The sequence below is a fragment of the Lachnospira hominis (ex Liu et al. 2021) genome, from assembly GCF_014287955.1.
In the GTDB taxonomy this organism is placed as follows: Bacteria; Bacillota; Clostridia; order Lachnospirales; family Lachnospiraceae; genus Lachnospira; species Lachnospira hominis.
Genome location: NZ_JACOPD010000002.1, coordinates 230,686 through 288,356, shown reverse-complemented (window position 1 = coordinate 288,356; position 57,671 = coordinate 230,686). Strand labels below are relative to the sequence as shown.

Annotated in this window: 49 protein-coding genes, 1 tRNA gene, 1 other RNA gene and 1 riboswitch (2 of these 52 only partly in view); of the genes, 46 read left to right on the top strand and 5 right to left on the bottom strand. The window is 36.1% G+C overall.

The window, feature by feature from the left end:
* From H8S01_RS03910 to H8S01_RS03830, 17 genes are all read left to right on the top strand, one after another.
* Positions 1-145: the 3' portion of a hypothetical protein gene (locus H8S01_RS03910; RefSeq protein ID WP_186836245.1), read on the top strand. It extends 464 nt beyond the left edge of the window; the window shows 145 of its 609 coding nt (coding positions 465-609); the start codon falls outside the window, past its left edge; its stop codon occupies positions 143-145.
* A 6-nt stretch (positions 146-151) separates the two neighbouring features.
* A complete protein-coding gene (locus H8S01_RS03905) occupies positions 152-1,717 on the top strand; it encodes an NAD(P)H-hydrate dehydratase (protein ID WP_186836244.1) in 1,566 nt (521 codons plus the stop codon).
* Positions 1,718-1,746: 29 nt separating this feature from the next.
* Complete coding sequence (gene alr, locus H8S01_RS03900) at positions 1,747-2,928, top strand: alanine racemase (protein WP_186836243.1); 1,182 nt, start codon at positions 1,747-1,749, stop codon at positions 2,926-2,928.
* A gap of 100 nt (positions 2,929-3,028) precedes the next feature.
* Positions 3,029-3,382 carry a type II toxin-antitoxin system PemK/MazF family toxin gene (locus tag H8S01_RS03895; RefSeq protein WP_021867006.1) on the top strand — a complete coding sequence of 118 codons (354 nt, stop codon included), beginning with the start codon at positions 3,029-3,031 and terminating at the stop codon, positions 3,380-3,382.
* 70 nt (positions 3,383-3,452) lie between these two features.
* Positions 3,453-4,340 (top strand): hemolysin family protein, encoded by an 888-nt coding sequence (locus tag H8S01_RS03890; protein WP_021867007.1) that lies wholly within the window; start codon positions 3,453-3,455, stop codon positions 4,338-4,340.
* Positions 4,341-4,376: 36 nt separating this feature from the next.
* The gene (locus H8S01_RS03885) at positions 4,377-6,185 is read left to right on the top strand and encodes a GGDEF domain-containing protein (protein WP_186836242.1); all 1,809 of its coding nucleotides are present in this window, start codon (positions 4,377-4,379) and stop codon (positions 6,183-6,185) included.
* Positions 6,166-6,927 (top strand): ABC transporter permease, encoded by a 762-nt coding sequence (locus H8S01_RS03880; RefSeq protein WP_186836241.1) that lies wholly within the window; start codon positions 6,166-6,168, stop codon positions 6,925-6,927. The genes H8S01_RS03885 and H8S01_RS03880 overlap by 20 nt, the downstream gene beginning before the upstream one ends.
* On the top strand, positions 6,927-7,541 hold the full coding sequence (locus H8S01_RS03875; protein WP_186836240.1) for an ATP-binding cassette domain-containing protein: 615 nt from the start codon (positions 6,927-6,929) through the stop codon (positions 7,539-7,541). Before H8S01_RS03880 ends, H8S01_RS03875 begins: the two co-directional genes overlap by 1 nt.
* 30 nt (positions 7,542-7,571) lie before the next feature.
* Positions 7,572-8,063, top strand: coding sequence for an acetolactate synthase small subunit (gene ilvN / locus H8S01_RS03870; RefSeq protein WP_186836239.1), 492 nt, complete (start codon positions 7,572-7,574; stop codon positions 8,061-8,063).
* A 32-nt stretch (positions 8,064-8,095) separates the two neighbouring features.
* Positions 8,096-9,121, top strand: a complete 1,026-nt coding sequence (gene ilvC, locus H8S01_RS03865) for a ketol-acid reductoisomerase (protein ID WP_186836238.1) — start codon at positions 8,096-8,098, stop codon at positions 9,119-9,121.
* A 128-nt stretch (positions 9,122-9,249) separates the two neighbouring features.
* On the top strand, positions 9,250-9,999 hold the full coding sequence (locus H8S01_RS03860; RefSeq protein WP_186836237.1) for a hypothetical protein: 750 nt from the start codon (positions 9,250-9,252) through the stop codon (positions 9,997-9,999).
* 33 nt (positions 10,000-10,032) lie between these two features.
* Positions 10,033-11,526, top strand: coding sequence for a PIG-L deacetylase family protein (locus tag H8S01_RS03855; protein WP_186836236.1), 1,494 nt, complete (start codon positions 10,033-10,035; stop codon positions 11,524-11,526).
* The gene (locus tag H8S01_RS03850) at positions 11,498-12,163 is read left to right on the top strand and encodes a hypothetical protein (RefSeq protein WP_186836235.1); all 666 of its coding nucleotides are present in this window, start codon (positions 11,498-11,500) and stop codon (positions 12,161-12,163) included. The genes H8S01_RS03855 and H8S01_RS03850 overlap by 29 nt, the downstream gene beginning before the upstream one ends.
* Before the next feature lie 84 nt (positions 12,164-12,247).
* Positions 12,248-12,994, top strand: a complete 747-nt coding sequence (locus H8S01_RS03845) for an adaptor protein MecA (protein ID WP_021867016.1) — start codon at positions 12,248-12,250, stop codon at positions 12,992-12,994.
* Between the two features lie 24 nt (positions 12,995-13,018).
* Complete coding sequence (locus tag H8S01_RS03840; RefSeq protein ID WP_021867017.1) at positions 13,019-13,744, top strand: ABC transporter ATP-binding protein; 726 nt, start codon at positions 13,019-13,021, stop codon at positions 13,742-13,744.
* 39 nt (positions 13,745-13,783) lie between these two features.
* Complete coding sequence (locus H8S01_RS03835) at positions 13,784-14,701, top strand: SufB/SufD family protein (RefSeq protein WP_021867018.1); 918 nt, start codon at positions 13,784-13,786, stop codon at positions 14,699-14,701.
* Positions 14,701-15,747, top strand: a complete 1,047-nt coding sequence (locus H8S01_RS03830) for a S66 family peptidase (protein ID WP_021867019.1) — start codon at positions 14,701-14,703, stop codon at positions 15,745-15,747. Before H8S01_RS03835 ends, H8S01_RS03830 begins: the two co-directional genes overlap by 1 nt.
* A 61-nt stretch (positions 15,748-15,808) precedes the next feature.
* On the opposite strand, the gene H8S01_RS03825 is transcribed toward H8S01_RS03830, so the two are convergent.
* Positions 15,809-15,882 (bottom strand) — tRNA-Pro (locus tag H8S01_RS03825).
* 69 nt (positions 15,883-15,951) lie between these two features.
* On the bottom strand, positions 15,952-16,857 hold the full coding sequence (locus H8S01_RS03820) for a LysR family transcriptional regulator (RefSeq protein WP_186836234.1): 906 nt from the start codon (positions 16,855-16,857) through the stop codon (positions 15,952-15,954).
* A gap of 149 nt (positions 16,858-17,006) precedes the next feature.
* Between H8S01_RS03820 and leuC the strand changes: the two genes are divergently transcribed.
* The 3 genes from leuC to H8S01_RS03805 all read left to right on the top strand — a co-directional run bounded on the left by leuC (position 17,007) and on the right by H8S01_RS03805 (position 20,661).
* Entirely contained in the window at positions 17,007-18,272 is a 1,266-nt protein-coding gene (gene leuC / locus H8S01_RS03815; protein ID WP_186836233.1) for a 3-isopropylmalate dehydratase large subunit, read from the top strand.
* Between the two features lie 34 nt (positions 18,273-18,306).
* Positions 18,307-18,792 carry a 3-isopropylmalate dehydratase small subunit gene (gene leuD, locus H8S01_RS03810; protein ID WP_186836232.1) on the top strand — a complete coding sequence of 162 codons (486 nt, stop codon included), beginning with the start codon at positions 18,307-18,309 and terminating at the stop codon, positions 18,790-18,792.
* Positions 18,793-19,047: 255 nt separating this feature from the next.
* On the top strand, positions 19,048-20,661 hold the full coding sequence (locus H8S01_RS03805; RefSeq protein WP_243204192.1) for a methyl-accepting chemotaxis protein: 1,614 nt from the start codon (positions 19,048-19,050) through the stop codon (positions 20,659-20,661).
* A 60-nt stretch (positions 20,662-20,721) separates the two neighbouring features.
* Here the strand turns inward: H8S01_RS03805 and H8S01_RS03800 are convergent, their stop codons facing one another.
* On the bottom strand, positions 20,722-21,531 hold the full coding sequence (locus tag H8S01_RS03800) for a hypothetical protein (RefSeq protein ID WP_186836230.1): 810 nt from the start codon (positions 21,529-21,531) through the stop codon (positions 20,722-20,724).
* 167 nt (positions 21,532-21,698) lie between these two features.
* Here H8S01_RS03800 and thrC point away from each other — a divergent pair, with 167 nt between their 5' ends.
* The 13 genes from thrC (at position 21,699) to H8S01_RS03735 (ending at position 38,934) form a co-directional block, all read left to right on the top strand.
* Entirely contained in the window at positions 21,699-23,186 is a 1,488-nt protein-coding gene (gene thrC, locus H8S01_RS03795; protein WP_021867025.1) for a threonine synthase, read from the top strand.
* Positions 23,187-23,333: 147 nt separating this feature from the next.
* Positions 23,334-24,116 (top strand): arginase family protein, encoded by a 783-nt coding sequence (locus H8S01_RS03790; RefSeq protein WP_186836229.1) that lies wholly within the window; start codon positions 23,334-23,336, stop codon positions 24,114-24,116.
* A gap of 139 nt (positions 24,117-24,255) precedes the next feature.
* Entirely contained in the window at positions 24,256-25,329 is a 1,074-nt protein-coding gene (hrcA, locus tag H8S01_RS03785; protein WP_021867027.1) for a heat-inducible transcriptional repressor HrcA, read from the top strand.
* An 18-nt stretch (positions 25,330-25,347) separates the two neighbouring features.
* Positions 25,348-25,971, top strand: coding sequence for a nucleotide exchange factor GrpE (gene grpE, locus H8S01_RS03780; protein ID WP_330605483.1), 624 nt, complete (start codon positions 25,348-25,350; stop codon positions 25,969-25,971).
* Positions 25,972-26,058: 87 nt separating this feature from the next.
* Positions 26,059-27,945, top strand: a complete 1,887-nt coding sequence (gene dnaK, locus H8S01_RS03775; RefSeq protein ID WP_186836227.1) for a molecular chaperone DnaK — start codon at positions 26,059-26,061, stop codon at positions 27,943-27,945.
* A gap of 177 nt (positions 27,946-28,122) precedes the next feature.
* Positions 28,123-29,253 (top strand): molecular chaperone DnaJ, encoded by a 1,131-nt coding sequence (gene dnaJ, locus H8S01_RS03770; RefSeq protein WP_021867030.1) that lies wholly within the window; start codon positions 28,123-28,125, stop codon positions 29,251-29,253.
* 306 nt (positions 29,254-29,559) lie between these two features.
* A complete protein-coding gene (locus H8S01_RS03765; RefSeq protein ID WP_186836226.1) occupies positions 29,560-32,526 on the top strand; it encodes an insulinase family protein in 2,967 nt (988 codons plus the stop codon).
* A 21-nt stretch (positions 32,527-32,547) separates the two neighbouring features.
* The gene (era, locus tag H8S01_RS03760; protein WP_186836225.1) at positions 32,548-33,522 is read left to right on the top strand and encodes a GTPase Era; all 975 of its coding nucleotides are present in this window, start codon (positions 32,548-32,550) and stop codon (positions 33,520-33,522) included.
* A 6-nt stretch (positions 33,523-33,528) separates the two neighbouring features.
* Positions 33,529-34,287, top strand: a complete 759-nt coding sequence (recO, locus tag H8S01_RS03755) for a DNA repair protein RecO (RefSeq protein ID WP_186836224.1) — start codon at positions 33,529-33,531, stop codon at positions 34,285-34,287.
* On the top strand, positions 34,280-35,128 hold the full coding sequence (locus H8S01_RS03750) for a pyridoxamine kinase (RefSeq protein ID WP_186836223.1): 849 nt from the start codon (positions 34,280-34,282) through the stop codon (positions 35,126-35,128). Before recO ends, H8S01_RS03750 begins: the two co-directional genes overlap by 8 nt.
* Before the next feature lie 17 nt (positions 35,129-35,145).
* On the top strand, positions 35,146-35,748 hold the full coding sequence (locus H8S01_RS03745; RefSeq protein WP_021867035.1) for a TIGR04100 family radical SAM protein: 603 nt from the start codon (positions 35,146-35,148) through the stop codon (positions 35,746-35,748).
* Between the two features lie 118 nt (positions 35,749-35,866).
* Positions 35,867-37,255 carry a glycine--tRNA ligase gene (locus H8S01_RS03740; RefSeq protein WP_186836222.1) on the top strand — a complete coding sequence of 463 codons (1,389 nt, stop codon included), beginning with the start codon at positions 35,867-35,869 and terminating at the stop codon, positions 37,253-37,255.
* A gap of 26 nt (positions 37,256-37,281) precedes the next feature.
* Positions 37,282-38,934 (top strand): hypothetical protein, encoded by a 1,653-nt coding sequence (locus H8S01_RS03735; RefSeq protein WP_186836221.1) that lies wholly within the window; start codon positions 37,282-37,284, stop codon positions 38,932-38,934.
* Positions 38,935-39,222: 288 nt separating this feature from the next.
* On the opposite strand, the gene H8S01_RS03730 is transcribed toward H8S01_RS03735, so the two are convergent.
* Both H8S01_RS03730 and H8S01_RS03725 read right to left on the bottom strand, forming a co-directional pair.
* On the bottom strand, positions 39,223-39,402 hold the full coding sequence (locus H8S01_RS03730; protein ID WP_186836351.1) for a hypothetical protein: 180 nt from the start codon (positions 39,400-39,402) through the stop codon (positions 39,223-39,225).
* A 126-nt stretch (positions 39,403-39,528) separates the two neighbouring features.
* Positions 39,529-40,323, bottom strand: a complete 795-nt coding sequence (locus tag H8S01_RS03725; RefSeq protein ID WP_186836220.1) for a hypothetical protein — start codon at positions 40,321-40,323, stop codon at positions 39,529-39,531.
* A 127-nt stretch (positions 40,324-40,450) separates the two neighbouring features.
* Positions 40,451-40,523: riboswitch (Fluoride riboswitch) on the top strand.
* 74 nt (positions 40,524-40,597) lie between these two features.
* Here H8S01_RS03725 and H8S01_RS03720 point away from each other — a divergent pair.
* The 13 genes from H8S01_RS03720 to H8S01_RS03660 all read left to right on the top strand — a co-directional run.
* Positions 40,598-41,794: a cation:proton antiporter gene (locus tag H8S01_RS03720; protein WP_186836219.1), complete on the top strand. Its 1,197-nt coding sequence runs from the start codon at positions 40,598-40,600 to the stop codon at positions 41,792-41,794.
* 73 nt (positions 41,795-41,867) lie between these two features.
* Positions 41,868-43,082, top strand: a complete 1,215-nt coding sequence (locus H8S01_RS03715) for a D-alanyl-D-alanine carboxypeptidase family protein (RefSeq protein WP_186836218.1) — start codon at positions 41,868-41,870, stop codon at positions 43,080-43,082.
* Positions 43,083-43,216: 134 nt separating this feature from the next.
* Entirely contained in the window at positions 43,217-44,545 is a 1,329-nt protein-coding gene (locus H8S01_RS03710; RefSeq protein ID WP_186836217.1) for a replication-associated recombination protein A, read from the top strand.
* Entirely contained in the window at positions 44,545-48,093 is a 3,549-nt protein-coding gene (locus tag H8S01_RS03705) for a DUF5717 family protein (protein WP_186836216.1), read from the top strand. The genes H8S01_RS03710 and H8S01_RS03705 overlap by 1 nt, the downstream gene beginning before the upstream one ends.
* A gap of 12 nt (positions 48,094-48,105) precedes the next feature.
* Positions 48,106-49,257, top strand: coding sequence for a DUF5716 family protein (locus H8S01_RS03700; protein ID WP_186836215.1), 1,152 nt, complete (start codon positions 48,106-48,108; stop codon positions 49,255-49,257).
* A gap of 13 nt (positions 49,258-49,270) precedes the next feature.
* Positions 49,271-50,089, top strand: coding sequence for a hypothetical protein (locus tag H8S01_RS03695; protein ID WP_186836214.1), 819 nt, complete (start codon positions 49,271-49,273; stop codon positions 50,087-50,089).
* 12 nt (positions 50,090-50,101) lie between these two features.
* Positions 50,102-51,472 carry a hypothetical protein gene (locus H8S01_RS03690; protein WP_186836213.1) on the top strand — a complete coding sequence of 457 codons (1,371 nt, stop codon included), beginning with the start codon at positions 50,102-50,104 and terminating at the stop codon, positions 51,470-51,472.
* Positions 51,473-51,552: 80 nt separating this feature from the next.
* Entirely contained in the window at positions 51,553-52,572 is a 1,020-nt protein-coding gene (pheS, locus tag H8S01_RS03685) for a phenylalanine--tRNA ligase subunit alpha (protein WP_186836344.1), read from the top strand.
* 55 nt (positions 52,573-52,627) lie between these two features.
* The gene (pheT, locus tag H8S01_RS03680; RefSeq protein ID WP_186836212.1) at positions 52,628-55,060 is read left to right on the top strand and encodes a phenylalanine--tRNA ligase subunit beta; all 2,433 of its coding nucleotides are present in this window, start codon (positions 52,628-52,630) and stop codon (positions 55,058-55,060) included.
* 21 nt (positions 55,061-55,081) lie between these two features.
* Positions 55,082-56,113, top strand: a complete 1,032-nt coding sequence (gene queA / locus H8S01_RS03675) for a tRNA preQ1(34) S-adenosylmethionine ribosyltransferase-isomerase QueA (RefSeq protein ID WP_186836343.1) — start codon at positions 55,082-55,084, stop codon at positions 56,111-56,113.
* Between the two features lie 27 nt (positions 56,114-56,140).
* Positions 56,141-56,506: a PilZ domain-containing protein gene (locus tag H8S01_RS03670; RefSeq protein ID WP_186836211.1), complete on the top strand. Its 366-nt coding sequence runs from the start codon at positions 56,141-56,143 to the stop codon at positions 56,504-56,506.
* A 12-nt stretch (positions 56,507-56,518) separates the two neighbouring features.
* Positions 56,519-56,878: RNase P RNA component class A (gene rnpB / locus H8S01_RS03665), an RNA gene on the top strand.
* An 85-nt stretch (positions 56,879-56,963) separates the two neighbouring features.
* Positions 56,964-57,671, top strand: partial view of a lysophospholipid acyltransferase family protein gene (locus H8S01_RS03660; protein WP_207723017.1) — the 5' portion only. The gene runs 69 nt beyond the window's last position; 708 of the gene's 777 nt are visible here — the first part of the coding sequence; it begins with the start codon at positions 56,964-56,966; its stop codon lies beyond the right edge, outside the window.

The following is a 57,671-nucleotide window of genomic DNA, read 5'->3' as shown; positions in this document are numbered from 1 at the left end:
TACAAGAATCAAGCTCAAAAAGAATCTTCTTATAAAGCATGATAAGGAGAGCATGAACGAACAGCTTTATTCGGGAATGCATAATATCTTTGGACCGGAGATTATGGGAGTCCTTGATGATATTAATTCAAAAGGTCAGGAGTAACTGTGTATGAAGTATTTACTTGATTCTGTTGCAATGAAAAAAATAGATGAATATTCAATAAAAACGACAGGGATTCCATCTGTAGTTCTTATGGAGCGTGCCGCATTGTCTGTATCATCATTTGTGGAAAAACTTGCATACAATAAAAAAGACAGCGGAAAAAAAGATATAAGCATCTGCGTTGTTTGTACAAAAGGAAACAATGGAGCTGACGGGCTTGCTGCCATACGTCAGCTTTATCTTCATGGTTATAAAACATTGGTGTATGAAGCTGGCAGAAAAGAGCCGGGAACAGATGAGTATGAGCTGCAGAAAAATATTATAAAAAATCTTGAAATTCCATTTGAATGTGCGGTACAAGATAACATACTGCCACTGGATGAATATGATTTTATTATAGATGCAATGTTTGGAATTGGACTTTCAAGAGATGTCACGGGTGTTTATGCACAGATTATAGATGAGATTAACCGTGTCAGTGCAGTTAAGGTGGCGGTTGATATTCCGTCGGGACTTAGTGCGGGAATAGTTCAGGTAAGCAATAAGAAAGTAAAAGCAGATTATACAGTTACATTTGGATTTGACAAGACAGGGATGGTTTTGTATCCCGGTAGGAAATATGCAGGAAAAGTAATAGTTTCTGATATAGGTTTTGCAGTCAGTCAGGACAATGTGCAAAAAATATTAGAAAATAATCCGGCAAGAATGATTGAGAAAAAGGATATTCTGATGATTCCTGAAAGAGAAGCAGACGGTAATAAAGGAACGAGCGGAAAAGTGCTTATAGCGGCGGGAAGCAGGAGTATGGGCGGTGCGGCGTTTATGTCAGCACAGTCTGCATACAGAAGCGGCTGCGGGCTTGTGAGGGTTTTTACACATGAAAATAATAAAAATGCACTTCTTACACTTGTGCCGGAATCAATATGTGACACATATAATGATAAAAACAGCAATTGTGATGAACTTACAAAATGGTGTACATGGGCCGACTGCATTATTGCAGGTCCGGGCTTATCGGTTTCAGGACAGTCAGAAGAGATTGTAAAATGCATTTTACAATCAGGTTCGGATGCAACATTAATACTTGATGCGGATGCTTTGAATATCATCTCAGAAAATGAAGAATATTATGAATATATAAGCAGATACAAAGGCAAAGTGATTATGACACCGCATGTTGGAGAAATGTCACGGCTTACAGGAAAAAGCGTAGGACAGATAAAGGGAAATTCTGTGGAGACGGCATTATGTTATTCAAAAGAACATGGTGTTATATGCGTATTAAAAGATGCAGCAACAGTGGTTTGTGACCATGATAACATATATATCAATACTTCCGGCAATTGCGGAATGGCAACAGGCGGTTCCGGAGATGTGCTTACGGGAGTTATTGCCGGCATGATGTGTGCAGGATTTGATGATGAGTGTTTTGCAGCAGCACTGGCTGTATATATACATGGCTGTGCCGGTGATATGTGCCGGAAAAATCAAGGCATATTTTCAATGAAAGCATGGGATATTGCAGAGTCGTTAAGCACAGTTTTTACACAAAATAATACAGATTATAATTAAAAAATAAGGAATCGGGGAACAGAGTTAAAATGGGAAAGTATTACAGAGTATATGCAGATGTTGAACTCGGAAACATAGAATCCAATGTAGAGGCACTTATGGCACTTACGCCTGCCGGCACAAAGTCACTTGCAGTAGTCAAGGCAGATGGATACGGGCATGGAGACGTTGCAGTTGCAAAAGCAGTGTATTCAAAAGTCTTCGGGTATGCTGTTGCAACTCTTGATGAAGCAGTTAATTTAAGAGAAAATGGAATAGATAAACCTATATTAATACTTGGCTTTGTAAATACAGATGAATATGAAACTCTGGTTGAAAATGAAGTTGCAGCTACAGTTTTTGATTATGAGACAGCCGAGGAATTAAGCGAGGCGGCAAAAAAGGCAGGAAAGACAGCAATATGCCATATTAAAGTAGATACAGGAATGAGAAGAATAGGAATGGAACCTGATGAGAGCGGTGTTATGCTTGTAAAGAAAATCGAGCAGCTTCCTAATCTTAATGTAAGAGGTATTTTTACTCATTTTGCAGCTTCGGATGAGACTGATAAAACATCAGCAAACAGACAGTATGAGAAGTTTAATGGTTTTATAAAAAAACTTGAAGATGAGGGGATTACATTTGAAATAAAACACTGTGCAAACAGTGCGGCAGTTATAGATATGCCTGATACATATAAAGATATGGTGCGTCTTGGAATAGCAATGTACGGAATGTATCCTTCTGACGAAGTTAATAAAGATAAAGTTCAGCTTAAACCGGCACTTGAACTGAAAAGTCATGTTACTATGGTAAAGACAGTACCGGCAGGCGAACGTGTAAGTTATGGCGGAACATTTACAACACAGCATGAGACAAAGCTTGCAACTGTCTCTGTCGGATATGGAGACGGTTATCCGAGAAATCTTTCGTCAAAAGGATATGTGATTATTCGTGGACACAAAGTTCCTATTGTCGGACGTGTGTGTATGGACCAGATGATGGTTGATGCGACATCAATTCCGGATATACAAAGAAATGATGTTGTCACACTTATCGGAAAAGATGGAAATGAGGAGATAACTGTAGAAGAAATCTCTGCTCTAGCAGGAACATTTAACTATGAATTCGTATGTGATCTTAATAAAAGAATTCCAAGGAATTATTATTATAACGGCAGATACATAGGAAGCCATGATTATTTCCATGAAAAATGGAATCTTGAAATCTGAAACAGGCAATATATATTAATAAAAAATTGAATACACACCCGTAAGCTGGAAATACTACGATTATCAGATTAATAAATAGCTTTGGGGGAGTGTGATAGATTTGGTAATTAAACGTGGTGATATATTTTATGCAGATTTAAGACCGGTTGTCGGTTCAGAACAGGGTGGAGTAAGACCTGTACTTATAATACAGAATGATACAGGCAATAAACACAGTCCTACTGTAATATGTGCTGCGATAACATCAAAAATGAATAAAGCTAAGCTGCCCACACATGTTGAAATTGATTCAAAAAGATTTGATATAGTAAAAGATTCGGTCATTTTACTTGAGCAGCTGCGTACAATAGACAAGAAGAGATTAAAAGATAAAGTGTGTCATCTTGATAATGAGATTATTTCGCAGGTTAATCATGCTTTATCAGTTAGTCTTGAGATGGATTCTATTGACTGATAATATGTTTATATGTTACTATAAAAAAGCATACTGATTAAATTGGTTTGTTTAAGAAAGGATATAGAAGATGAACGAAGGCCATCCCGCGGATGGGAACGAAGGATTATTTTCTTCACTTTTTAAAAAGATTACAGGTAAAGTGAAGAAAGATGATGATGTAACAGAAGAAGAGATTATGGATATGGTCAATGAAGGCCATGAACAGGGTGTTTTAAAAGAGAATGAAGCTGAGATGATTGGCAATATTTTTGAGTTTGGGGAGAAACATGCATCTGATGTCATGACTCACAGAAAGAGTATTGTAGGAATTGAAGCTGATACTACAGTAGAAGAAGCTTTTGAATTTATAATGGGCGAGAATTATTCAAGATATCCTGTGTATGACGGCGATATTGATAATATCATAGGAATTCTTCATATAAGAGATCTGCTCAAGATATATTCAGAAGAAAAGAACAGAAAAAAGAAACTTGTCGATATGAAACATCAGGTTCTTTTTGATGCGAGTTATATACCTGAGACAAGAAATATAAGTGTTCTTTTTAAGGAGATGCAGTCCGATAAAGTACATATGGCAGTTGTTGTTGATGAATACGGACAGACAGCCGGTATTGTTACTATGGAAGATATTCTTGAAGAGATTGTCGGTAACATTTTTGATGAATATGATGATGAAGAAGTGCTTATAAGCCGCCAGCCTGATGGCAGTTATATAATAGACGGACAGACACTTCTTGAAGATATAGAAGATGCATTTGACATGCATTTTGACTGTGAAGATATTGATACTATAAATGGTTACCTTATTTATAAAATGGGGAAGATACCACAGGATAATGAACAGTTTGAATGTACTTGTGACGGATATTCATTCAGAGTGCTTGAGGTGCATGACAGGATGGTGACAAAAGTTGGAGCAAGGAGAGAAGAAGAAAGACAGCAGCCTGTTACATAACATTTTATACTATGGTATATATCAGGGGTGAGGATTATGATACCAGTAAGTTTAAGACATGAAGACAGTGAGGTTCTGGAAGCAAATTGTACAATTACAAAAGATTATCAGATTATAAGCGGCGATGAAAGTTTTTACAGGATGATTGGCGAGAATACAATGTTTCTTATGAATAAGCTCATTTATCCTGATGATTTGAATATATTTGAAGAATGTATTTTTTCTGATAAGAATAATTTTGTACTGCTTAGAATTCATACAGCAAAAGAAGTATTCAGATGGGTTTTGATGAGAAGACGTTTTGAAGCTGATGAGCCGGGGAGAATTGAGCTTCAGATTAAAGATGTAATAACACAGAATGATAAATTTGAACTGTATTATAACAATGTCCGTAAATACCGCGTATTTATGAATCAGATGAAGCAAAGATTTTTTGAATACGATTTTAAGACTAAAATTATAACTATATACTTTTATGTTAATGGACATTCGGAGATACTTGAAAAAGATATGCTTAGTGAGTGGCAGAAGAGAGTAGTCAGGATGGGCTTTGTTGAAGGCGAGAATATAGAGCGTTTCAACAGAATGTGTGATGATATAGAAAATGGCATCGACAGTTTTTCATCGACATTCCAGTCTTCTTTTATGTCGCGTGGCACAAGAACAGATTTGCTCAATTTCAGGGGCGAGACAATGAGAGAAGGCTCAATTAACATGCTCGTTGTCGGTCTCATCGACGAAATTGGCGGAAGAATTGATGCACAGCCCGTACTTTATGATAATGATGTAAACAAAGATTCTGCTACAGGACTTCTTAATAAAAAGGCTGTAACGGAAGCGGTTATTGATGCACTTGCCGAGGCTGACACTCTTAATGACAGAAGAACTCTTTATCTTGCTGTAATGGATATAGATGATTTTAAAAATGTTAATGATACATATGGACATTATTTCGGTGATGAAGTTATTGCCGGATTTGCCGCTGAATTGCGAAAGAATATTGGTGATAAAGGAATTATAGGAAGAATTGGCGGCGATGAGTTTATATGTCTGTTTACTGACTGTCATAGTGAAGATGATGTAAGAATTTATCTTAAAGCGATAAGAAAAGGACTGAGTTTTTCTTTGGCTGAAAAACAGCCGGGATATGAATTCGGAGCATCGATTGGTGTTGCAAAGTATCCGCAGGATGGCACGGTATATGAAGAATTATTCCGTATTGCAGATGGATGCCTTTATATTGCAAAAGAAAAAGGCAAGAACAGATATATAATTTATGATGAAAAGCTTCATGGAAAAGCAATTGCAGAAGGAATCGAGAATGGACATATAATCGGTGGTGACTTTATGAAGCCTTACGAGAAGGGTAATATGACTGCCGATATGATTGCAAGGATAGTGAAAGATGGCAGAAATGCAATAGATAGTGTATTTACCGAATTGATGGATAAGATGCACATTCAGGGTATATGTGTATATGCCGGTGATGACATGGCATGTGTCAAGAAGTATGGCAAATATGGAAATCACCCGCAATATGCCGCACTTATGGGAAATGAGAAATATCTTTCCTTATTTAATGAGAATGGAATTAATGTTATCAATAATATAACATCGCTTGCAATGGATTTTTATGATATATATAAGATGCTGATTGAAGAAAAGATATGTTCATCGCTTCAGATAGGTGTAAAAGATGCAGATTGTGTATATAAATGGCTGATCTGCTTTGATACATTTGGTGACCATAAGAGAAAATGGAGCCATGACGATATTATGTCAATATATATACTTATAAAGACTATTGCAAAACTGGATGAAATTAATGATGAAAAAAATCTTTAAACAGAACATCAATAAAATAATTATTATAGTTGTATGGCTGCTTATATGGCAGGCAGCAGCATCATTGACAGGGCTTGAACTTATTTTGGCAGGCCCTGTCAATGTGTTTAAGGCATTATGCACAAAGCTGGGTGAAAAAGATTTTTACATAGCAGCAGGCGGAAGCTTTGTACATATCTTTGCCGGTTTTATAATTGCATTTGTGACAGCATGCATTATAGGTTTTCTTGCATCTTTTTGCGGATGGCTCAGGGAATTTTTAAGACCGGCAATAGTAATAATGCAGTCGCTTCCGATAGCATCATTTATTATTGTGCTGATTATATGGTTCGGCTCGAAAAATGTTGCGGCATATATTTCATTTATTGTTGTATTTCCGATGATTTATAACAGCGTTATAACGGGCGTTGGCAATGTGGACAGCAAAATACTCGAGATGGCACAGGTGTTTAATGTTCCGTGGTGGAAAAAAATAAGATGTATATATGCTGTGTATGTGCTGCCGTATATTCAGACCTCTCTGAAATCGGCACTTGGAATGTGCTGGAAAGCAGGGATTTCGGCTGAAGTAATCGGGCTTGTGACACATTCAATAGGAGAACAGCTGTATTATTCAAAATTATATCTGATGACAGCAGATTTATTTGCCTGGAGTATAGCAGTTGTATTTATAAGTTTTATTTTTGAGAAAATATTTATGAAACTTGTGGATTTGACAGTCTTAAAGATGAGGAAACTGTAATGATAAAACTTGAAAATATATGTAAAAGTTATGATGAAAAGACTGTACTTGATAATATTATGGCAGAGTTTCCGGATGACAGCATAACATGTATTATGGGGGAATCGGGAGCCGGCAAGACAACACTTGTAAGGATTATAGCAGGACTTGAAAATGCTGACAGAGGGACAGTTAGCGGTGCAGGGGCTGTGTCATTTGATTTTCAGGAAGACAGGCTTATAAATGATATAAGTGCGGCAGACAATATTATGCTTGTTCTTGATAAAAATGATTTTAGCGGACATGATAAGAAAACGATGCGTAAAATTATAAATGAAAATCTTGCAGAGGTCCTAAAGGACTATCCTTCGGATAAAAGTACCGGAACTTACAGCGGCGGCATGAAAAGGCGTGTGTGTCTTGTCAGGGCAATGATGAAAAAATCGGATACGGTTATTCTGGATGAGCCGTTTTCCGGCATGGATGAGGAGACAAAGATTCTTGCAGCAGAGTATATAAAAAAGCATCGTGACGGCAGAATATGTATAGTTGTGACGCATGAAAAAAGCGATTCAGGATTACTTGATGGTGGTATTTATTTGTTGACAACGGACAAGGCAGTTGATACAATATAGTGAAGTTCTTTTGTTATACGGGAGGTACATATGAGACATGCAGTTTTTTCTATTCTAGTTGAAAATTCAGCCGGTGTTTTAAGCCGTGTTGCAGGACTTTTCAGCAGAAGAGGTTACAATATAGATAGTCTTACTGTTGGTGAAACAACGGACCCTAAGGTGTCAAGAATGACAGTTACAGTTACAGGTGATGATGATGTTCTTGAACAGATTGAGAAGCAGCTTTCAAAGCTTATAGATGTCAAAGAAGTTGTAGAACTTCCGGCAGAGGCATCTGTGTGCAGGGAACTTGTTCTTGTTAAGGTTGAATGTGATACGACAAGAAGACAGGAAATTATAGCTATAAGTGATATATTCAGAGCAAATATTGTTGATGTTTCAACAGAATCTGTTATTATAGAGCTTACGGGAGCACAGAGCAAACTTAATGCTTTTATTGAATTACTTAACGGTTTTAAAATTACAGAACTCGCAAGAACTGGTATTACAGGACTTGCAAGAGGAACTGCAAGTTTAAAATAAATATTAATTAATACTTTTGGAGGTAAAGTAAGATGGCAGAAGCTAGGATTTTTTATCAGCAGGATTGTAATTTATCATTATTGGATGGTAAGACAATCGCCATTATCGGTTATGGCAGTCAGGGACATGCACATGCATTAAATCTTAAGGATTCAGGTTGCCATGTAATTATTGGTCTTTATGAAGGCTCAAAGTCATGGAAGAGAGCAGAAGAGCAGGGCTTTGAAGTATTTACTGCAGCAGAAGCAGCAAAGAGAGCTGATATTATCATGATTCTCATTAATGATGAGAAGCAGGCTAAGTTATATAAGGAAGATATCGAACCAAACCTTGTACCAGGCAATATGCTTATGTTTGCTCATGGTTTCAACATTCATTTTGGTTTAATCAAGGCACCTAAGGGCGTTGATGTTACTATGATCGCTCCTAAGGCACCTGGTCATACAGTACGTTCTGAGTATCAGGCAGGTAAAGGTACACCTTGTCTTGTAGCTGTTGAGCAGGATGAGACAGGTAAGGCACTTGAGATGGCACTTGCATATGGCCTTGGTATCGGCGGTGCAAGAGCTGGTCTTCTTGAGACAACATTCAGAACAGAGACAGAGACAGACCTTTTCGGTGAGCAGGCTGTTCTTTGCGGTGGTGTTTGTGCATTAATGCAGGCTGGTTTTGAAACACTTTGCGAAGCTGGTTATGATCCAAGAAATGCATACTTTGAATGTATCCATGAGATGAAACTTATCGTAGATCTTATCTATCAGTCAGGTTTCGCAGGAATGAGATATTCAATCTCTAATACAGCTGAGTATGGTGATTACATAACAGGTCCTAAGATTATCACAGATGATACAAAGAAGGCTATGAAGCAGATTCTTAAAGATATCCAGGATGGTACATTTGCAAAAGAGTTCTTACTCGATATGAGCGAAGCTGGCGGACAGGTTCACTTTAAGGCTATGAGAAAACTTGCTTCTGAGCATCCATCAGAGAAGGTTGGCGAAGAAATCAGAAAGCTTTACAGCTGGAACGACGAATCAGACAAGTTAATCAACAACTAATTTGTTCGGATTTCCGGATATTTATATACCCCGCCGCTTTCGGCGGGGTGTTTTTTACGCAACAGGTGGAATAATTTAAAGCCTGTATGATACATATTATTAGTATTTGCCAAGGAGACAGATTTATAATGTATAATTTTTCTAAATCAAAAAAAATACTTTTTGCTATAATGGCAGTTTCTTCATTAACATTTGCTGCATGCTCACAAAAAAACAGTTCGGATGAAAATGTGACATCAAATCAGGCACAGACTGAGTATGAGAGCAAATCATCAGGTACACAGGCAGTACAGCAAGAGACAACAAAAGAGCAGATTAAAGGTGTAAATAAAATTGCACTGTATATAGACCACAAGGATACAGGTATACATGAACTTGCTGATACATATTCATCTGCGTGGGTTAAAGGAAAAGATATTATAAGTTTTGACGCATTTGGATGCGATGAAAAGACATTTTCATCTAATGGCATGAACTTTAAAAAATTATGGGAAAGTTACTGGACACAATATGAAGGATATGAGAATTCTAAAATAGGTTATATTGTGAGTTTTAAACTGAAATCAGGAGAGGAAATAAATACTACAATTAAAAATCCTGATGATGTTTTTGTATATAGAAATTATCTTGAAAATTATCTGTATGATGATATAAATCAGGTCCAGGGTGAGTGGTACAGCCATCTTTTACAGTCAGAAGTGACTGATAAAACACGTATGACTTCAATAAAATTTACAGCAGGACAGGATATTGATAAAGTTGGCGACACAATAAAACTGACAGCTTTTGTATACAATTCGGATGATGATTTTGATGCTTCCGGCAATTACAAAGGAAATGTGAGTTATACAGTTACAATAAAAAATACAGCACAATAAAATTAGGAGAGGAATATATAGGTGAAAATTTACATGTTAAGTAAATATTTAAAAAAGGCAGCGGCAGTAATGTCGTCTGTAATGATTTTTTCATTTGCAATACAGGCAGTATCACCATCATTTGTTGCAAAAGCAGACAGTGTAAGTGCACAGACAACAGCGTCAGCACAGGAACAGCAGGAAGTACAGGCAAAACAGCTTACATTAAATCTTTTGGCATCATCTGGAAAGAGCGTGGCAAATCTTTTGGACGATGCGTATACATCTAAAGTGTCATTTGCGGCAGGAGATACACTTACAGTTTCAGCTGATGAACCTATGCAGGGTGTATATCTTAAATGGGCTTCGCTGGAAAGCAGCTATAGCGTGTCATATAACGGAAAAGAGCAGAAAATCACGAAGGAAGATATGCTTCATAAGTATATTGATTTTGGGGAGACAGTTACAGAATGTACAATAACTTTTGAAAGTGCAGCTTCTGTGTGCGATATATTTGCATATGGAAAAGGTAAACTTCCTGATAATGTGCAGGTATGGGAAAAACCATGTACAGACGCTGATATACTTGTATTTTCGACACATGCAGATGATGAAATTCTTTTCCTTGGTGGAGTTCTTGCAACATATGCAGGCCAGCAGGGGCTGAATGTGCAGGTTGCATATATGACAAATTACTGGAATGGTGCGACTGTAAGGGAACATGAAAAACTTGACGGTCTCTGGGAGAGCGGTGTAAAGCATTATCCTGTTAATGGGGAATTTGATGATATATACGCTACAGATCTTAATGGTGCAATGAGTGTTTATTCTTATGATGATGTACTTGGTTATGTTACAGAACAGATAAGAAGGTTCAAGCCGCTTGTTGTTGTTACACAGGATATCAATGGAGAATATGGACATGGAGGACATATGCTTCTTGCAAAGGCTGTATGTGAGGCTGCCGATAACAGCGGAACGGCTTCATTTAAACAGGAATCTGCTGATAAGTATGGTGCGTGGGATGTTCCAAAAACTTATATACATCTTTATGGCGAAAATAAAATCAGGATGGATTTAAGACAGCCGCTTTCAAATATGAAATCAAGAACAGCAATAGACGTTGCCAAAGATGCGTATTTACAGCATGTATCACAGCAGTGGTGCTGGTTCTACGTATCGGATGAATATGAATACAGCTGTGCTGATTTTGGACTTTACAGGTCTACAGTCGGTACTGATACAGGCAATGACATGCTTGAAAATGTAACGACATATGAAGAAAAAAAGCGGATTGAAGAAGAGTCAAAAGCTGCAGAAGAATCCTCAAAACAGGAAGAATCTTTAAAGACAGCCGAAAAAGAGGAGATAAGAGAACAGAAAGCTGTTAAAAAGAGAAACGTAGTTCCGGTTATTATTATTGCTGTTCTGGTTGTTGTGCTTGCAGCTGCCGGAGTGGTTTATCATAATTATATGGAAAAGATGCGCCGCAAAAAGAGAAGAAAAAACAGGGGGAAAAATGGCAGTCATAGGGGTAATACAAGATAATCTGTATAAATCACGTGCAAATATAGCAATAAAAAGGATAAAGAAAAAATGTTCCGGGCTTCCTGTTATGATTCACCAGGTCAGTGAAATCCGTGGATACAACAGTACATATGCACTGCTTAATGCAGTTGTTATTCGTGATGCAGATATTGTAGTTGTTGAACTGGACAGGTTGAATGATATCAGGCTGAAATATCCGGATATATCTGAGAATATCAGCATTGCAGCGGTTCTGAAAGCAGGAAATCCTGGAAATGTACTTATAACAAGAAAATTTGAAAAAAAGTTTGGGCATGCTGTGGCATTGTGTGATTCAATACAGGCTGTAAGGCAGCTTGAAAGCATATTTGATGGTATAGTATGCAAGTATAATGATGATGATACAGTAAAACAGATAGAAAGATTAAAACAGGGGCAGTGTGATGCACTGTTTTTGTCAACAGACAGGGTAAAAGTAACGCAGAGTGAACATATAAGAGGACTTTCCTACAAATATTATGAGGGAAGTGAAAAAGATACATCACAAGGAAAAGCTGTGTGGGTGATAGTGGCAAGATATGATAACAAAGGTCTTATAGATATTCTGGAAAAACTTTCTGATGTAAAAACAGTTGAAATGTGTCGTAAAAAATTGTAGAATGTATTATTATATAAATATAATGCTGTGTGACAGTAAAAATGCAAATATTAATAGTTTAATAGATTATTGGCGAGGATACATATGGAATTTAAAAAGATTGATGATAAAAAGTTTCAGTGCCTTCTTTTTGAAGAAGATTTAGAGGAAAATAATATATCATTAGATGACTTTTTTAGAAATGATACAGAAAAGATACATGGACTTCTTGATGTTGTTATGGAAGAGGCAAGAAAAGAGATTGGTATAGCACCTTCAGGTGAGATGATTTCATTACAGCTTGCACCGCAGCCTAATAATTCTTTGCTTCTTACGGTGTCATCCGGCGGTGATGATATTTCGGACATGTTAAGACAAGCAGGAAAGAGAGCGGCAAAAGCACTTTCTTCAATGAGTCCGAAAGAAAATAATATTATAAAGAATTCAGATGACAAGCGTAAAAAGAAAGTCAAAGAAGCCGAATTTGAAAGTGTTGCCGTCAAAGACGGTGATGAATTTTTTGCGATTGACTGTGAAGGCGGATTTGTTGACAGTGAACTTGCAATATGCAGATTTTCAGAATGGGCTGAATTTGAAAGATTCTGTTCACAGAGCAGAAGAACATGGGGTGTCCACAACACACTTTATAAGGATAATACTGATGTTTATATTGTTCTTGAAAGAGGAAGATGCTCAACTGTAAAGTTTTCTCAGCTTGTTAATGATATGCTTGAATATGGTGAATTTGTACCGGCAAATGTGGAAAAGATAGGATATATAAAAGAACATTATCATAAGATCATAGCTGATAATGCTATTAATATTACTAAAAAATATTGTACTGCCGGATAATTGATAAACAGTATGGAGGAAAAGATGCTTGAATTAAAAGATATATGTTTTAATGTGAGACAGGATTCAAAAGAAAAAGAAATTTTGAAAAATATTAATTTGAAAATTGATGAGCGTTTTGTTGCAATAACAGGACCTAATGGTGGAGGCAAGTCTACACTTGCAAAGATTATAGCCGGAATTGAAAAGCCTACATCAGGAAAAATTATCCTTGATGGAGAAGATATTACAGATTTATCGATAACAGACAGAGCAAATAAAGGCGTAAGTTTTGCATTCCAGCAGCCTGTAAGATTTAAAGGATTGACAGTAAAAGATTTAATTACACTTGCAAGCGGTAAAAAGATAACAATTGCGGAAGCGTGTTCATATCTTTCAGAAGTTGGTCTTTGTGCAAAGGATTATATTAACAGGGAAGTTAATGCTTCACTTTCAGGAGGAGAACTTAAACGAATTGAGATTGCAATGATTATTGCAAGGGGAACAAAACTTTCTTTGTTTGATGAACCTGAAGCAGGAATAGATTTGTGGAGTTTTAATAATCTTATAAGAGTTTTTGAGTCACTTCATGAAAAGATTAAAGGCTCAATAATTATTATTTCACATCAGGAAAGAATTCTTAATATAGCTGATAAAATTATTGTTTTATCAGGTGGAGAAGTGACTGCTGTCGGAACAAAAGATGAGGTAATGCCAAAGCTTATTGAATCATCAGAAGCCTGTTCAACACTTCTTGATAAACTAGCTTAATAATACAGTTAATATATTTGAATGGAGATTATTTAGATTATGGATGCAATACAAAAAAGCATGCTTGAAAAGATAGCGGATCTGCATGAAGTGCCGGAAGGAGCTTATAATATACGTTCTAACGGAGCACTTGCAGGCAGAAATACAACTGCCAATATAGATATTGTTACAAAGCAGGATAAACCGGGAATAGACATAATTATCAAGCCGGGCACAAAAAATGAGAGCGTTCACATTCCGGTTATATTAAGCGAGAGTGGACTGAATGACTGCGTATATAATGATTTTTATATCGGTGAAGGTGCAGATGTTGTGATAGTTGCAGGATGTGGAATTCATAACTGTGGAACTGATACATCAGAACATGATGGAATTCATACATTTTTTATCGGTAAAAATGCAAAAGTAAAATATATCGAAAAACATTATGGTGAAGGTGACGGAACCGGTGAAAAGATTCTTAATCCCACAACTATAGTCCATATTGATGAAGGCGGATATATGGAGATGGAGACAACACAGATAAAAGGTGTTGATTCAACAATAAGAGATACACAGGCTGATTTGAAGGACGGTGCATCTTTAGTTATAAAAGAAAAGATTATGACACACGGAAACCAGACTGCCGAGACTAACTTTGTAGTTAATCTTGATGGTGTAGATTCAAGTGCCAATGTAATATCACGTTCAGTTGCAAAAGATTCATCAAAGCAGGTATTTAATTCAAAAATATGCGGTAACAACAAGTGTTACGGACATACTGAATGTGATGCAATTCTTATGGATAACGGACATGTCAATGCGGTGCCTTCGCTTGAGGCAAATGACCTTGATGCAAGTCTTATCCATGAGGCGGCAATCGGCAAGATAGCTGGAGAGCAGCTTATCAAGCTTATGACACTCGGACTTACGGAACATGAGGCAGAAGAGCAGATTATTAATGGGTTTATGAAGTAATGAGATATGCAGAATTTTTAAAAAAAGATGGTGTAATAGGTTTTGTGGCTCCATCTTTCGGATGTGCCACTGAACCCTACAGAAGTGCATTTGACAGTGCAAAAAAAGAGTTTGCAAGGCGGGGATATATTCTTGTAACCGGTCCTAATTGTTATGAATCTTCCGGAATAGGAATAAGCAGTACGCCACAGAAGTGCGGAGAGGAACTCACATATATGTATATAAACAGCAGTAGTGATATTCTTATATCATGTGGTGGTGGTGAGCTGATGTGTGAGACTCTTGAGTATGTTGATTTTGATAAAATAAAGAATTCACCTCCGAAGTGGTACCTTGGATATTCTGATAATACCAATTTTACTTTTTTACAGACAATACTTAATGATACAGCATCTATTTATGGTGTGTGTGCAGGTGCATTTGGCATGAAACCGTGGCATAAAGCAATTGATGATACATTCCGTCTTATCACAGGAAAGAAACTGCGTTTTACCGGGTATGACAAATGGGAAAAGGAATCATTAAAATCAGAAGAAAATCCTTGTGCGACAATGAATGTCACAGAAAAAAGAATAACTCCTGCATTCATTGGAAGTAAAAGGATAGCTTGTGAGGATACTGATATTACTTTTTCAGGACGTTTAATTGGCGGATGTATGGATTGTCTTGTTAATATTTTAGGAACAAAGTATGATAAAGTTGCTGATTTTAATGAGCGATATAAAGAAGATGGTTTCATATGGTTTCTTGAAAGCTGCGATTTGAATGTATTTGCCATAAGACGAGCTATGTGGCAGATGGAAAATGCGGGATGGTTTAAGTATTTAAAGGGCTTTGTGATAGGACGTCCGCTTGTATTCGGACAGGAAATGATGGGGCTGGACCAGTATGAGGCTGTTCTTGGAATTATAGGAAAATATAATGTTCCTGTCATCATGGATGCAGATTTGGGACATTTATCACCGACAATGCCGCTTATCTGTGGAAGTGTAGCAACAGTCAGCATAAAGGGAAATAATTACAGTATAGATATGAAACTGATATAAAAAATGGCGGGCAATAATTTGCCCGCTATTTTATGTATAAAATAAATTTTCTAAAAGACAATCGGAATGACGTGATTCGAACACGCGGCCTCTTCGTCCCGAACGAAGCGCTCTACCAAACTGAGCCACATTCCGCAATAATATTTCCGGATATAATCAATATGCCAAAAACATTATATATTTTAATAGCATTTTGCATAAATGTCAATAAAAAGTTCTGCTTTTAAGAAAGTTGATAAGAGATGTGCATGCACTGTCAGATGGAAGTGATTTGCTGTATGCAAAGCATATCTGGCGTGGCTTTATAGTAGATGGTGTTTTTATCTGAATAAGTGATTTGTTATTAAGCTCTTCTTTTATGAATTCTTTAATAATGCATCCGACACCGAGACCGGTTTTTACAAAGTCAATTAAAAGCTCCATACTATTTACTTCCATGGCTGTGTCAGAAGAAATTTCCCAGCTGCTTAAATAATTGTTGATAAATTTTCTTGTAAGGTTGTTTTTATCAAGAAGAATCAGGTTTGAATTGTTTATTATATCATTTGAAGATATGTTTTCACGTTCAATCAGTCCTTTGGCATATTGCGGTGATGATACGAATATGTCATGAATCTGGCCGGCACATATATAGTCGAGTTTTTTTGCTGAATCGGGTCTGGCAATAAGTCCGATATCAATTTCGTTGTTTTCAATAAGCTCAATTGTGTGGCTTGTTGACTGGCACGATATTGTTATCTGCATATGTGGATATTCTGTAAGAAAATCTTTGAGACAGGGAAGAAGAATGTGCTTGCACAGAGTTGAACTTACACCAATTCTTATATGTCCTATTCCAAGTTCGTGTATATGCCTTAATGTATCTTCACCTGCAGAAATTGTCTCAAAAGCACTGTGAAGATATCTGTAAAGTATATTTCCTTCATTAGTTAAAGTTATGCCTTTTGATGAGCGTTTTATAAGGCTGACTCCAAGTGATTCTTCAAGTTTTTTGATGGATTTACTGACGGCCGGCTGGCTGATATAAAGCGACTTTGCGGCACCGGATATGCTTGACGAACGTGCAACTGTAAGAAATATATGATATAAAGGTATATTTGCTGGATTCATAATGCCTCCTTGAATGATTTATGAAATGCACTAATGTATAACTTCAAGTTATAACTGATATGTATAATATGTATTTGCATTATATCAATAAGTGTATTAGAATACAATAAAAGCATTTAAATTATAGTCTGAAAGGATGGTAGATAAAGATGGGAATGACAATGACACAGAAGATTCTTGCTGCTCATGCAGGTCTTGACAAGGTTGAGGCAGGACAGCTTATTGAGGCAGATCTGGATCTTGTACTTGGTAATGATATCACATCGCCGGTTGCGATTCATGAGATGGATAAGATGACTGTTAAAACTGTATTTGATAAGGATAAGATTGCACTTGTACCAGATCATTTTGTACCTAATAAAGATATTAAGTCTGCTGAACATTGTAAATGTGTAAGACAGTTTGCAATGAAGCATGATATTACTAATTATTTTGAAGTTGGACAGATGGGTATTGAGCATGCACTTTTGCCTGAAAAAGGACTCACAGTTGCCGGTGATGTTATTATCGGTGCTGATTCACATACTTGTACATATGGTGCACTTGGTGCATTTTCTACAGGTGTTGGTTCTACAGATATGGCTGCCGGAATGGCAACGGGCAAAGCATGGTTTAAAGTACCTTCTGCTATTAAGTTTAATCTTACAGGCAAGCCTTCAAAATGGGTAAGTGGTAAAGATGTGATACTTCACATTATCGGTATGATTGGTGTTGATGGTGCTCTTTACAAATCAATGGAATTCACAGGTGACGGAATTGCGAACCTTACAATGGATGACCGTTTTACAATTGCCAATATGGCAATAGAAGCAGGTGGAAAGAACGGTATTTTCCCTGTAGATGATCTTACAAGAGAATATATGAAAGAACATTCAAAGAGACCGTTTGTAGAATATAGTGCAGATGATGATGCAGAATATGAACAGGTTTATGATATTAATCTTGCAGAGATTAAGCCAACTGTTGCATTTCCTCATCTTCCTGAAAATACACACACAGTTGATTCTATAGATGATATTAAGATTGATCAGGTTGTAATCGGTTCCTGTACAAATGGCCGTATAGATGACCTTCGTTGTGCGGCAAAGATTCTTGAGGGAAGAAAAGTTGCAAAAGGACTTCGTGTAATCGTAATTCCTGCGACACAGAAAATCTATCTTCAGGCAATTGAAGAGGGACTTGTTCAGACATTTATCAATGCAGGTGCTGTAGTAAGTACACCTACATGTGGTCCATGTCTTGGCGGTTATATGGGTATTCTTGCTGAAGGCGAGAGATGTGTTTCAACAACTAACAGAAATTTCGTAGGACGTATGGGACATGTTGACTCAGAGATTTATCTTGCAAGCCCGGCTGTTGCGGCTGCCAGTGCTGTTACAGGTAAAATAAGCCAGCCATCAGAACTTGGTTTATAATATAATTTGAATATAGATTAATGGAGGATTAGTGATGAAAGCAGAAGGAAGAGTTTTTAAATATGGCGATAATGTTGATACAGATGTAATTATTCCTGCAAGATATCTGAATTCATCTGACCCGGCAGAACTTGCTACACACTGCATGGAAGATATTGATAAGGATTTTGTTAAAAATGTAAAAAAAGGTGATATAATTGTTGCAAATAAGAATTTTGGATGTGGTTCTTCAAGAGAACATGCTCCTATTGCAATTAAGGCAGCAGGCGTAAGCTGTGTTATTGCTGAAACATTTGCAAGAATTTTTTACAGAAATTCAATTAATATCGGACTTCCTATTATTGAGTGTCCTGAAGCTGCAAAAGCTATCAATGCAGGTGATGATGTAGAAGTTGATTTTGACAGCGGTGTCATAACTGACAAGACAACAGGCCAGAGCTTCAAAGGACAGGCATTCCCTGAATTTATGCAGAAAATCATAAAAGCAGAAGGACTTATTAATTACATTAATAATAAGTAATAAGACAAAAAAATAATATTAAAATATAAAGCACCGGCATGTTCATATGTTGGTGCTTTAGTCATATACATATAAGAAAAATAGTAATAATGTAATATATCAATCTGTTGACAATTGGTGTATTATAATGATAAAATTTCTCTGTAGATATATATATGGTTTAAATGAAAGGAAATAAAATGCAGAAGAAAAGCAAAAAAAACCGCATCTATTGCCTATAAGATGAGAAACGGGTATAACAAAGTAATCAAAATAATGATAGCATCTGGAATTTTGTCACTTATAGTAATTGTGCTGCTTCTTGCTAACATGCTTAATTATGTACAGAAGGTTGAGCGTGCAGACAGAGCAGTAAAGACATGTATAATTGATGTTAATTCCGCAGCAAGAAGTATTCGTGAAATGGCACTTAATACAGATAAGTCATCATATAATACATATGAAAGTGATGTCACGGATATATTAAATAATGTTAATTCAGAACTTATTATATTAAAAGGTCTTAATACAGTTGATACGGATTTATATAATCAGTATTCAAAGGCTTTAAATGACTGGGGAACAATTGGATATTCAATTATAAAAGAAATAAAGGCAGGTAATAATACTGCTGCAACAAATGATATACTTAATAAGTGTACACCGGCACTTGATAATGTAATCAGCATCGGAGATAAACTTGATGCCGATACTGATGTAACAAGAAATAATGCAATCTGGTTTACATTTTTCTATGCTATAGCAGGAATTGCAGCAATAATTATATTTGTTATTGTAGCAATAGTTATTTCAAAAAAGACAAGTAAGAATATTGTTAATTCTATTATGCTGCCACTTGGTGAAATTGAAAAAGTCGCAGCAGAACTTACACAGGGAAATCTCCACAGTCAGCTTGATTATCATTCTGATGATGAAATTGGACAGCTTGCACATAATCTTAGAAAGTCAATAAGAATTTTAAGTTCATATGTTGACGATATTGGACATTCAATGAAAGAATTCTCAAAGGGTAACTTTGCAGTTCAGCCTGAAGTTGAATGGAAAGGTGATTTTGTTGACATTCTTAATTCATTTGTTGCATTTGAAAACAGTATGTCTGATACAGTAATCGGAATACAGAGAGCAGCTAATGAAGTATCAGGAGGAGCCGGACAGGTCGCTGAAAGTTCTAATGATCTTGCACAGGGTGCAACAGATCAGGCTGCAGTTGTTGAAGAGCTGACTGCTAGTATCACTAATGTGGCTGAACAGATTGACAAGAATGCCGAGAGTACAAAGAATATAAGCACCAGTGTTGATAATCTCGGAAAAGAGATTGTTACAAGCAATGCAAGAATGCAGGATATGGTTGAATCTATGAATGAAATCAATGAGGCATCTCAGCAGATAGACCAGATTATTGCAACAATTAACGAGATTGCATCAAGAACGAATCTTCTTGCACTTAATGCTTCAATTGAGGCAGCAAGAGCAGGCGAAGCCGGAAAAGGCTTTGCAGTTGTTGCAGACCAGGTAACAGTTCTGGCTGAGAACAGTGCCAAGGCTGCAAAAGAATCAGCAGTACTTATCAGCAATTCTGTAAGTGCGGTTGAAAGAGGTATGGTAATTGCTAATGAAACGGCAGGAAAACTTGAAAAAGTTGCTGATAATTCTAAGCAGATTACAGTCGATGTAAATGATATAGCTGAGACTTTGAAGGCACAGACGGATGTGATTCATCAGATTAATGAAGGTGTTAACCAGATTAATGATGTTGTTCAGACAAATTCAGCAACTTCACAGGAATGTGCTGCTGCAAGCCAGCAGATGAGCAGCGAAGCTGAGAATCTTAAAAAACTTATACGTGAACTCCGCGTTATTAAAAAGTAATATGATAACTCCTGCGATAGCTTTTACGGCTTCGCAGGAGTTTTTTACTGCATGGAAATTTTACAATGAATCAATGTATTTTCTGAACTTTGAAGGCAGGATTATTTTATTGTAAATTGAAGCGTATTGTATAGAAGAAATATTTTCAATGTAATTACGTTCATATTTTACAGATGTTTTCTTTTCGGTCATATCAGCAGCTTTGTTATATGCAATTGCAGCTTCATTTTCAGCTTCATATGTTCCAATCTGGTACATTCCGTTGATGTGGATGGCAGCGCGATATAATTTTTTGCCGTTTTTTTCAATCATGCTCACACCGTTATAGCGGTTAATGACACAGATGTTTTCATAACGGTAATCACATGAATCTCCATTTTTAAAAATGTAGTCACGCCCCTCGACAGAGTGTGCACGGATTCCATAACGGGAGAGAATACTTGTCTGCATTCCAAAATCATTTACATAATAGTACCCGCCGCGTGCAATGATTTTGTGGGTTGAATAATAAAACAGGCTGTCCGTATTGAAAATAAGCGTTTTATCAGGTGACAGAAAATAGAGAAAAAACTTTTTGCACAGGTAAATAGGCGTCTTTATATATATTCCGTTATCTCTGAAATTAATAAGTATTATGTATTTTTCAAAAGGAATATTCATGTCTGGAGAATAAGATGTTGTGTGGAGTTCTGTATTTATGATGTGCAAATCGCTGCGGGACAATATTTCGCATGCTTCATTGTAAGTTACGGCGGCTTCATTTTCAGAAGAGAAACTTCCGAGACTTATATGTTTGTTTTTGTGTGTTATAGAAGAACGATAGTAAACAGTACCGTCTTTTTTATATGCAGTATAAACTCCGGCTGGCATATATTTTCTCCTTTTTTTTAAATGAATGTGTAAATTTGCAAAATAATGTTGTGTTTATTCATAACTATGTTGTATAATAACAAATGATTATATGGTTTTATTATATGTCAATGATGTTGATTTTTCCATATAAAAATTAGTAAATGATATTAAGGGTGGAAAGAAGAATGAGTTTGTTTTACAAAAGTACCAGAGACGACAGCGTAAAGGTTACTGCATCACAGGCAATATTAAAGGGACTTGCACCGGACGGCGGTTTATTTGTACCGGAAAGTATTCCTTCATTTGACAAGAGTCTTGAAGAGTTATCTAAGATGTCATACAAAGAAGTGGCATATGAAGTAATGAAGCTTATGCTGGATGATTTCACAGAAGAAGAGTTAAAGGCTTGTATCGACAAGGCATATGATGAAAAGTTTGATACAGATGTAATCGCACCGCTTGTCAAAGCTGATGGTGCTTATTATCTGGAACTTTTCCATGGTGCAACTATTGCATTCAAGGATATGGCACTTTCAATACTTCCACATTTGCTTATAACTTCAGCTAAGAAGAATGACGTACATAATGAGATAGTTATTCTTACAGCTACATCAGGCGATACAGGAAAAGCTGCACTTGCAGGATTTGCCGATGTTAAGGGAACACGTATTATTGTATTTTATCCTAAGAATGGTGTCAGCCCGATTCAGGAAAAACAGATGGTTACACAGAAGGGTGATAATACATATGTAATCGGAATTAAAGGAAACTTTGATGATGCACAGACTGGTGTAAAGAAGATTTTCGGAGACAAAGAGCTTGAAAAAGAGATGGCAGAGGCAGGATTTCAGTTCTCATCAGCTAACTCAATCAATATCGGACGTCTTGTACCACAGATTGTTTATTATGTATATGCTTATACAAGACTTCTTGCAGATGGTGAGATTAAAGCCGGAGACAAGATTAATGCTGTAGTTCCTACAGGTAATTTTGGTAATATCCTTGCAGCATTCTATGCTAAGAATATGGGACTTCCTATTAACAAGCTTATTTGTGCATCAAATGAGAATAAAGTATTATATGATTTCTTCACAACAGGTGAATACGACAGAAACAGAGAGTTTGTTCTTACAACATCTCCTTCTATGGATATTCTTATTTCAAGTAATCTTGAACGTCTTATCTATAGAATTGCCGGAAATAGTGCAAAGAAGAATTCAGAGCTTATGGAATCATTAAAGAACACAGGCAAGTACGAGATTACACCTGAGATGAAAGCACAGTTATCTGATTTCTATGGCAATTATGCAACTGAAGCTGAAGATGCAGCTACAATAAAGAAGCTTTATGAAGATACAGGCTATGTTATCGATACTCATACAGCAGTTGCTGCTACAGTTTACGAGAAATATAAGAAAGAGACCGGCGATGATACAGTTACAGTAATTGCATCAACAGCAAGTCCATATAAGTTTACAAGAAGCGTTATGGATGCTATTGATTCAAAGTATGACAGTATGACTGACTTTGAACTTGTAGATGAATTAAGCAAGATTTCTAATGTTGCCGTTCCACAGGCAATTGAAGATATAAGAACAGCACCTGTTCTTCATGATACAGTATGTGAAGTTAATGAGATGAGTTCAAGCGTTAAAAAGATTCTTGGAATTTAATCGGAATTAATTATAAAGCATAAAGCTTTTGCAAAATGGATTTGAATCTGTTTTGCAGAAGCTTTTTTCATATCTTGTATCAGAGGGGAGAATATGTTTTCAATTATATGGAAAATTTGAAAGACTAAAATGAAAGCGGGGTATTATATGCAGGACGATTATGGGAATGTAACATTAGTTAATGTATCGGGAATTTATGATGAACAACCTTTATTTATTGATAAATTAAAAAAAGGCGGTGCTGGAGTTATAGATGCTGTCAGTATGACAGGGACAAACGGATATTGTGATGATATGGCAAAAGAAAATTTTCGTGAAATGATGAAAGAATATCCGACAAAAGGTATTCATTTTATTGATGGAGGCAATTACCATTATCTCACACTTTTATGGTTAAGTCTTATAGAGGAGCCGTTTGACCTGATAGTATTTGATAATCATTCTGATATGCAAAAGCCGGCATTTGGTGATGTTTTATCATGCGGCGGCTGGATTAGAAATCTGGTGGAAGATTCCGGCTTTAAAGGGAAAGTAACTGTTGTAGGTGTTGACAAAGATAATATAGATAAAGAAATGAAGGAGCTGGGGGTAAAGTTTATTACAAAGCAGACAATACTTAAAAAGAGAGGACAACAGTATGGTCTTGAAAATGAACTTATAGATAAATGCTGGACAGGAAAAAGACCTGTATATATTTCGGTTGATAAAGATGTGCTTGATGAAAAAGAATATAAAACAAACTGGAATCAGGGAATCATGAGTGTTGATGAGCTTTTTGCAATAATTGAGGACACATTTGAAATGCGTAAAGTTATAGGCATGGACATCTGCGGAGAGATGGATGAGGCGGTAAATTCAGAATTTGGCAGCATTTATAATGAAATAAACCAGGCAGTTAATATGAGATTTTTAAAGTTTAGAATTTCTTAATAAAAAAATTTAATAAGGGTGTTGACATTAATATGAGGTAGTGTTATTTTATGTATATCAAATGTTAGCACTCAAATTTAACGAGTGCTAACATGAGATAAATAAGCAGCATTTATTTATGGATAAGGAGTGAGAGTCAATGGAACTTGATGACAGAAAAGTTAAGATTCTGAAAGCAATCATTAAAAATTATCTTGAAACAGGCGAACCGGTTGGCTCAAGAACCATATCCAAATATGCAGATTTGAAACTGAGTTCGGCCACAATCAGAAATGAGATGGCAGACCTTGAAGAACTTGGATATATTGTCCAGCCTCATACATCGGCAGGAAGAATTCCTACAGATAAAGGTTACAGATTTTATGTGGATGATATGATGAGTCAGAAAGAGACAGAACTTGTGAACAGGGAGCAGGTAGTGACAGACAGAGAAAAAGAAGTTGAGTCAATGCAGGGTATCCTTTCACAGAAGGTCGATAAGGTTGAAGAACTTCTTCAGAATGTTGCAAAAGTGCTTGCAAAAGATACTAACTATGCAACAATGGTCAGTGCACCACAGGTTAAAGGTAACAAGCTTAAATTTGTCCAGCTTTCGCAGCTTGAAACAAATAAGATTCTGGCGGTTATTGTTATGGAAGGCAATATAATCCGTAACAAAGTAATAACAGTAAGTGAAGATTTATCACAGGAGAATCTTTTAAAGCTTAACATTCTTTTGAATACGAGCCTTACAGGACTTTCATTGCAGGAGATGAATCTTAGTATTGTATCTAAGATGGAGAATCAGGCAGGAGAGCATATGCAGCTTGTAAAAGAAGTTGTTGATGCTATTGTTGAGACAATAAGCGGAGAAGATAATTTAAAGATATATACCAGCGGTGCAACTAATATTTTCAAATATCCTGAGCTTAGCGATTCGACGAAAGCAAGTGAGCTTATATATGCACTTGAGGAAAAACAGTCACTTACTGATTTTGTAAAAGATACAGAGAGTGATGATTCCGATAATACAGGAATTCAGGTATATATAGGAAATGAAGCACCGGTTGAGTCAATGAAAGACTGTAGCGTAGTTACGGCAACTTATGAGCTGCAGGATGGCATGCGTGGAACGATAGGTATTATCGGACCGAAACGTATGGATTATGATAAAGTTGTTGAAAAACTTAAGACAATTCAGAATCAACTGGATGATGTCTTTAAGAAATCATAGGAAAGGTTGGATATAAAAGTGTCAAAGAAAGAAAAAGATTTAAAGAAGAAAGATGAAAAATTAGAAAAAGATATTGATAAGACTGAAAAAAAAGACGCTGAAACTGTAGAAGCTCAGGCTGATAACGCAGATGCAGATAACACTGCAAGCGATGCGGAGGCAGCAGGTGATACAGATAATGATAAATCTGATAATAAAAAGAAAGATCCACGAGACGCTGTTATTGATGAACTGCAGGACAGAGTTAAGCGTCAGATGGCTGAGTTTGACAATTACAGAAAGCGTACAGATAAAGAGAAGTCAGCAATGTTTGAAATGGGAGCTTCAGATGTAATTAAAAAGTTACTTCCTATTGTTGATAATTTTGAACGTGGTTTTAAAGCAATCACGGATGAAGAAAAGGAAACACCATTTGCCAAAGGTATGGATATGGTTTACAAGCAGACAATGAAGATGCTTGAAGATCTTGAAGTTAAACCTATCGAGGCAGTTGGTTTGGAGTTTAACCCGGATGTTCATAATGCAGTAATGCATGTTGAAGATGATTCAGTAGGCGAAGGAATAGTAGTTGAAGAATTTGAGAAGGGTTACACATATAGAGATACTGTGATTCGTCACAGCATGGTAAAGGTTGCCAATTAGTTGAATTTTGAGTGATTAATTGCAGCATTTACATTATGACAATTGAAATTAGTATTTAATGTGCATTGCACAGAAAGGAAGATTAATATGGGAAAGATTATTGGTATTGACTTAGGTACAACAAACTCATGCGTAGCAGTTATGGAAGGCGGTAAGCCGGTTGTTATCGCAAATACAGAAGGTCTTAGAACAACTCCTTCAATCGTAGCATTTACAAAGAATGGTGAAAGACTTGTAGGTGATCCTGCAAAACGTCAGGCAGTAACAAATGCTGACAAGACAATTTCATCTATTAAGAGACATATGGGTACAGATTACAAGGTTGAGATTGATGGTAAGAAATACACACCACAGGAAATTTCAGCTATGATTCTCCAGAAATTAAAGGCTGATGCAGAAAACTACCTCGGTGAAAAAGTTACAGAAGCAGTTATTACAGTTCCTGCATACTTCAACGATGCACAGAGACAGGCAACTAAGGATGCCGGTAAGATTGCAGGCCTTGATGTTAAGAGAATTATCAACGAGCCAACAGCAGCAGCTCTTGCTTATGGTCTTGATAATGAAAAAGAACAGAAGATTATGGTATACGATTTAGGTGGTGGTACATTTGATGTATCTATCATTGAAATTGGTGATGGAGTTATCGAAGTTCTTGCTACAGCTGGTAATAACAGACTTGGTGGAGATGACTTTGATGAGAGAATCACACAGTATATGCTTGATGATTTCAAGAGTAAGGAAGGCGTAGATCTTTCTAAAGATACAATGGCTCTTCAGAGATTAAGAGTTGCTGCAGAGCAGGCTAAGAAGGAACTTTCAAGTGCTATGCAGACAAATATCAATCTGCCATATATTACAGCTACAGCTGAAGGTCCAAAGCATTTTGATATGACTCTTACAAGAGCTAAATTTGATGAACTTACACATGACCTTGTTGAGAAGACAGCAGAGCCGGTAAGAAATGCATTAAATGATGCTGGTATCACAGCTTCTGAACTTTCAAAGGTATTACTTGTAGGTGGTTCTACAAGAATTCCGGCAGTACAGGATAAAGTAAAACAGCTTACAGGACATGAGCCAAGCAAATCATTAAATCCAGATGAATGTGTTGCTATTGGTGCATCTGTTCAGGGTGGTAAACTTGTAGGTGATGCCGGTGCCGGTGATATCCTTCTTCTTGATGTAACACCACTTTCTCTTTCAATTGAGACAATGGGTGGTATTGCTACAAGACTTATTGAAAGAAATACAACAATTCCTACAAAGAAGAGCCAGATATTCTCTACAGCTGCTGATAATCAGACAGCCGTTGATATCAATGTAGTACAGGGTGAAAGACAGTTCGCTAGGGATAACAAGTCACTCGGTCAGTTCAGACTTGATGGTATTCCACCAGCAAGAAGAGGTGTTCCACAGATTGAAGTTACATTTGATATTGATGCTAATGGTATCGTAAATGTATCTGCTAAGGATTTGGGAACAGGTAAGGAACAGCACATCACAATTACAGCAGGTTCTAACATGTCAGATGCTGATATTGATAAGGCTGTTAAGGAAGCTGCTGAATTCGAGGCACAGGATAAGAAACGTAAGGAAGCAATTGAAGTAAGAAATGATGCGGATTCAATCGTATTCCAGACACAGAAAGCACTTGATGAAGCCGGTGATAAGCTTGATGCTAATGATAAGGCTGCTGTTGAGACAGACCTCAATGCATTAAAGAGTCTTGTTGACAGCACAGATGCTGAAAATATGACAGATTCACAGGTTGATGAGATTAAGGCTGCTAAGGAAAAACTTATGGAAAGTGCACAGAAGCTTTTTGCTAAGCTCTATGAAGCACAGCAGGGTGCAGCCGGTGCAGGCCCTGATATGGGTGCCGGTGCAGGTCCTGATATGAACAATGGTTCAGCTTCTAATGGTAATCCTTATGGCGATGATGTCGTTGACGGTGACTACAAAGAAGTGTAAAATCAATTGATGTTTAAACGGATTTACATGCAGTAGTGAAAGTTACAGAGCGTGTATTGATTCATTAAATATTGGAGCTTGAATTAAACTGCATGGGGCAGAAAGCCCTGTGCAGTTTTTGGTGAAAAAAGCAAAAATTTTACATGTGTATTAGACAAACACAGAAATGGAGTTAATATGGCAGATAAAAGAGATTATTATGAGGTTCTTGGCGTTTCAAGAGATGCCGATGATGCTGCAATAAAAAAGGCATACAGGCAGCTTGCAAAGAAGTACCATCCTGATACAAATCCCGGTGATAAAGAAGCTGAAGCGAAGTTTAAAGAGGCATCAGAAGCATATGCAGTGTTAAGTGATGCTGAAAAACGTCGTCAGTATGACCAATTTGGACATTCTGCATTTGAAAATGGAGGTGCCGGCGGCGGTGGCTTTGATTACAGCAACATGGGAGATATTTTCAGCGATATATTTGGCGGTGGAGATATTTTTGGAGATTTGTTTGGCGGCGGTTCAAGAAGAAGAAACAGTAATGGACCAATGCGTGGTGCAGATGTAAGAAAATCTGTCAGAATTACATTTGCCGAATCGGTAAAAGGAACGAGCAAGAAGATAGATATTGAATTTAAAGACTCATGTCAGAAGTGTAATGGTACAGGTGCAAAACCTGGTACTCAGCCTGAGACATGTCCTAAGTGTGGCGGTAAAGGTCAGGTTGTATACACACAGCAGTCATTTCTTGGCATGGTTCGTAATGTCCAGCCTTGTCCGGACTGTAACGGTACAGGTAAGATTATTAAAGAAAAATGTCCTGACTGTCATGGAAGCGGTTATATCAACACAAGAAAGACTATCGAAGTTACAATTCCAGCCGGAATTGATAATGGTCAGAGTGTAAGAATACAGGGCAAAGGTGAGCCGGGTGTAAATGGCGGACCAAGAGGAGATTTGCTTGTAACAGTAATGATTTCAGCAGACCCTGAATTTAAGAGAGATGGATATAATATAATGTCAGATGTTGTTATATCTTATCCAACAGCAGTTCTTGGCGGTGAAGTAAAAGTTAAGACTGTAGATGGCGAAGTGGTTTACGAAGTAAAACCGGGAACGGCTTCAGGCACGGTTGTACGTTTAAGAGGAAAAGGCATGCCGACTGTAAGAAACAATGCAGTGCGAGGCGACCATTACATCACAGTTATCGTAGATGTTCCTAAACGTCTTACAAATGAGCAGAAAGAGGCTTTGATTGCATACGACAAAGCACTTACAGGCGAAGAAAAGCATATAAAGAAAAAGGGATTTTTCAAATAAAAAAAATAAAGTCTGTTTTCACCTCGGGATTAAAAATCCAATATGTGAAAACAGACTTTATTTTTTCCACGTTTCATGAAATGGAGGACAATTTTCATCTCGGGATTAGAAATCCAATATGTGAAAACAGACTTTTTTTCTTCGTTTTAAGAAGCAGAGGATAGGTTTAATTACAAATAAATATGGATATAAATGCAAAAATGTGATAATATTAAAAAGAATATAGTTTCTTCGCAAAACAAGGAGGATAAAATCCTCTCCTCGCTGGAGAGACTCGGATTTTGTAACACAAAACAAGGAGGATTTATGACTGATATAAATAAACTGAATTTATCAAAATATGATGTAATTTCCGTTGAAAAGCTTGAAGATTTAGATTCTACAGGGCTTTTATTAAGACATAAAAAGAGCGGTGCAAGGATTGCCATTGTTTCCAATGATGATAATAATAAGGTATTTTCTATAGGTTTTAAGACACCGCCGTATAACGATACAGGGCTGCAGCATATTCTTGAACATTCGACACTCTGCGGTTCAAGAAAATATCCTGTGAAAGACCCGTTTGTAGAACTTTGCAAGGGGTCGCTCAACACATTTCTTAATGCTATGACTTATCCGGATAAGACTGTATATCCCGTTGCGAGCTGCAATGATGTGGATTTCAAAAATATTATGGATGTTTATATGGATGCGGTATTTTATCCTGATATTTATAATAAGCCACAGATTTTTAAGCAGGAAGGCTGGCATTATGAACTTGAAAATGAGGATGATGAGCTTAAAATCAATGGCGTTGTATATAATGAGATGAAAGGTGTATATTCGTCACCGGATGACGTGCTTTCAAGATATACATGTGTATCTTTATTTCCTGACACGCCTTACAGATTTGAGTCGGGCGGTGAGCCTGCTCATATTCCTGAACTTGATTACAATGAATTTCTTGATTATCACAAGAAGTTTTATCATCCTGTAAACAGCTATATTTATCTGTATGGTGATATGGATGTACAGGAAAGACTTGATTATCTTGATAGGGAATACCTTAGTGATTTTGATGCAGATGATGTAGAGATTGACGCATCAATTCCTGCACAGAAGAGTTTTGAAAATGATGTTTTTAAGGAATTTAATTATGCTGTAACGGATGACGAACCGCTTGAAAATAATGCATTTCTTTCATATAACAAGGTTGTTGGAACATCACTTGATGCAAAACTTTATCTTGCAATGCAGATTCTTGATTATGCACTTATCATGGCTCCCGGAGCAAAGTTAAAACAGGCTCTTATTGATAAAAATATAGGAACCGATATTTACAGCAGTTTTGAGACATCTGTGTATCAGCCGATTTATTCAATTATTGCTAAAAATGCAGATGAAAATAAGAGACAGGAGTTCACAGATACAATTAATGAAGTGCTCAGTGATATTGTAAAAAATGGTATTGATATGCGTATGATTGATGCGGGAATCAATTATTATGAATTCAAATACCGTGAGGCTGATTATGGTGCATATCCAAAGGGATTAATGTATTATCTCACAATGATGGACAGCTGGCTTTATGATGAAAATAAGCCGTTTATTCATATTGAGGCGGGAAAGACATTTGAGCAGATTAAAAAAGAAAAAGAGTCAGGATTATTTGAAAAAATAATCGAGGAGTGGCTTGTAAATAATCATCATGGTTCTGTTATATCGCTGGTTCCGAAAAGGAATCTTGAAAAAGAACTTGAAGATAAGACAAAGTCTGAGCTTGCAGATTTTAAGTCTAAGCTGACAAAAGAGCAGATACAGCAGTATGTGCGTGAAACAAAGGAATTAAAGGAATATCAGGACGAGCCTTCAAGTCAGGAGAATCTTGAAAAAATTCCAATGCTCGCACTCAAAGATATTGGAAAAACTCCGGCAAGACTTTATATCGATGAAAAAGAGGAAAATGGTATCAAGGTTATTCACCATAATATGTTTACCAACAGAATTGCATATATTATGATGTCTTTTGAATGTAAGAGTGTATCAGATGAACTTGTACCATATATAGGACTCCTTTCATCAGTGCTTGGACTTATGGATACTGATAATTTCACATATCCTGAACTTACTAATGAAATCAATATTAATTCGGGAGGACTTTCATCAGATTCTGCAATATATACAGATAATAAAGAACTTGATAAGTATCAGATAAGATATGAGGTAAAAGGTAAAGTATTATATGAAAAAATACCTTTTATGCTTGAAATGATGCATGAAATTATATATTGTACAAAATTTGATGATTATAAGAGACTTAAAGAGATTATTTCAAGAACAAAGTCGAGAATTGAAAGCTCAATGACAGGTATGGGACATACAGTAGCTATGCTTTATGGAATGTCACAGTTATCTGCATCGGGATATTATTCAAATCTTATGAGAGGATACGGATTTTACCTTTTTATCCAGGAGATTGAAAAAGATTTTGATAACAGAAAAGAAGAGATTGCAGGTACACTTAACCAGCTTATAAAGCTTATATTTACAAAGGAAAACCTTGTTGTCAGCTTTAATGCCAATGATGATGGATATGATAAATTTAAGGCTGCTTTTGGTGATTTTGCAGGAAAATTAAATACAGACAATTATCCTGTAGAAATAAGAAAATTTAAGCCATGTAATGTTAAAACAGGTTTTACGTCATCATCACAGGTTCAATATGTTGCAAGATGTGGCAATTTTGTTGATGCGGGATATAAGTATACAGGTGCATTAAGAGTTTTAAAAGTTATTTTCGGCTATGATTATCTTTGGATAAATGTGCGTGTTAAAGGCGGTGCATACGGCTGTATGAGCGGTTTTGGCAAAAATGGTGACATGTATATGGTATCTTACCGTGATCCTAACCTTAAAAAGACAAATGAAATTTTTGATGAATCAGTTGATTATATTAAGAATTTTGATGTGAGTGACAGAGACATGCTCAAGTTCATAATTGGTACAATAGGAGATATGGATACACCAATGAATCCGGCAGCTAAGGGCGTTCGTTCATTTGGAGCATATATAAGCAATGTGACTATTGAAGATTATCAGAGAGAGCGTGATGAAGTTTTAGGTGCGACACCGGAGAAGATAAGAGAACTGGCACCAATTGTTGAAGCAGGACTTAAACAGAATCATCTGTGCGTTGTTGGTAATTATAAAAACATAAATGATGAATCATCTATGTTTGATGAGATTAAGCCATTATTTGTATCAGCAGTACAAAATAACAGTGAAGAAGAATGATTTTTTGGAATGGAGAAAAGTATGAATTTGGATGAAATGCTTGCTGCAAGCGGAATTACAGGCGGTGCGGCTGCTGACGGAAAAAATGTAAAGTCAGGGTTTGTTACGCTGATAGGACGACCTAATGTAGGTAAGTCAACACTTATGAACCGTATGATAGGTCAGAAAATTGCCATTACGTCTAATAAGCCTCAGACGACAAGAAACAGAATACAGACAGTCCATACAGATGAAAGAGGACAGATTGTATTTGTTGATACACCCGGTATTCACAAGGCAAAAAATAAACTTGGTGAATATATGGTTGGAGCAGCAGAAAAGACAATCGGCGAAGTTGATGTTGTATGCTGGCTTGTTGAGCCGACAACATATATCGGTGCGGGAGAACAGCATATTATTGAAAGACTTAAAAAAGTAAAAGCACCGATAATTCTTGTTATAAATAAAGTAGATACAATCAAAAAAGAAGAAATTCTTCCGGTTATTGACTGCTATAGAAAAGAACTTGATTTTCAGGAAATAATACCTGTGTCAGCAAGAAGCGGTGCAAATGTTGATGAACTGATTGATACAATTTATAAATATCTTCCTTATGGTCCGATGTTTTATGATGAGGATACAATAACAGACCAGCCTATGAGACAGATTGTCGCCGAGCTTATAAGAGAGAAAGCACTTCATGCACTTAATGAAGAGATTCCTCACGGAATTGCCGTTGTAATTGACAGCATGAAAGAAAGAAAAAGCCAGAAGGGCATAATTACAGATATTCAGGCAACCATTATATGTGAGAGAGATTCCCACAAAGGAATAATTATAGGTAAAGGCGGAGAAATGCTTAAAAAAATCGGTGCAAATGCCAGATATGAGATTGAAAAGCAGCTTGATACAAAAGTGAATCTTCAGCTTTGGGTGAAAGTTAAAAAAGAATGGCGTGACAGCGATGTTCTTATTAAGAATTTTGGTTATGACAAAAAGAAGGACGATTTGGGTTAATCTGATATGAGTGACATAACAGAGGTTACAGGCATAGTTTTATCAGCTATGCCTGTAGGCGAGTTTGACAGAAGGATAGTAATTCTTACAAAGGAAAGAGGTAAGATTGCAGCATTTGCAAAAGGGGCAAGACGACCAAACAGTCCTCTTACAGGAATAACAAGACCATTTGTTTTTGGAACATTTCAGGTGTATGAGGGAAGAACTTCGTATACGATAAGACAGGCGAATATAACAGCTTATTTTGAAGAAATTATAAGCGATTTTGATGCGGTCTGTTATGCATATTATTTTGCGGAGCTTGCCGATTATTATGGCAGGGAAAATCTTGATGCGTCTGTTATGATAAATCTGTTATATGCTGCATTAAAGGCTCTTGGACGTAAAAATTTATCAAAGCCGCTTATCCGCCTTACCTATGAACTGAGAATAATTGCAATAAATGGTGAAAGTCCGGATTTTTTTGTATGTCAGGGCTGTGGCAAGGAAAAAGAACATTTGGTCTCATTTTCAAAGAGTACACTTGGAATTTACTGTGCGGATTGTGCAGATTATGCACATATGTCAGTAAAACTGGAAGATTCGACAGTTCATGCACTTCAGTATATAACGGGAACACCATTAAACAGACTTTTTTCCTTTGCTGTAAATAAAAATGTATTAATGCAGCTGATGGAAGTTATTACATCGGTAAGGGAATCGGTTATAGATAAAAAAATGAAATCATTTGAAATGCTTTCAATACAGGAGGAGTTAAATGCTTAAAAATATTTCACATAATAATCAGAAAAAAATTGCATTGATTAATGATTTTACCGGATTTGGGAGGTGTTCAATTGCGGTTGAACTTCCTATTATATCCACACTCAAAGTACAATGTTGTCCATTACCTACTTCAATTTTTTCTAATCACACAGGGTTTGACAGTTATTTTTTTGATGATTATACTGACAGGATGGAAAGATATGTGGAGGAGTGGAAAAAGCTGGATTTATCATTTAACGGAATATGCTCCGGATTTCTTGGTTCAGCCAGACAGATTTCTATTGTTAAGGATTTTATAAAAGAATTTAAAACTGATGATACAATAGTTGTTGTGGACCCGGTTATGGGCGATTATGGGAAAATTTATTCTACATATACAGATGAAATGTGTGGTCTTATGAAGGAACTTGTTGCAGGAGCAGACATAATAACTCCTAATATTACTGAAAGCTGTATTCTTACTGATACCCCATATTCTGACATGCTTTATGAAAAAGACATAGTAGAACTTGCAGAAAAACTTTCAATGATGGGACCTGAAAAGGTAGTTATAACAGGAATTGTTCAAGGAACATTTATTTCAAATTATTGTTATGAAAGAGAAAAAGAAGGGAAAAAAGGCTATTTTGTTAAAGCATTAAAGATTGGGGCACAAAGAAGTGGAACAGGTGATATATTTACATCAATAATTGCAGCAGATGCGGTCAATGGTGTGGATTTTCATAAATCAGTAAAAAAAGCTTCTTCGTTTATAAAAAAATGTATCATGAAGTCAATTGAACTTGATATACCATTGACTGATGGTGTATGCTTTGAAGAGCTGTTATATTCATTAAAATAAATATTTGGAGGTGCTTCATGGAAATATTATATAAGGTACATAATAATTTGTATGTTAATCTTACTAACAGATGTCCATATGCCTGTACATTCTGTCTTAGACAGACAATGGACAGAATCGGTGAGTCGGACAGATTATGGCTTGAAAGAGAACCGTTGGCAAAAGAGGTTATAGACGAGTTTGCAAAATTCAATATGGAAGATTATGACGAAGTCGTTTTTTGTGGATTTGGCGAGCCTACAGAGGCATTTGATGTGTTAAAGGAAGTTGCTTCATATGTCAAAAAGACATATAACAAGCCTATTAGAATTAACACAAATGGTGTAGGAAATCTGATTAATAAAAGGGATATTGTACCTGAGATGGAAGGGATTATTGATACAGTTTCAATAAGTCTTAATGATCCTGATAAAAAAAGATATAATGAGCTTGTAAGAAGCAAGTTTGGTGATGAATCATTTGATGCAATGCTTTCGTTTGCAAAAGAATGTACAAAATATATTCCAAATGTTGTCCTTACAACAGTTGATACGACAATTTCCCATGAAGAAGAGGCACAGTGTCAGAAAATATGTGATGATATAGGTGCAAAATACAGAATAAGGCCATGGGAAGAATAAAAGTATCATTGGACAGAGAATAATACATAGCCGGGAAAGATTTAAGCTTGTCATATTTGAAGAAATGTTATAAAATTATCTGCATATTGCAGTCAAACATAACGGAGGTAGAAAAGAAATGGAAAAGACAATGGAAAAGATTGTTTCTCTTGCAAAGGCCAGAGGATTTGTATATCCTGGTTCTGAAATATACGGCGGATTGGCTAATACATGGGATTATGGTAATCTTGGTGTAGAACTTAAAAATAACGTAAAGAAAGCATGGTGGCAGAAGTTTGTACAGGAAAGCCCATATAATGTCGGTGTTGACTGTGCAATTCTTATGAATCCACAGACATGGGTAGCTTCAGGTCATCTTGGTGGTTTCTCAGACCCTCTTATGGATTGTAAGGAATGTCATGAGAGATTCCGTGCAGATAAGCTTATTGAAGACTGGGCAGCAAATAATAATTTTGATATTGGAGGTTCAGTTGACGGCTGGACTCAGGAACAGATGAAGAATTTTATTGATGAGCATGAAATTAACTGTCCTACATGTGGAAAGCATAATTTTACAGATATCAGACAGTTTAACCTTATGTTCAAGACATTTCAGGGAGTTACAGAAGATGCTAAGAATACAGTATATTTAAGACCAGAGACAGCACAGGGTATTTTCGTAAACTTTAAGAATGTTCAGAGAACATCAAGAAAGAAGATTCCATTTGGTATCGGTCAGATTGGTAAATCATTCAGAAATGAGATTACACCAGGTAACTTCACATTCAGAACAAGAGAATTTGAGCAGATGGAACTTGAGTTCTTCTGCAAACCTGGCACAGACCTTGAGTGGTTCAGATATTGGAGAGAGTATTGCATCAACTGGCTTAAAGCTCTCGGTATCAAGGATGATGAGATGCGTGCAAGAGACCATTCACCAGAAGAACTCTGTTTCTACAGCAAGGGAACAACAGATATTGAATTCTTATTCCCATTTGGATGGGGTGAACTCTGGGGTATCGCTGACAGAACAGATTATGACCTTACTCAGCATCAGACAGTATCAGGTGAGGATATGTCATATTTTGATGATGAGTCAAAAGAAAAATATATCCCATATGTTATTGAGCCATCACTCGGTGCAGACAGAGTTACACTTGCTTTCCTTTGTTCAGCATATGATGAAGAGGAACTTGAGGGCGGCGATGTGAGAACAGTTCTTCATTTCCATCCTGCTATTGCACCTGTTAAGATTGGTATTCTTCCACTTTCTAAGAAGTTAAATGAAGGGGCAGAAAAGGTATTTGCAGAACTTTCAAAGACATATAACTGTGAATTTGATGACAGAGGCAATATTGGTAAGAGATATAGAAGACAGGATGAAATTGGTACACCATTCTGTGTTACTTATGACTTTGATTCTGAGGAAGACGGAGCTGTTACAGTACGTGACAGAGACACAATGGAACAGGAAAGAGTTAAGATTGAGGATTTGAAAGCATATTTCGCAGAAAAATTTGAGTTTTAATTATGCGGAAAGGCACGGTTATTTATATGATATGTCCAAAATGTGGTCAGGAATATGAAGGTGATAAGTGTCCAAGATGCAATGGACCGGAAGTCATTGTTAATAATGCAGATTATCTGAAACGGAAGAGGGCGTATGAGGAGAAGCAGGCCGGAAAGGGGTCTGCTTCTTCTGATAAAGAGACTTCTGAAAATAATACAGCAGATGTTAAAAATGGTGGGCAGGAAGAAGTGCTGCCTGATGAAATGTTTCGGCGTCTTAAAGAAAGTGGAAGTAAATTTGCACAGGATGCGGTTGAAAAAACAGCATCACAGGCGAAAAAGGCTGTAAAAGGCAAGAAGAAGCTGATAGTAAGAATAATTGCAGCAGCAATAGTTTTAATGCTGGCTTCTCTTGCAGGATTTGGCGTATTTAAGCTTGCAACACGTAAAAATTATGTTTTGTATATGAAATACAATAATAAAATATATAATGTTGCAGGGATAGACAGTAAGCTGGTCTGCAGCGAAGATGATATTGTTTTTGAGGCTGATAATAATTCATTTTATATGCCGGAATTTTCTGATGAAATAGATAAAAATAATATTATACAGAAAATGGCTTCCAATCAGGGAAAATATTTTACTGCCATAACTTATGATTCTATGGAAGACAAGTACACGCTTTTTGTATGGAACAATTCAATGAGTCTCAGACTTGCTGAAAGTTCAAATAAAAAAGAAATACTCTATATAAGTGATAAAGGAACTATAATTTATAAAGATACCCAGGTTGTAAATGACCAGGGGGCATTAGGACAGACATCACTTATGGTAAGTAAGCTGGATAAATCCAAAGATGGTGATGTGCATGGTGTTATAACAGAAGTTGAGTCGTCGCTTGCAAATGTGTATATATATTCTGCCAAAAATACGATTATATATAATTCAACCGGTAATGTGTTGTATACACTTAATTATGATAAAGATGAGAAGAAAAAGGAAATATCTGAAGATGCAAAAAATATTTATGCACTTACAAGTAAATCTTCTGTGAGATATTCCTATAAGGCAAATCCGGTTAATCAGTCAGATAAGGCGGAAGGATTTATATATAGTGTCAACGGAAACTGTTATTATCACAGCATATCATCAAAGAATACAGAGGATATGTTTATTGGTAAATTTAACGGTTCCGGTGTTGAGCTTATATATGATAAAGATTATGTATATGTAATCAATTCTGGTCAGGTAAGCTATGCGTCTGTCAAGAAGGATGTAACGCCGGTATTTACAGTTGTGTCAAAGCTCGGAGGTGCGTCAGATTATGTATTTCTTGAATTAGCTGATACGATTGCAGCAGTTGATGAAAATAATAATCTAATAAGCATAAGTTCCGGTAAAGTTAAAACTATTGCTGAAAATATTACGGATGGCTCTTTAAGCATTGTAAAAAATACATCATCTGAACTTACGTATATACGTGATAATGTCCAATATTATAAAAAGTCGCTTACAGCAGATGAGGTGAAGATGACAGATGTTGGCTCAGATGCAGATACTGTGAGCACATTATTTTATAAAAATAAACTGTATTATTACAATTCAGATAAGAAATTATGCTCATGTACAGTAAAAGGAAAGAATGGTTCAGTGGTTGGAGACGTTGAACGTTTCTGGCTGGGAACAGAGTATAAGTAGAAAATGTAAAAGAGATGTAACTGTGATTTGTGTAGTTACATCTCTTTTTATATTATAAATCGTACTTTTGAGTGATTATATTTTTAAATTACTTTTTATATTTGTCCAATGAGCATTTTGTAGCGTGAATAATATCTCTTAAAATATAAAAATTGTAAGATAACCTCCAAACTGAGATACGTTTTATCTTAGTTTGGAGGTTTGTGTGAAATTTGGGAAAATCCCAGCTTTATTATATAAACACATATTAATAACATTATACCTTAGACAGAAGATATGAGTTGAAAGTTATAATGTTATATCTTCAACGGATATTCCTAATGAGGATAGTTTAGCTATAGTAACTTTAAGCTGATAGTCAAGCTCTTTATTTTCGGTATTGCCATTTGCCTTTTTGATACGTTGTAAATCAGTATATTTATCAATTGTTAAACTAATAAGTTCCTCGCGTGTCATTGAATCGCTCACTTTCTATCACCTTCTTTCGTTGGTGACATTATATCATAGCATAAAGTTATTATTCAATTATAATTGTGTAGTATATAATGTAAATATACTAACACTATAAAAATGCTATGTCAATACCATTAATTTTTAAATGATAAAAATAATATATAAATCAGATGTTTTTAAATACTTCAACATTTTTTTCAGTTCATTGCCGATGGATTGATTTTCGGCAGTTTGGGATTTTATTGCCTCGACGGAAGAAGCAATGTTTCGTATTCTGGAAGAAATGTCATTTGTTCCATTGGCACTTTCTTCAATGGTTGTGGAAATATCATTGATTATTTTTGAAAGCTGTCCGTTTGCAGATTGGAGAGGACGTACAATCTTTAATATAGCAAGAATTATAATGATTCCTGTTGCCATAAGTATTGCAAATATTATGATATTTGCTCTGTCTGAAAGAGTAAACTGGCTGTCTAATGCAGTAGAAGCATTGTTTACTTCATCATCTATAAGTGAATATAAAGTGCTGTATGCTTCATCAAGCTGTTCTGTTATATTAGAACCTGACTGCGTGGATTGTAAAAATGAGTCGGCATCATTGCTGTCTGTTCCGAGCGTTTTTGACGCATTTTCGGAATAGGAGTTATATACAGAATAATATGTTTCATAAGCTGCCTGTATTTCTGAATTATCAAGTTTATTTATGATTTCTTGCAAATCATCAAATTTTGATTTCAGATTTTCAATTTCCTGTGACATGTTCTGCATCATATTGTCTGAATCGGAAGGTGTAGAAGCATTGTCGGTGTTGCCGGAAACAGGGATGTCAGTAGAATTTCTATTGTTTTCCATGCGTATGGCGGCAGAACTGTTTGCAAATTTCTGAACACGCTCAACAGCAATTTCTGTGTCTGATAAGATGCTTACTGCATTCATACAGTCTTCTGATAAAGTGTAAAAAAAGATTGAAAGATTGATAATTCTCCTGAAATCCTGCATTTTTATGTTAAAAAACGAAGTTGACAGTTGTATATTGACATAAAGCTTTAAAAGAAGTATTATTTTACAAGTTGGGAATGAAGTTCTCCCATGGGAAACCTAAACTGCTTATTATAGCTGATGACTTCTACGATTTAGAATCGCAGGGGTTGTCAGCTTTTTTATGTGGACAATGAATAGAATTCCTGCTGAATAATTTAAGGAGGATTATATGTTAGCATCATTATCACTTATTTTTCTGGTTGGACTTGCAATGGGGGCAATCTGCCAGAAACTTAAAATGCCTCGTATTATCGGAATGCTTGTTACGGGTATTGTATTGGGACCGTATGTTCTTGATTTTCTCGACCCGTCAATACTTTCTATTTCATCTGAATTAAGAAAACTGGCACTTATAATTATTCTGCTTAAAGCAGGATTGTCTCTTGATTTGAAGGATTTGAAGAAGGCGGGACGACCGGCAATTCTTATGTCATTTGTTCCGGCAACATGTGAAATAGCAGGATATATATTATTTGCACCATTGTTATTAGGAATTAACAGGATAGAGGCGGCGGTAATGGGAGCAGTGCTTGGAGCCGTTTCACCTGCGGTTGTCATACCGAGAATGGTAATGCTTATGGAAGAAAAATATGGGACAAAAAAAGCAATTCCACAGATGATTATGGCAGGAGCGTCATGTGATGATATTTTTGTTATTGTATTATTTACGACATTTTTAAGCATGGCACAGGGTGGAAGTGCTGATATTATTAATTTTGTAAATATTCCTGTTTCAATTGTTCTGGGAATACTTCTTGGTGCAGTTACAGGATATGGATTATATTTATTTTTTGAGACATCATATGCACATAAGCATTGTGTCAGAAACAGTACAAAAGTAATAATTGTGCTTGGCTTTTCAATGCTGCTTGTTTCTGTTGAAGGCTGGCTTGAGGGAAAAGTATCTGTTTCAGGACTACTTGCTGTAGTCAGCATGGCATGTGTTATAAAAATAAAAAGTACAGCGTTTGTTTCAAAAAGATTATCAGAGAAATTCGGAAAGTTATGGATTGCAGCTGAAGTGGTTCTTTTTGTGCTTGTTGGGGCTGCGGTTGATATACGATATACGCTTAGTGCAGGAATAGCGGCAGTGTTTATGATTTTTATTGCATTGATTTTCAGAACGGCGGGTGTTTTGATATGTACGATAAAGACTAAACTTAATATGAAGGAGAGAATATTCTGCGTTATTGCGTACCTTCCGAAAGCCACAGTCCAGGCGGCAATCGGTTCAGTGCCTCTTGCAGCAGGACTTGCCTGTGGTAAAATTATTTTGTCAGTGGCTGTACTTGCAATTATTATCACAGCTCCGCTGGGAGCATTGGGAATTGATAATACATATAAAAAATTGTTGGAGAAGGAATAGGAAATTGAATTAATCATAAAACTCCCTCTTTATACATAAACTATAGCCAGAATATTGTGTATTGGGTGAGCAAATGTTTGTTATTAAGAGTAGAAACAAAAGACTTATAATGTGCATAATGTGTCTGATTTTAATATTTACATCAGTCTATGCGGGAATGAGCCGCGTCACATGTATTGCACAGGAACGGACACAGGGGGAAAATTCAGGAATAGAATTAAAATCACCGTCAGCGATACTTATGGAGGCATCAACAGGTCAGGTTATATATGAAAAAGATGCAGATACGAGCCTGCATCCGGCAAGTATTACCAAGATAATGACTTTGATATTGATATTTGATGCTATAAAGGATGGCAAAATCGGACTTGATGACGAAGTTACTGTATCGGAATATGCGGCATCTATGGGCGGAAGTCAAGTGTTTCTGGAGGCAGGAGAAAAGCAGACGGTTGATACGATGATTAAATGTATAAGTATGGCAAGTGCGAATGATGCATGTGTAGCCATGTCAGAATACATAGAGGGCACAGAGAGTGCATTTGTTGCAAAGATGAATGAAAGAGCCATGGGGCTTGGAATGAACAATACTAATTTTGTGAACTGCTGCGGACTTGATACGGATGGACATATGTCAACTGCCCGTGATATAGCACTTATGAGCCGTGAACTGATAACAAAATATCCGCAGATTCATGATTATTCCACAATATGGATGGATACCATTATTCACAGTACAAGAAGAGGTGACAGCGAGTTTGGACTTACAAACACCAACAAGCTTATTAAGCAGTATGAATGGGCGACTGGGTTAAAGACTGGTTCGACAGGGCTTGCAAAATGCTGTCTGTCAGCATCGGCAAATAAGGATGGGATTGACCTTATTGCTGTAATAATGGCTGCACCGGACTCAAAGACACGATTTGCTGAGGCTGTTAATCTTTTGAATTATGGATTTAATACATGTGATATATATAAAGATGATGGTATGCCTTTATTAGAAAATATAAGAATTTCAAAAGGTAAAAAAGACTATGTCAATTGCCGGTATGAAAAAGAATTTTCATATATGTTTATTAATCCGGTTAATCATGAAGATATTTCAAAAGAGCTCCATATAAATGAAAATATTGCTGCACCTGTAAATGAAGGAGATACAATTGGAACACTTGACTATTATTATAATGGAGAAAAAATAGGCAGCGTCAATGTTATTTCATCTGAAAATATAGAAAAAGCAGATTTTTTAACACAGATAAAAAAAGTGTTTGGCAGGCTGTTGAAATGATATTGTAAGAATAGATTGCTGGTATGTGACCAAAATATGAGCTGAAAATGTAAGTTGAAAAAATATTGCGGCTGTAAAAAATTCAATATATATGTTATAATAAATCCAAATGACTTATGAAAGTGGAGTATATAATGGATTTATTTGATTATGTCAGACAAAATACGATGAAAAATGAATCGCCGCTGGCTTCAAGAATAAGACCGGAAACTTTGGATGAAGTGGTGGGACAGCAGCATATTATAGGAAAAGATAAACTTTTATACAGGGCAATTCAGGCTGATAAGATAAGCTCAATTATATTCTATGGACCTCCGGGAACAGGAAAAACCACACTTGCAAAGGTGATTGCCAATACTACAAGTGCAGATTTTAAGCAGATTAATGCAACTGTTGCCGGAAAAAAGGATATGGAAGATGTCGTTGCACAGGCAAAAAATAATCTTGGAATGTACGGAAAAAAGACAATACTGTTTGTCGATGAGATTCATAGATTTAATAAAGGACAACAGGATTATCTTCTGCCTTTTGTCGAGGACGGAACAATTATCCTTATTGGTGCGACTACAGAAAATCCATATTTTGAAGTAAACGGAGCTTTGATTTCAAGGTCAATAATATTTGAATTAAAGCCACTTGACAAAGAAGATATAAAAACACTTATAAAACGTGCAGTATATGATGAGAAAAAAGGAATGGGAAGTCTTCATGCAGACATAGATGATGAGGCACTTACATTTCTTGCAGATGTGGCAAATGGTGATGCGAGAAGTGCATTGAATGCCATAGAACTTGGTATTCTTACAACAAAGCCATCTGAGGATGGAAAGATTCATATTAATTTAAAGATTGCTGAACAGTGTATACAGAAGCGTGTATTAAAGTATGATAAAGATGGTGATAACCATTACGATACTATATCAGCATTTATTAAGAGCATGCGTGGTTCTGACCCTGATGCGGCTGTATATTATCTTGCAAGAATGTTATATGCCGGAGAAGATATAAAGTTTATTGCGAGAAGAATAATGATATGTGCGAGTGAAGATGTCGGAAATGCTGACCCGCAGGCACTTGTAGTTGCAACTAATGCATGTCTTGCAATAGAAAGGCTTGGTATGCCGGAAGCACGGATAGTTCTTTCACAGGCGGCGACATACGTTGCATGTGCTCCTAAGAGCAATGCCGCTTATATGGCTGTAGACAAAGCACTTGATATTGTGAAAAATGAAAAGACATATGGTGTTCCTGTGCATTTACAGGATGCACATTATAAGAGTGCAGGAAAGCTTGGACATGGTATTGGATATAAATATGCACATGATTACAAAAATCATTATGTAAAACAGCAATACCTTCCGGATGAACTTGAAGGCACTGTATTTTATGAGCCGACAGATAACGGATATGAGAAAAAAATAAAGGAACATCTTGATAAAATTAAGGCGGAGGCTGAATCTTAATGAGAGATAATCTTAGGCGGCTGGCATGTGGTCATTTTGTATATGATAATCCTAAGCTGCATTTTAAACAGGATAATATAGAATTAAATATCACAAAAAATGTAGTCTGTGAGCAGTCGTTTGATATAGTCTCAAGGGAAGTAACAAAAGGCGTTATCTGGTCATCAAATGAGCGTGTTAAAATCATCGACAATATGTTTCTTGGAACTGTAAGTACGATACATTATATTGTTGATACTAATGGACTTCAGAAAGATGATGTTATAAAAGGCAAGTTTGATGTCATAAGCAATGCGGGGGAATATTTTTTAGAATATGCTTTTACAGTTACGGCACAATTTTTAAAGACTAACGAAAATGATATTGCAGATTTATTTCAATTTGCTAATTTCACAAGAGATTATCCGGAAGAGGCTGTTGCAGTTTTTCTTAGTGATAATTTCAATATCCTTATTGAAAATGATACAAAACTATCTAATATATATGAAGCATTGAAAAAAGAGAATAATACCGGGCGTGCGATAGAAGAGTTTCTCGTTGCTGCCGGGAAGAAATCTCCTGTTTTAATAAATTTATGCGGAGATAAAGAACGCTCATATATATGCAGCGATGACAGAAGAGATACTATTGCTTTAGAAAAAAATGCGTGGGGATATATTGAGGCAGATATTTGCGTTGAAGCAGATTTTATTTCAATGGAAACAAAGCATATTTCGGCACAGAATTTTACAGGAAATAAATGTGAACTTGCATATATAATTAATTATGAAAAACTTCATGATGGATATAATTATGGAAGAATAATAATAAATACATATAACCATAAAATTGTAACTGATATAGAAGTAAAGAAAATATATGCAGAGTATCCGGATGAAAATACAAATGAGATATATCATGATAAGAGAAAACTCATGTATGAGATTACCAAAAATTATCTCGATTACCGCATGAAAAAATTTGATACAGGTGTGTGGGCTGAGCGTTCGGCTAATCTTATAGAAAGGCTGAGAATGCTCGATTATGCCAATCCGCTGTACATGCTTATGCAGGCACAGGTTTATAACCTGCGTAAGATGAATGATGAGGCACAAAATCTTATTGAGCAGGTTCAGGTTTCAAAAGATGATGCATTTTTATACAGCTATTATCTTTATGTAAAATCAATGCTTATAAGTAATGCAGTATATACTGCGAAGGCTGCCATAGATATTAAAAATTTATATGAAAATGGCAATGATGACTGGCGTATATTGTGGATAAGATTTTATGTTGATCTGACATTCGGACATAATCAGAGCATTAAGCTTATGAGGATAAAAGAAAGCTTCCGTTCAGGATGTAAAAGCGGTGTGATGTATATGGAAGCATTAAATGTTATGAATAATCAGCCTCATCTTTTAAGAGTTCTTGATAAATTTGAGATACAGGTTCTTACGTTTGGCTGTAAGAATAACATTGTAAGTGAAAAACTTGCATTGCATGCCGCACAGATAGCTGTTTCTGACAAAAATGCCAGCAATTCAAAAATAGAACTGTTGAAAAATATTTACAAAATATATGAAAAAGATGAGGTACTTACGTCTATTATTTCATACTTGATTTGTGCCGGAAGTATAAGCCGTGAAAGTAATATTTATTATGAGAAAGGGATTCTTCGAGGGATAAAAATTACAAGATTATATGAATATTACATAAAAAGTCTTGATAAAAATAAATATCCGCGTTTTTCAAAGCTTGTTTTAATGTATTTCGCATACGATGCCTCTCTTGATTATGAAAATAAATCATTTTTATATGCAGATGTACTTTTTAATGAAGCGGAAAATGAGAAGATAATGGAGATGTACATGCCACTTATTGATAAATTTGCGTATGAACAGCTTCGTTATGGCAGAATTAATAATCATCTTATATTAATTTATAAAAGAATATGGAATAAATGTTTATTTGATGAGTATACAGCATCATCAATGATGAAAATTTTATACACTTATAAAATAAAATGTTATGAGGAAAATGTAAAAGCTGTATGGGTAAAACATAAAGAATATAAGACGTTACATCGTTACGAAATCATTAATAAATGTGCATTTGTCCCGATTTACACGAAAGATGCCGTTATTATATTTGAATCAGAATCAGGAGAATTTTTTAAGGACAGCTTCAGGTATGACATTGAAAAAGTATTTGAAAATAAATACTACGAAATGATAAACGAGAGCATGCTTGCTTATCAATATGAAGAAAATGATATAGAAAAATATAAAAATATAATTTTGTACGAGCAGAAAAAAGATATATTTAATGAAGAAATATATGAAGCTGTCAGATGTATCATAAATGATGCCGATTGTGATAAAAAATGTAAAAAGAAGCTTAACAGCTGGCTTATAAAATATTTTGAAAAATCATATGATAAAGAAAATTATCTGGCAGATATACAGATTATAGATACTGATGATTTAGATGAAAATGATGCAGTGAGACTTATATATGCAAGTGTCGATAATAATGCTTATAGTTTTGCATTTTCAATTATAAAGCAGTACGGAATATGTAATGCCAATTCAGGAAAAATATCAGAACTTGCACGTCATATACTGGAATTTGCAGGGACAGAAGATGATGATGAACTTACGCAGCTGTGTGAATATGCTTTTGAAAATAAAAAATATAATGCTGATATTCTTGAAAATCTTGAAAAAAGATTTAATGGAACTAATGAGCAGATGCTTGATATATGGAATGCATGCAAAGATTATGATGTATTTACAGGTGATATAGAAGAAAGAATTGTCGCACAGATGCTTTTTACAAAATCAAGTGATAAAAGGCTTACAGATGTATTTGATTCATATGTAAAAAATGGTGGACACAGGACAGTTATTGCGGCTTATGCTGCATATAATGCTTTTATGTATTTTGTAAAGCACAGAGAAGTTGACATAGCAGTTTTTGACGTGATAGAAGAGCTTATTATGGAAAAACGTGCAATTCCTGATGTCTGTGTCCTTGCATACTTAAAATATTATTCTTTAAGAACCGGAGAACTTACAGAGTCAAAAAGCAGATTTATATATGAAATTATAAAAACATTATGTGCAGTGGACAAGTGTTTTGAATTTTATAAAAATTATTCTGAAGTATTTGCACTTCCATATAATATGACAGACAGGACATTTGCGGAGTATGCAGGTAATCCGGATTCGCGTGTGGAGATTCATTACTGGTTTGGAGAAAGCAGTAATGAATATACTGAGATTCTTTCAAGTTGTGGAGGCTATTTTGTAAAAGGATTTACACTTTTTTATTCGGAGAGTGTCAGATATTATTTTGTTGAAGAAATTGGAAGTGAAACAAGAAAGTCTGATATATTTCATATGCAGAATAATGTTATCAATAAATCAGAGACCGCAGGAAGATTTGACAGCATTAATAAAATTCTTTCGGCAAGGCAGCAGCATGATCCGGCAGAAATGAAAAAGTGTATGTATGATTATTGTGTTCAGGATTATGTAACACAACAGATTTTTAAACCAATGTAGGTGAGGAATTTAATGAATAATGTAAATGGAGTGATAGTCGGGATTGATATACAGGATAAAATAACACAGGCTGCAATCTGGGATGAGCAGACAGAGATGGTGATACATGTTACAGGACCTGAAAACGAGGCCGCTTTTTTAAATCCGTTTGAAATGCCAGGCTGGGAACAGAGCGGTAATATTGAGGCAGCCTGTGAATTTATTGCATCGATAATAGAATGTGCATCAAAATGTGCACAGGGCAGAAAAGCGGGATTGATATGCATAACAATCGCTGATTATGAAATTAAAAAGCTTAATTTTATATCGGAAGTCATGAAACGGCTGCAGTTTAACAGTGAACAGTGGTCAGTTATAAGCCATGAGGAAAGTTTTGCTTTTTATGCTTACAGCCAGAAAAAAGGTCTGTATTCAGCAGGTGTTATGCTTCTTGACTACAGTAATGATAATATTGCATCATATATCTGCATGAAATCTAATCTTAATGGTTGTGATGTTATAATGGAAAACAGGTATTTTTCTGATGCCATACAATATGATGAAGAAAAGGATTCATATAGCAATCTGTGTGTTAATCAGCATGAGATAACAGAGTGGCTTAAAGGATTGCTGTCCAGGTATAATGTCTCAAGTGTATTTCTTACAGGCAGCAGATTTGAGATGGAGAAATTTCCTGATGAATTCACAAGATTTCTGTGCCATTCAAGAAAAGTTTTTGCAGGGCAGAATCTTTATGTGAAAGGTGCGGTTCTTGGGGCATGTACAAAAGTAAAACAGATACTTCCTCCTGATACAATTCTGGCATGCAAAAACAGGATTACAACTGGTATAGAGATGGACATATGCGAGCGTGGAAACGATATGCGTCTGAAAATTGTAAGACCCGGAACAAACTGGTACAGTGTAAAAAAACAGCTGTTTTTTATAATAGATGATGTAAGATATATTAATTTTTATCTGAGACCTGTTGATACTAACAAAGAATATATTGAAAAAATTGACATAAGTTCACTGCCTTTCCGTGAAGGTAAAATGACAAGAATAGAAATGGATGTTGATTTTATGTCTGATGAGGAATGTCATGTGTTAATAAAGGATAAAGGCTTTGGTGACATAGTAAAAAGTTCCGGAAAAATAATAGAAAAAACGTTTTTACTGAAATGAGGGTCATGCGTAAATGGGAAAGATAATATTATGCAGGGCAAGAGAGGCAAAACAGCCGCTTGTTGTAAAGGATATAGGACTTAAAATATATACACTTGAGGAATTGTGCTATTTTATATATAATAATATTTATTTTATAAGCATTGACTTCTTTGATGACGACTTCAATTCATTTGTTGAGGAGACAGGGCAGAAACAGCTGGTACAGATAATTGCAGATTTGAAAAGCAGGAATGCAGGACTTGCACAGATTGTTGTAAGTGTTTTAAAATATGTTGATTATTACAGCAATGAAGAGATAGAACAGTTAAGCGGTGTGCTTGGAACACTTGACAGCCGCAATGTTTATGAAAGACTTAAAGCGAGAGCTGATACATTGCTTGAAAATAAATGTTATTACGGTGCAGTGCAAAATTATGCAAAAATAATTGAGGGTACATATGATAAGTCACTTTCGGGATTGTTTTATGCGAGAGTGTATCATAATATGGGGGTTGCACATGCAAGAATGTTTTTATACAAACAGTCTGTTCCATATTTTGAGGAAGCCTACAAAATAGGGCAGCACGAAGAGTCGCTAAAATGTTTTATGGCAGCTAAAAGACTGGCTATGGGAAATAATATAATAGAAAGTGATGATGCATCTGACCAGGAGGCAGCTTTGAAAAGCGAACTTGAAAAACTGGCAGACAATGCAAGATATTCTGATACATACAGACATCTCCAGCAGATTGAAAAGCTTAAAGAGGAGGCTGATATTACGGAGTATAATGATGCACTTACCGGTCTGCTTGATGACTGGAAGAAACAGTATATTAAGTACAAATCATAGAATGGGGTACATATGGGATTTTTAAAGTCAGTTAAGAATATCTTCTTTAAAGATGAAATAGAAGATGATTATGAAGAATATGACGAATTTGATGAAGAACTGAATAAGCATGCCAGAACAATAAAGTCATATCTTGATGAAGAGGATTATGGCAAAGAAAACGAAGACACTGATAATCAGGAATTTGATGAGTATGATGAGAGTTCAGGATATGAAACGCCGGAAGATGATGAGGGCTTTGACGGCTTCAGCGATGATGAACTGCTTGTGGGTGATGAAAGTGATAACGTAAAACTGGGAGCTTTTGATGGAAGTGACCTGAAAGAATATGTTAAAGGCCAGTGCGAGATTATGGAAGATGCCGGAAGGCATATTGAAATGATAATGGAGGAGTACAGTCAGGTATCAGAGAGATTTGCTGATATTGAACTGTATGAAAATGCACCGGATAATCTGAAAGACCAGATTGCAAAACAGGCTGAACTTGTTGACAATCTTGCGGTTGACAGGCGGATTCTTAAAAATTCCGAGAGCAAGCTGTCTAATAATGCATATAACAGAATGGACATGTATGCACAGGAACTTCCTAAGAGTTTTAGGTTTATACAGCAGCAGGAAACATATTATGAGACAGTGAAAAGAGATTTACAGTCTCTTGAGGGCGAGAGGATGGCTCTTAGAATGGAAGCCAAGAATCTGAAAAAGAAACATGCTGCAATCAAAAAGGCTGCAATTATAGTTCTTGCCTGTCTTGCGGTAGTTTATTCTATTTTTACAATAGTTATGGTTGCACTTGATAATGAAGATGAGTTATATTTATTCTTTGTTGTGACATTTCTTGGTGCAATAGTTGCTGTGGGAATATTTGCATGGCTGAGTATTATTCACAGACAGGCATCGGCAGTCGAAATAAAGATAAATAAAATTACGGCGGCATTAAACAAGATAAAGATAAAGTATGTTAATGCGGCAAATGTGCTTTCATATGAATATGATAAATACAAAATAAAGAGCTCATATGAACTTGGAAGAAAATTTGAATTATATCTTAAGATGAAAGAAGAAAGAAAGCATGTATTGATGATGACAGCTAATCTTAATGATGCAGAAAATAAGCTGCTTATGCTTCTGAAAAGAATAGGAATTTCAGACACAGTTGTATGGCTTTCGCAGACCAAAGGACTATATATACGCAATGAAATGGTTGAAATCAGGCATGAACTTGCGGCACGTCGTAAGAAACTGAGAAATCAGATTGAGTATAATGAAGGCAGGATTGAAGAAGCAAAATATAACATAAGAAAAGTTAATAAATTACATCCGGAGTATACAAAAGAGACTTTGGAAATACTTGATGAATATGAAAAAAGGTCTATAAATTAAATTTTGCTTGCCAATTACGGTACATGTGTTAAAATTAGTTACAGTTCAGTTATTTTAAATTGGAGGAAAAAGTAATCATGATGAAGGAAAGATTGCAGGAAATCAGGGAGAGAGCGTTAGAACAGATTAACTCTACTGATTCACTTGAAAAGTTAAATGAGGTAAGAGTATCTATCCTCGGCAAGAAAGGCGAACTTACAGAAGTCCTTAAAGGAATGAAGGATGTTGAGCCAAAAGACAGACCTATGGTTGGTCAGATAGTCAATGAGACAAGACAGGCTATAGAGGAAGTTCTTGAGAATGCAAGAAAAGAACTTTCAGAGAAGATGAGAGAGATTCAGATGAAAGCAGAAGTTATTGATGTAACACTTCCTGCAAAAAAGAATAATGTTGGACATAGTCATCCTAATACACTTGCTCTTGAAGAAATTAAGAAAATATTTGTTGGTATGGGATACGAAGTTGTAGAAGGTCCTGAAGTCGAATATGATTACTATAATTTTGAAGCGTTGAATATACCTGCCAATCATCCGGCAAAAGATGAACAGGATACATTTTATATTAATGACAAGATTGTCCTTCGTACACAGACATCATCAGTTCAGGTTCGTGAGATGGAGAAAGGAAAACTTCCGCTTCGTATGATTTCTCCGGGTCGTGTATACAGAGCAGACGAAGTTGATGCAACACATTCACCATGTTTCCATCAGGTAGAAGGTCTTGTTATTGATGAAAATATTACATTTGCGGATTTAAAGGGTACACTTGTAGAATTTGCAAAAGAAGTATTTGGCCCTGAGACAAAAGTTAAATTCAGACCTCATCATTTTCCATTTACAGAACCTAGTGCTGAAATGGATGTTTCATGCTTTAAGTGTGGCGGTAAAGGATGCCGTATGTGTAAAGGTGAAGGCTGGATTGAAATTTTAGGATGTGGAATGGTTCATCCTCACGTACTTGAGATGAGCGGAATTGATACAGATAAATATACTGGTTTTGCATTTGGTGTTGGTCTTGAAAGAATAGCACTTCTCAAATATGAAATTGATGATATGAGACTTTTATATGAAAATGACGCACGTTTCTTAAAGCAGTTCTAATAATTAAGATAACAGGTTGTGAATATATTATAGATATCAGAAGGGATAATTAATCATGAATACATCTTTAAATTGGATTAAAGCAATGGTACCCGGACTTGATGATGTTACAGATCAGCAGTTCCGTGATGCCATGACACTTTCAGGAACAAAGGTTGAATGCTTCACAGCATATGATAAGAACCTTGATAAAATAGTAGTTGGACAGATTGAATCAGTAGAAAAGCATCCTGATGCAGACAAGCTTGTTATATGCCAGGTAAATGTAGGTGATTCAACAGTTCAGATTGTAACAGGTGCACCTAATATTGAAGTTGGTTCAAAGGGTCAGAAAGTGCCTGTAGTTCTTGATGGAGGACGTGTTGCAGGCGGTCATGACGGTTCTGCACTTCCTGAGGACGGAATTAAGATAAAGAAAGGTAAACTTCGTGGCATAGAATCATGCGGCATGATGTGTGCAATTGAAGAACTTGGTTCATCAAGAGAGTTTTATCCTGATGCACCGGAAAATGGTATATATATTCTTGGTGATGATGCAGTTGTAGGTTCTGATGCCGTAGAGTATCTTGGACTTAATGATACTGTATTTGAATATGAGATTACAAATAACCGTGTTGACTGCTATAGTGTAATCGGTATTGCAAGAGAGGCAGCAGCTACATTCAACAAACCATTTAATCCTCCAATGCCATCTAAGACAGGCAATTCAGAGGATGTTAACGATTACATAAGTGTAGATATTGAAGCAAAAGAACTTTGCCCTCGTTATGTTGCAAGAGTTGTTAAAAATATCAAACTTGCACCATCTCCAAAGTGGATGCAGCACAGACTTATGACAGCAGGAATCAGACCTATTAACAATATAGTAGATATAACTAACTATGTTATGGAAGAATATGGTCAGCCTATGCATGCATATGACTATGACCAGATTGCAGGTAAAAAGATTGTTGTAAGAACAGCTGCTGATGGTGAAAAATTCGTCACACTTGATGGTCAGGAAAGAATACTTAATTCATCAACACTTATGATTTGTGACGGTGAACGTGCCGTAGGTGTTGCCGGTGTAATGGGCGGCGAAAATTCAATGATTACAGATGATGTTAAGACAATGCTTTTTGAAGCTGCAACTTTTGACGGAACAAACATCAGAAAGACAACTAAGAGAATCGGTCTTCGTACAGATGCATCAGGCAAGTTTGAAAAAGGTCTTGATCCTGAAAATGCAATGGCTGCAATGGACAGAGCATGCCAGCTTATAGAAGAACTTGGTGCCGGCGAAGTTGTCGGTGGAGCTGTTGATATCTATCCTGTTAAGAAAGAATGCAGAAGAATTGTATTTGAACCTGAAAGAGTGAATAAACTTCTTGGTACAAATGTATCCGTTGATGATATGATGGATTATTTCAAGCGTCTTGAAATAGAATATGATAAAGAATCAAATGAGCTTATTATTCCTACATTCCGTCAGGATTTAATAAGAACAGCTGATATTGCTGAAGAAGTTGCAAGATTTTATGGCTATGACAACATTCCTACAACACTTCCTCATGGTGCTACAACAATGGGTAAGGTTTCGTTCAAGCAGACAGTTAAGGATGTTGCAGGCGAGATAGCACAGTTCTGTGGATTTTCACAGGCTATGACATATTCATTTGAAAGCCCTAAGGTTTTTGATAAATTAAAGATTGCTAAGGATTCACCACTTAGAAAGACAGTTGTGATTTCAAATCCACTTGGAGAAGATTTCTCTATTATGAGAACACTTCCTCTTAATGGTATGCTTACATCACTTTCAACAAATTATAACAGAAGAAATAAAAATGTTAAGCTGTATGAACTTGCTACAGTTTATATTCCGTCTGATAATGAAGAAGAGCTTCCAACAGAAAGCGTTGATTTTACTCTTGGTTTCTTTGGAGATGGAGATTTCTTTACAATGAAAGGAGTTGTAGAAGAATTTCTTGAAAGAATAGGAATGAGAAATAAGCCTGAATATGATCCACAGGCAGGCAAGCCATATCTTCATCCGGGTCGTCAGGCAAATGTAATCTATGATGGAACTGTTATCGGATATCTTGGTGAAGTACATCCTGATGTTGCTGATAATTATAGTCTTGGTGAGAGAACATATATTGCTGTTCTTGATTTATCAAAGATTACTCCGATGGCTTCATTTGACAGAAAATATACAGGAATTGCCAAATTCCCGGCTGTTACAAGAGATATAAGCATGGTTATGCCTAAAGACATGCTTGTTGGAACTGTTGAAAAAGTCATTGAAAAACGCGGCGGTAAGCTTGTTGAGAGCTTCAAGCTGTTTGATATATACGAAGGCGAACAGATTAAAGCTGGATTTAAATCTGTTGCGTATTCAATTTCATTCAGGGCAAATGACAGAACATTGGAAGATAAAGATATAGCTCCTATCATGGAGAAGATTCTTAATGATTTGTCAGAAATGGGAATAGAACTTAGAAGTAACTAGAGGTCAGACATGGAAAAAGTTATGAATCTGCATGATTTTTATTATGACCTGCCACAGGAACTTATAGCACAGGATCCGCTTTCTGACCGCTCAAGTTCAAGGCTTATGGTCCTTGATAAAAATACAGGCGAAATAGAACATAAAATATTTAGGGATATAGTTGATTATCTTAATCCGGGAGACTGCCTTGTTATTAATGATACAAAGGTAATTCCGGCTAGACTTATAGGTGAAAAAGAGGGTACAGGAGCAGCAATAGAAGTGCTGCTTCTCACTCGTAAAGCTGATTTGAAGGATACATGGGAAGTTCTTGTTAAGCCGGGCAAAAAGGCAAAAATAGGAACTCGTATTCATTTTGGCGGTGATAAACTTATTGGTGAGGTTATTGATATTGTAGAAGAGGGAAATCGTATTATCAGATTTGAGTACGACGGTATATTCGAGGAAATACTTGATGAACTTGGACAGATGCCTCTTCCGCCATATATAACACATAAACTGGAAGATAAAAACAGATATCAGACAGTATATGCAAAACATGAAGGGTCGGCAGCAGCACCGACAGCAGGACTGCATTTTACAGAGGAACTGCTTAAAAAGATAAAAGAAAAGGGTGTTGATATTGCAAGAGTAACTCTTCATGTCGGACTTGGTACATTCAGACCTGTTAAAGAAGAAAATGTACTTGATCATCATATGCATTCTGAATTTTACAGAATTGATGAGGAAGCAGCAGAAAAAATTAATAACGCACGTAAAAATAATGGGCGTATTATTGCTGTTGGAACTACAAGTACAAGAACACTTGAATCGGTGGCTAAAGAGGATGGTACAATAGAAGCGTGCAGTGGTTGGACACAGATATTTATATATCCTGGATATAAGTTTAAAGCAATCGACTGTCTTATTACAAACTTCCACTTGCCTGAGTCTACACTGGTTATGCTTGTGTCAGCACTTGCAGGACGTGAGAATGTACTTAATGCGTATGAAACTGCAGTAAAAGAAAAATATCGTTTCTTCAGTTTTGGAGATGCTATGTTTATAAAATAATGCAGAAGATATGGGAGGAGAAAAATAGTGGGAGCAGAAAGAAGAAGAGCATCAAGAGTCCCGATTAATGTGACATTGTCACTCAATGGTATCAGTGATGAAAATGATGCATGTGAGCAAAAAGATATAAGTGTTGAAACAGTAGACATTTCAAAGGGTGGTATAGCTTTTATTACAAAAAAAAACTTGAAAAAGGGGACTTTTTACAATACTTCAATTCAAATGCCGAACCATGAGATTCTTGATGTTGTTATTGAAATAGTAAGACAGCAGCCAGATGAGAATGGTGAGATTATGTATGGAAGCCGTTTTGTTGGAATAGGACCTGAAGACGAATTTCGTATAGAGGTATTCAGAATGGTATTTGAAGGAACAAAAAATCAGAATAATTAAAATTAAAGATATTGAGTAGTGCGGATAATCGCGGCTGCAATTGCCGAAAGGCAGCAGGTGAGGAAAGTCCGGGCTTCGCAGGGCAGGATGCCAGATAACGTCTGGTGGAGGTGACTCCAAGGATAGTGCAACAGAAATAAACCGCCTGTTTTACAGGTAAGGGTGGAAAGGCAGTGTAAGAGACTACCGCGTTGCCGGTAACGGCAATGGTCCATGTAAACCCCATCCGAAGCAAGTCCAAGAAAAAGCTATACGGCTGCCCGTCGTGCTTTTAGGTAGGACGCTTGAGTGTATCGGCGACGATGCAACTAGATAGATGATTATCACACATTTATATGTGGACATAACCCGGCTTATAGTGCTGCTCATTATAATAAATTAGTTATTAAAACATTTTACAGATGACAAAAATAAATATTTTCTTTCTGCCGGAAAATGAATTAAGGTATGGTTTGTTGTGAAAAAAAACAGGGTTATATATTATAAAGATGAATTGTCAGATGAGTTTTCGTCGGCACAGATAAAACCAATATCTATTGATGAAAATTACATTTATGACAGGAAAACAAAAGGGAAAATACTACATACATTTTGGTATAAGATTATTGCCAGACCTCTGGCATATATTTTTTTGAAAATAAAATTTGGACATAAAATTATAAATAAAGAAGTATTAAAAGGATATTCAGATAAAGGAATATTCATATATGGAAATCACACTAATGCTGCAGCAGATGCATTTATTCCAAGCATGGTGAGTTTTCCAAAAGATACATATGTAATTGTGCATCCCAATAATGTTTCAATGCCTGTTCTGGGAAAGATAACACCATATCTTGGAGCTGTTCCTCTCCCCGGAAATAAAGAGGCATTTGTGAATTTTACAGATATTATAGGGAAAAGACTAGAAGAAAAAGACAGCATTGTTATTTATCCAGAAGCTCACATATGGCCATATTATACGAAGATAAGGCCGTTTAAGGATATGTCTTTCAGATACCCGGCTCAGTATCATGCTCCGGTATTTTGTTTTACTAATGTATACAGAAAGAGAAAACTAAGAAAGACGCCGCGAATGATAACATATGTAGATGGACCGTTTATTGCTGATTCATTGATTCCGATTAAGGAACAGAAAGCATATCTTAGAAATAAAGTCTATGAT

Bases quoted from the DNA above. Each gene is read 5' to 3' on its own strand.
- H8S01_RS03905 (WP_186836244.1), top strand. From the start codon at position 152: ATGAAGTATTTACTTGATTCTGTTGCAATGAAAAAAATAGATGAATAT.
- alr (WP_186836243.1), top strand. From the start codon at position 1,747: ATGGGAAAGTATTACAGAGTATATGCAGATGTTGAACTCGGAAACATA.
- H8S01_RS03890 (WP_021867007.1), top strand. From the start codon at position 3,453: ATGAACGAAGGCCATCCCGCGGATGGGAACGAAGGATTATTTTCTTCA.
- H8S01_RS03885 (WP_186836242.1), top strand. From the start codon at position 4,377: ATGATACCAGTAAGTTTAAGACATGAAGACAGTGAGGTTCTGGAAGCA.
- H8S01_RS03880 (WP_186836241.1), top strand. From the start codon at position 6,166: ATGATGAAAAAAATCTTTAAACAGAACATCAATAAAATAATTATTATA.
- H8S01_RS03875 (WP_186836240.1), top strand. From the start codon at position 6,927: ATGATAAAACTTGAAAATATATGTAAAAGTTATGATGAAAAGACTGTA.
- ilvN (WP_186836239.1), top strand. From the start codon at position 7,572: ATGAGACATGCAGTTTTTTCTATTCTAGTTGAAAATTCAGCCGGTGTT.
- ilvC (WP_186836238.1), top strand. From the start codon at position 8,096: ATGGCAGAAGCTAGGATTTTTTATCAGCAGGATTGTAATTTATCATTA.
- H8S01_RS03860 (WP_186836237.1), top strand. From the start codon at position 9,250: ATGTATAATTTTTCTAAATCAAAAAAAATACTTTTTGCTATAATGGCA.
- H8S01_RS03855 (WP_186836236.1), top strand. From the start codon at position 10,033: ATGTTAAGTAAATATTTAAAAAAGGCAGCGGCAGTAATGTCGTCTGTA.
- H8S01_RS03850 (WP_186836235.1), top strand. From the start codon at position 11,498: ATGGCAGTCATAGGGGTAATACAAGATAATCTGTATAAATCACGTGCA.
- H8S01_RS03845 (WP_021867016.1), top strand. From the start codon at position 12,248: ATGGAATTTAAAAAGATTGATGATAAAAAGTTTCAGTGCCTTCTTTTT.
- H8S01_RS03840 (WP_021867017.1), top strand. From the start codon at position 13,019: ATGCTTGAATTAAAAGATATATGTTTTAATGTGAGACAGGATTCAAAA.
- H8S01_RS03835 (WP_021867018.1), top strand. From the start codon at position 13,784: ATGGATGCAATACAAAAAAGCATGCTTGAAAAGATAGCGGATCTGCAT.
- H8S01_RS03830 (WP_021867019.1), top strand. From the start codon at position 14,701: ATGAGATATGCAGAATTTTTAAAAAAAGATGGTGTAATAGGTTTTGTG.
- H8S01_RS03820 (WP_186836234.1), bottom strand. From the start codon at position 16,857: ATGAATCCAGCAAATATACCTTTATATCATATATTTCTTACAGTTGCA.
- leuC (WP_186836233.1), top strand. From the start codon at position 17,007: ATGGGAATGACAATGACACAGAAGATTCTTGCTGCTCATGCAGGTCTT.
- leuD (WP_186836232.1), top strand. From the start codon at position 18,307: ATGAAAGCAGAAGGAAGAGTTTTTAAATATGGCGATAATGTTGATACA.
- H8S01_RS03805 (WP_243204192.1), top strand. From the start codon at position 19,048: ATGATAGCATCTGGAATTTTGTCACTTATAGTAATTGTGCTGCTTCTT.
- H8S01_RS03800 (WP_186836230.1), bottom strand. From the start codon at position 21,531: ATGCCAGCCGGAGTTTATACTGCATATAAAAAAGACGGTACTGTTTAC.
- thrC (WP_021867025.1), top strand. From the start codon at position 21,699: ATGAGTTTGTTTTACAAAAGTACCAGAGACGACAGCGTAAAGGTTACT.
- H8S01_RS03790 (WP_186836229.1), top strand. From the start codon at position 23,334: ATGCAGGACGATTATGGGAATGTAACATTAGTTAATGTATCGGGAATT.
- hrcA (WP_021867027.1), top strand. From the start codon at position 24,256: ATGGAACTTGATGACAGAAAAGTTAAGATTCTGAAAGCAATCATTAAA.
- dnaK (WP_186836227.1), top strand. From the start codon at position 26,059: ATGGGAAAGATTATTGGTATTGACTTAGGTACAACAAACTCATGCGTA.
- dnaJ (WP_021867030.1), top strand. From the start codon at position 28,123: ATGGCAGATAAAAGAGATTATTATGAGGTTCTTGGCGTTTCAAGAGAT.
- H8S01_RS03765 (WP_186836226.1), top strand. From the start codon at position 29,560: ATGACTGATATAAATAAACTGAATTTATCAAAATATGATGTAATTTCC.
- era (WP_186836225.1), top strand. From the start codon at position 32,548: ATGAATTTGGATGAAATGCTTGCTGCAAGCGGAATTACAGGCGGTGCG.
- recO (WP_186836224.1), top strand. From the start codon at position 33,529: ATGAGTGACATAACAGAGGTTACAGGCATAGTTTTATCAGCTATGCCT.
- H8S01_RS03750 (WP_186836223.1), top strand. From the start codon at position 34,280: ATGCTTAAAAATATTTCACATAATAATCAGAAAAAAATTGCATTGATT.
- H8S01_RS03745 (WP_021867035.1), top strand. From the start codon at position 35,146: ATGGAAATATTATATAAGGTACATAATAATTTGTATGTTAATCTTACT.
- H8S01_RS03740 (WP_186836222.1), top strand. From the start codon at position 35,867: ATGGAAAAGACAATGGAAAAGATTGTTTCTCTTGCAAAGGCCAGAGGA.
- H8S01_RS03735 (WP_186836221.1), top strand. From the start codon at position 37,282: ATGATATGTCCAAAATGTGGTCAGGAATATGAAGGTGATAAGTGTCCA.
- H8S01_RS03725 (WP_186836220.1), bottom strand. From the start codon at position 40,323: ATGAATGCAGTAAGCATCTTATCAGACACAGAAATTGCTGTTGAGCGT.
- H8S01_RS03720 (WP_186836219.1), top strand. From the start codon at position 40,598: ATGTTAGCATCATTATCACTTATTTTTCTGGTTGGACTTGCAATGGGG.
- H8S01_RS03715 (WP_186836218.1), top strand. From the start codon at position 41,868: ATGTTTGTTATTAAGAGTAGAAACAAAAGACTTATAATGTGCATAATG.
- H8S01_RS03710 (WP_186836217.1), top strand. From the start codon at position 43,217: ATGGATTTATTTGATTATGTCAGACAAAATACGATGAAAAATGAATCG.
- H8S01_RS03705 (WP_186836216.1), top strand. From the start codon at position 44,545: ATGAGAGATAATCTTAGGCGGCTGGCATGTGGTCATTTTGTATATGAT.
- H8S01_RS03700 (WP_186836215.1), top strand. From the start codon at position 48,106: ATGAATAATGTAAATGGAGTGATAGTCGGGATTGATATACAGGATAAA.
- H8S01_RS03695 (WP_186836214.1), top strand. From the start codon at position 49,271: ATGGGAAAGATAATATTATGCAGGGCAAGAGAGGCAAAACAGCCGCTT.
- H8S01_RS03690 (WP_186836213.1), top strand. From the start codon at position 50,102: ATGGGATTTTTAAAGTCAGTTAAGAATATCTTCTTTAAAGATGAAATA.
- pheS (WP_186836344.1), top strand. From the start codon at position 51,553: ATGAAGGAAAGATTGCAGGAAATCAGGGAGAGAGCGTTAGAACAGATT.
- pheT (WP_186836212.1), top strand. From the start codon at position 52,628: ATGAATACATCTTTAAATTGGATTAAAGCAATGGTACCCGGACTTGAT.
- queA (WP_186836343.1), top strand. From the start codon at position 55,082: ATGAATCTGCATGATTTTTATTATGACCTGCCACAGGAACTTATAGCA.